Origin of the sequence: Streptomyces sp. NPDC097595 (genome assembly GCF_044761525.1) — a bacterium.
Classification (GTDB): domain Bacteria; phylum Actinomycetota; class Actinomycetes; order Streptomycetales; family Streptomycetaceae; genus Streptomyces; species Streptomyces drozdowiczii_A.
The window spans coordinates 1-55,444 of record NZ_JBIWCN010000011.1; the positions used below are offsets into that span (position 1 = coordinate 1).

The window sequence follows — 55,444 nt, forward strand, 5'->3', positions numbered from 1 at the left end:
GACCCTAGACAAGTCCTATCGTCCCAGGTCAGAGGCACTCCTCACCTTTTTGATCACGCTTCGGACAGGCTCGTTCGTGAAAGCGCGAGGTTAACCGCCCAGCGCGCCCATCAGCCCTGCGAGTCGCCAGCACCTTCCCAAAGGATATATCAACTATGATATTTGCTATATGCTTCAGCGCATGGAGACGAAGACCTACACAACCATCGACCTGCGCAAGGGAATGGGCGAGATCCTGGACCGGACCCGGATCGCCGGTGAGGCCGCCGCCATCACCCGCAAGGGGAAGACGGTCGCCTACCTGGTGCCGGCCGAGTGGTTCGAGGAGATGACACGTCGGCACCAGTCCCACGAGGACCGGCACGAGGCGGCCTGACCCACCCTTCACGTCAAGGAGCCCGAACCATGCCCGCCCATGCACTCAACTTCGATGAGTACGAGGGGGAACCCCTGCGGTTGCCGCCCATGCCCGAACGCACCCCCCAGGCACTCAGGTTGGCCATTCAGGAACACGCCCCACACCTCCTTCCGGACTTCGAGGCCCACTGGAAGCGCGTCATTGGTGACGCCTTCAACATCACCCCCGTGCCTGCTTTCATGCGCCTGTGGTGGACGCAGTACGCCATCGCGCGAAATCCCGTTCTCGACTCGCACCTTCGCGACCTCGAAGCCCGCGCAGCCGAGTCCGTGGACCCCGAGGAGTCCATCCGGCTTCTGGAGGAGTACAGCCGTCTGCGGCACGAGGCCGCCGAGAGGAAGCCCGGAGAGTGATCGACGAACCACTCCGGCCACCCTGGCAGATGGACTGGACGAAGCAGGCACAGCGCGACTTCGAAAGCATGCCTGCCGAAGGCAGTGACCTGGTCATGAGTGCTCGTGCGGAGCTGATCACCGCTGAAGACCCGTACTTCCGGGGAATCGACGCCGACGTCTCGCTCCCGCATTGGATGACCGTCCGGCCACTGGCTTCCACGAACCCCGGCGGCCCCCACATCGTGGACCTAGCCGGCGGACGCGGCTGGCTCATCTACACCTTCATGCGCCGCCACGCCGACCCACAGATCGTCGTCACCGAAGCCTTCTGGGCCTGACGCCTGCGTCACCGCGGCGTCTGAACCACGGGAGGCTTCCGCTCCCTGCCACCACTTCGGCACATCACCTCGGGTTGTTGACCTGCCGTCGGCGTGCCCCATCCGTGCCCTTCAGAGCGGACAACAGTGGTCACATGCGGCATCCAGAGACCACGGCGACCCCGCACGTCCCAGCCGAACATTCAGGTCAGAACGACTTCCGCTGCCCAAGGACCGCTGATTCCCAAGCTCAGAGCGCGAGTTCGATTCTCGTCACCCGCTCTTTGATTGAGGCCCTGGTCAATGACCGGGGTCTTTTCTTTTTCCGCTGTGGGCTCCGGCCTGCGTGAGGGACACGTCGTCGTTGTTCTTCGGGGTGGCGGAGGGGTGGGGCGGGGTCAGCCGGACGGTGAGTGGTTGGGCTTGGGCACCGGGGTGATCTCCATCCTTCCGTCGTCCTCGCCGTCGGTGACGGCGAGGACGACGGCCACGTCAGGGTGAAGGGCTCGGTCTCGTTCGGGGGCGTCACCACCATGTCGGTCAGCCGTACGCCGGAGCCGCCGCTGATGCGGCAGTCGCTGCCGACGACGTTCTTGAAGGTGACGGTGACGACGCCGTTCGTCTCGTCCGTGGTGTTGTCAGCGGCAGTGGCGTCGAGCACGCCGGAGCGGCACATGCCGACTTGCCCTCGCTGGTGTTCCCGGTGTTGGTGTCGGCGCTCCGGTCGCTCCCGCTGGAGCCGGTACCAGCGCTCTGGTCCGCCGCGCCCGCCTTGTCCGCCGACGCGGTGGGGCTGACCTGCGTGCTGCCCAACGCGCTGTCGTCGCCGTTGCAGGCGGTGAGTGCTGCGCCGATGGTGGCGGTGCGCTTGCGGGAGTGGAGCTTCTTACGCATGTGAGTTCCCCGAATATGTGGCGGTCGAGTACATAGGTGCGGTCGCGGCCCGGAACGCGCGGCGAACCGCTACCCCCTGTGGCCTGCTGCCGTCCCTCGGCACCAATGCGGGTTCGGCAGGCCGTCGTTGCTCATGTGGGCCCGCTGCCAGAGCGCTCTCCAGGTGAGCGGTGCTTCCGGGGCGAAGAGGTGTCGTTGGCCGCACGGGCAGGGTGACAGCACCCATGCGCAGCCGCGGCACAGGTCCACCCAGCCGTGGCCGGTCGACCTTGACGCCGGTGGTCTCTCGTCGCCGCAGGCGGGGCAGCCGGGGAGGTCGGCGCCGGCCAGGATCGCGTTCCGGCGCCGGACGTACTCGGGCAGCAGCAGTGACGGGTGGCGGAGCGGGTCCTCGTACCAGGCGCGGTTCGGGCCGTCCCAGTGGCTTCGCAGCCACCACGGTCGCGGGTTCGTCGGTGCCCGCCTCCCCGCCCGCTTCTCCGCCCGGCGTTGGGCGGCGTACTCCTCGACTCGCGCGAGCCACAGCACCCGTGCCTCGTGCAGTTCCTCCACCGCCCGCACCAGCGCGTCCGGGTCCGCCTCCAGCCGCCGGGGGATCGCGGCGCTGAGCGTGAGGTGGTGGTACGTGGCCCGTACGCCGTACGGAGCGAAGAGGGTGAGGCAGGTCCGCAGGGCGCTGTGCCGGCGGTGGAGGGGGAGGCGGGCGTCGTGCACGTGGGCTCGGTGGGTCAGGAAGCTGGTCATGGTGGAGGCGCCAGGTCCAGGGCCCGCGCCAGGGCGGCAGTGACGGCGGTGGCGTGTTCCGGCAGGTGTTGTCCGGCCCAGGTGCCGGCGAGACCGAGGAAGTCCCGTACATCCCGCTGCGCGCCCGCGACGAGCCCGCGCACCTGGTCCACGGGCAACTCGATCACCGGGCTGCCGTCCGGCGCATCGGCGTCGAACGTCAGCCGGACGACGGCGCCGACGCGTTCGGCCGCCGAGGACGGGTCGTGGCCGAAGGCGGCGCGGCCGGTACCGTCGAGCACGTCCAGCCAGTCCCGCCAGGTCTCCAGGCCGTTGCAGCAGCCAGGGTCGACGAAGACGGTGCCGGTCGTGGTGTCGGATACCCGGAACCCTCCTGCGGCGAAGAGCTCGGGCAGGGTGAGCAGTCCGTGCAGGAATCTGCCGAGCGGGTCGGTCGGGCACGGGCCGTGCTCCTCCTCCGGCTCGAAGTCGTTGCACTCGGCGAGGCGCATCACCGCCGTGCCCACCTCCGCCGGGGTGAGCTTCCCGTTGAGCACGAGGTAGCCGTAGGACTCGTGCGCGCCGACGGGCCAGAGCGCGAAATCGGCGGTGGTGGATATCTCCAGCACGGGCTGCATCACGATCACAGGGGGATGATGCCGGAGCCGCTGCCGCACCGCCACGGGCTTTCGTCTGCCGTATGGGGCCCGGAGCCCGCCGGGGCCGTGGCGTCCTGTCGGGGCAGGCTCAGTTCCCAGCAACTCCCTGGGTTTGTCGGGGAGACAGGGATATGATCTACGGCAACATCGCGTGTCGGTCACCGGCTGGGTGAGGCATGGAGGTGTCGGGACATGCCTTCGGAGGCATTCCTTGTCAGTCGAGTTGAATCACACGATCGTCCACGCCCGGAACAACCGGGATTCCGCAGAGTTCTTCGCGAACCTGCTCAACCTTGAGATCACCGCCGAGTGGGGCCCGTTCATCGCGGTCGGTCTGAGTAACGGCGTCACGCTGGACTTCGCCACCGTCCCGGCGGACAGCATCACGCCGCAGCACTACGCCTTCTTGATCTCGGAGGAGGAGTTCGACGCGGCGTACGCGCAGATCAGAGAGCGCGGCATCGAGCATTACGCCGACCCCCACCGGAAGCAGCCGGGCACGGTCAATCACAACGACGGTGGCCGCGGCGTGTACTTCATGGATCCGGCGGGTCACGCCATGGAGCTCATCACCGTGCCGTACGGCGGCTGGACGTCGACTTCGTAACCGCATGCGCCGAGGACCGCGCTCCCGTACGGAGTGCGGTCCTCGGTCGCTGCCGGCGGCCCCGGCGTGCGCGGTACGTCAGCTCTGGGCGTCGTCGTCCGTCTGCCCCGTGCTCCCGGCCGGATGGGTCTTCTCGCGCATCTTGCGCACCAGCTCCGCCTTGCGGTCAGCGGCGCCCTGGCGGTCGAGGTTGCGGTGCGGACCGTTGTTCTGCCGTTCGGCGCGGGACAGCTTCTTGCGCTGGCCGCCGCCCTGGCCCACGGGGTTGTTGATGTTCTTGCTGTCGGTCACGGGTTCTCCCGGTGTGAAGGGATCTACGGATCCACGGTGGGGGACGGGGCTGTGACGAGGGACGTCAGCGGGGCCCGTCACGCTCTCAGCCGTAAATCGGCGCCTGGAAGAACGTGCCGAAGACGTTACCCGGTCCTGTCGGCCCCGCACGCCACGCCTTCGGCGGGCGCGGGCGATCGGCCGGTCCGGGGTGCCGGTCCGCCGAGTGGAAACGCTCTGCCCGGGGTCACTGAATATCTCTGTCGGCCGTCTCAGAATTTAGCGGTTCATGCCCGGAGGGTTTTTGTTGCGGCGTGTGCGGGAAAATCATGGACGCACATATTTCTTCTTGGCGTGCTACTGTCGGAGTCAGTTGCAGTTTTGGTACCCAAAAACTTCAGGCGCCTCAGGACGGTCGCAAGCCGTAGAGGGGCGCTCAGTATTTCCGGTCATTTCCGGGCAGGGCATCATCGCGGCGACAACGGGGTCCGCAAAGTGCGGATCCCGGTGTACTGCCCAAAGGAGATTGACATGGCTACTGGCACCGTGAAGTGGTTCAACGCGGAAAAGGGTTTCGGCTTCATCGAGCAGGACGGTGGCGGCCCTGACGTGTTCGCCCACTTCTCGAACATCGCCGCCCAGGGCTTCCGCGAGCTGCAGGAGGGCCAGAAGGTGTCCTTCGACATCGCGCAGGGCCAGAAGGGCCCGACGGCGGAGAACATCGTTACCGCCTGACGCTGACGCGCATGTGTAGCTGGGGCCCGCATCCCTCGGGGTGCGGGCCCCAGCTACTTTGCTTTTCCGGGGTTTCCCCCGTGCACCACCCATCATTTCCGCGTACGCCGCGCTGAGTTTCCGCAGGCCGCGTCCGCATTTCATTCGGTCCGTGCCTGTGATTCCCCGCGCCGCTTTTTCGCTGCGGAATTCCTTGATGCGTGCCGTATCAAGGAAGGTTCAGCATGAACCCCACGCGCACGAACAGCCGGTCCGGTCCCGTTCGAGGCCGTCGCTCCGGCGGCGCATCCGCCCCGAGCCGTTCGAATGGCCGGCGTCCCGCCCCGCTGCGGGGAGAGTTCGCCCTGCCCAGGACGGTCACCCCGGCGCTGCCCGCGGTCGAGGCGTTCAGCGACCTCGACCTGCCGACGAGCCTGCTGGGCGCGCTCACCGCGCAGGGGCTGACCACGCCGTTCCCGATCCAGGGCGCGACGCTGCCGAACTCCCTGGCGGGCCGGGACGTCCTGGGCCGCGGCCGGACCGGCTCCGGCAAGACGCTCGCCTTCGGCCTGGCCCTGCTGGCCCGCACCGCCGGTCAGCGCGCCGAGTCCCGGCAGCCGCTGGCCCTGGTCCTCGTTCCCACCCGGGAGCTCGCCCAGCAGGTCACCGACGCCCTCACCCCGTACGCCCGGGCCGCGAGGCTGCGGCTGGCCACCGTCGTCGGCGGGATGTCGATCGGCCGGCAGGCGAGTGCGCTGCGGGGCGGTTCCGAGGTCGTCGTGGCCACCCCCGGCCGCCTCAAGGACCTGATCGAGCGCGGCGACTGCCGGCTGGACCGGGTCGCGATCACCGTGTTGGACGAGGCCGACCAGATGGCCGACATGGGGTTCATGCCGCAGGTCACCGCGCTCCTGGACCAGGTCCGGCCCGGGGGCCAGCGCATGCTGTTCTCCGCGACTCTGGACCGTAACGTCGACCTGCTGGTCCGGCGGTACCTCGCGGACCCCGTCGTCCACTCCGTGGACCCGTCCCAGGGCGCGGTCACCACCATGGAGCACCACGTCCTGTACGTGCACGGCGCCGACAAGCACCGGCTGACGACGGAGATCGCGGCGCGCGAGGGCCGGGTGATCATGTTCCTGGACACCAAGCACGCGGTGGACCGCCTCACCCAGCACCTCCTCGCCAGCGGGGTCCGCGCCGCCGCTCTGCACGGCGGCAAGTCGCAGCCGCAGCGCACCCGCACCCTCGCCCAGTTCAAGACCGGGCACGTCACGGTCCTGGTGGCGACGAACGTCGCGGCGCGCGGGATCCACGTCGACAATCTGGACCTCGTGGTCAACGTCGATCCGCCGACCGACCACAAGGACTACCTGCACCGGGGCGGCCGTACCGCGCGGGCCGGCGAGTCCGGCAGTGTCGTCACCCTGGTCACGACCAACCAGCGCCGCGAGATGACCCGCCTCATGGCGGCCGCCGGCATCGTGCCCCGTACCGCTCAGGTCCGCTCCGGCGAGGCGGAGCTCAGCCGTATCACCGGCGCCCGGACCCCCTCCGGCGTCCCCGTGACGATCACGGCGCCGGTGCCCGAGCGGCGCAGGCGCGGCGCGTCATCCGCCGGCCGGCGCAACCCGGGGACGGCGGCCCGGCGCGGGGGCGGGCGGAAGTCCGCCATGAACGCGGCGGCCTGAGCAGGGCCGCATGCCGCGGTGCCGGGCAGACCACCTACCGGCGGTCCTCCGCCCTCACCCCGGCGCTCCGAAGCGTCTCCCCTCGCGCTCCGAAGCGTCTCCCCTCGCGGAATCGTCCGCCCTTTCTCTCCCTGTGAGGCATCGTGCGCTGTGTCATCGCCCGCTTTCCGTTCGAGCTCACCAAGAGCGGTGTCCTGGACTCCATGAAGGGCGTCAAGCCCGAGGAGATCGTCGGAGACTCCGTGACCATCGGCCGCCGCACCTACCCCGTCAAGCAGGTCGGTGAGGTCGTCACCCGCCAGGACCGCCGCGACTTCAGCGCCGACGAGGTCCTCCGGGCGATGACGAAGCTCGGCTTCACCTGCCGCAGCGCCGCCCGGGCCGCCGCGCCCGCACCGGCCCTCAGTCCGCTCCAGCAGGCCTCCGCGATGCTCGGCACCCCGGTGGCCGTCTGACCGCGCCTGAGGCCCGGCCGTTCGGCCGGGCGCGCGGCTGCCCGCCGTCCGCCCGACGGAAGGCGCGGGCCGCGAACCGAGCACGCGGAAGGGCCCGACCGGCATGTGCCGGCAGGGCCCTTCCGCGTACCCGGTGGGAACGTCAGTGCTCGGAGTACGTGAAGTCGCCCATGGTCCAGGCGCTGATGTCCGCGATCGCGACGCGGTACATCCCGCCCGTCTCCGGAATGCCCACCGTGCCCTGGAGGATCCGCGCCATGTGGAAGTGCAGGTACTCGGGCGGGCCCTCCTTCCGGGCCGCAGCGGTGAACACGGCGGAGAACTCGCCCAGCCGGGCCGAGTCCGTCAGGACCTCGGACACCCGCTGCCGCCACACGGCTTCGGGCGCCAGGCGGCCGGTGATGACGGCACCGCCGGTGACCACGGTGAGGGACATCTGGTTGCTGTGCCCGGACTCCACCAGCGTGGCGACGTCTACGAGCAGCTCGTCAGGCTTCGACATGAGAGCCGATCCTATGCACGGGTCGGCCCGGCGTCCCCCGGCCCCTCGGACAAGCCGGTGGGCCACGGGTCGCCGGCACCTCCGGCACGGTCGATTACCTCCTCGGAGTGAATCCGAAAATCTATGGTGACCGTAGTAGACATTGCGTACTGGCGTGGCTAGGGTTTCTCTCGTAACCCAGAGAGACAGTGATACCCGGCAGAGACGGACTGCCGGTGGTGGACGTAGTCGCAGGACGGTGCGGCGGTGGAGTTTCGAAGCCAGGGTTGTTGCGTGACGGCGACGGGACTGACGGCCGGACCGGGTGGCCCGCAGAGAGGGGCCGCCGAGCGGGACCGCTGACACGACCGTCGCGGCGCCCGCGAAAGCGGTACGCAGTACCCGCTGGTAAGAAGTTGATCACCGCAAGAAAGAACGGAGGAGCGAGCGCCATCAGGATCGCCCGGGGTTGAGCCTTTGGCCGGCCCGGGTACCGCAGGACATCGATAGTGAGGTGGTCTCCGGTCAAGCAACCGCGATCCCCGCGCCCCCGACAGCAGCCAGGTCGGAGCCGCGGATACAGAAGGCCGGTGCCGTGTCCGGGCCGGCAGGTGGTGTAGTAGTTCCTTCGGGGCCTTGGTGCCGTTCGGCGCCAGGGCCCCTCAACGCGTTCCGTGCGTTCCACAAGAGAGGTGCAAGTGACAGCAGACGACTCGTACGGCCGTCTTGACGACGACGACTACCCCGCCTACACGATGGGCCGGGCCGCCGAGATGCTCGGCACGAGCCAAGGCTTCCTCCGCGCGATCGGCGAAGCCCGTCTGATCACCCCGCTGCGTTCGGAAGGCGGCCACCGCCGCTACTCCCGCTACCAACTGCGCATCGCCGCCCGCGCCCGCGAACTGGTCGACCAGGGCACGCCCATCGAGGCCGCCTGCCGCATCGTCGTACTGGAAGACCAGCTGGAAGAGGCGCAGCGCATCAACGCCGAGTACCGCCGCGCGGCGGAATCGGCGGAGCCGCCGCGCGAGGACTGAGGCGGCGCGCACGTGGGAGGCGCCGGGGCCGTCATCCCCGCCTACCGTCGCGGGTCATCGATATCCACGGCGATCCCGATCTCCCGCGTCGAGCGAAACGTGGCGATGTTTCCCGAGAGCCGGATCCGGTCGAAGGGATTGGACTCGGTGAAGAACAGCGCCCAGCTCAGGGCGCGGTCGGTGGTCAGCCGTGCGAGGAAGCCCTCCGATCCGTACGAGCCCTCGCCACCCCACAGCAGGCCCCGCTCCCCCAGGTCCACGGCGGTCAGGCCGTCGACCACGGAGACCCACGACGGATCGTCCTTCAGCGCCGCGTCGAGATCGAAGGGGGCGAGGACCGTGAAACCCGTCGGTGCGGCCGGGGCGAGGGTGATGTCGTAGGAGCGTCCGTCGGCGTAGTGGAGTGCGTCCCTGGTGGGGAGCGTCCACTCTTCCCACAAACGCTCGATCGCAGTCATCCGCTTCTTGTGCCTCTCGTTGCGTACGTGATGTCTCAGCTGAGTGTCATGGACGCCTGGTTCCGGCCCGTCCAAGGGACCCGTTCGGTGCACGCCCGGCGGGCGGGCGCGCCGGGGATGGCCGAGGATGACGGCATCGGGTCCGATGCGGAGGTACGCGTGGAGGCAGTCCATGGGTGATGCCATCGGTCAGATGCTGACCTCCGCCGTCGGTATCGCCATCAGTCCGCTGCCGCTGATCGCGGTCATTCTCATGCTCGCCACCCCGAAGGGGCGGGCGAACGGGTCGGCGTTCACCGGGGGGTGGGTCGTCGCCCTCGGTCTCGTCGTCACCGTCGTGATCCTCGCCGGCTCCGGCGCGGACGCCTCGGGCGACGACGGGCCGGCCACCTGGACCCTGTGGCTCAAGCTCGTCCTCGGGCTGCTGTTCCTGCTCCTGGGCGCGAAGCAGTGGAAGGACCGGCCGCGTGAGGGCCAGGAGGCGCCGGCACCCGGCTGGATGAAGGCCATCGACACCTTCGGCCCCAGCAAGGCCGCCGGTCTCGCCGCCGCGCTCGTCGTCGCCAACCCCAAGAACCTCGTCCTAGCCGTCGGCGGCGCCGTCTCCATCGCCGGATCCACCGCCGCCGCCGGCGGCAAGGCCGTCGCCGCGGTCCTCATGGTGCTCATCGCCTCGCTCTGCGCGCTGCTCCCGCTCGGCGTCTACCTGACCGGGGGCGACAAGGCGGCGCAGACCCTCGGCGGATGGAAGGCGTGGATGGCACGTCACAACCCCGCCATCATGACCGTCCTGTTCCTCGTCCTGGGCGTGAAGTACATCGGCGACGCACTGAGCGGCCTGACGACGTGAGAGCCGACCGCGGCGGGCCCTTCGCCCCTTCGGCTCACCGCGTTCGCCTCGTGTGGCCTGGTGGATTTGAGTGGAGGGATGGCAGGCGGTTGGTCGACCAAGGCGATGGCTCGGGTGCGCGGGTTGGGGCGGCCCAGGTCTGCTGACGTGACGTCCGGGGCCGTGACCGGGTTGTTCTCCATTCCCGAGGGGATGGCCTACGCGTCGATCGCCGGGTTCAATCCGGTGGCCGGGCTCTACGCGGGAGTGGTGCCCGCGATCGTGGGGTCACTGACCGCGCGGACCGTGCTCATGGTGACGACGCTGACCAGTGCGATCGCGCTGACCTCCCAGAGTGTGCTGTCGGATGCCGGTTTGGATCCGAAGGACGCCGGGAACGTGGCCGTGCTGACCGTGATGGTCGGAGTGGTCATGCTGCTCCTGGGCGCCCTGCGCCTCGGGGCGGTGATGAGCTTTGTGTCGAACGCCGTGATGACCGGGTTCTCGACCGGCATCGCCCTTCAGATCATCACCGGTGTACTCAAGGACGCGACGGGGTACGAGCCGCAGGGCCACAACAAGCTGTATCAGCTGGGCGACTGGATTGCGCACGCCGGAAAGTGGGAAGGCGCGGCCACCCTCGTCGCGGCCGTCACCGTTGGGGTGTGGGCCGCCTCGCGGGCCGTGAAGCGGCTGGAGCCCGTCGCCCTGCTCATCGCGATGGTGGTCGCCGGGGTCGGCGTCGCGGTCCTGGGCACCGATGTGGAGCTCGTACGGGACATCGCGTCCATCCCCGCCGCGCTGCCCTCCTTCTCCGCGCCGGACCTGTCCGCCGTGCCGCACCTGATCGGCGGCGCGTTCTCCGTGGCGCTGGTCGCGCTCGCCCAGGCGGCCGGGGTCTCGCCCTCGGTGCCGAACCCGGACGGCTCGCGGTCCGAGGTCAACGGTGACTTCCGGTCGCAGGGGTACGCGAATCTGCTGGGCGGGCTCTTCCAGGCGTTGCCGTCCGGCGGATCCCTTTCCCGTACCGGAGTCGCGGTCTCCGCAGGGGCCAGGACCCGCTGGGCCGGCGTGGTGTCCGGCGTCTTCCTCGCCCTGGTGGTCCTGGTCTGCGGTTCGCTCGCCGAGCGGGTGCCCATGCCCGTCATCGGCGGGCTGATCCTGGTCGTCGGCGGCGAGCTGATCTGGGGCAAGCGGCGGGACATCCTGCTCGTCCTGCGTACGTCCTGGATGTCCTCCGCGGCCATGATCCTCACCTTCCTGGCCACCACGCAGCTCCCCCTCCAGCAGGCGATCGTCCTCGGCGCCGTCCTGTCGCTCCTCCTCTACTGCGCCCAGGCCGCCCGCCGGGCCCGGCTCATCGCCCTGCGCCGCACTCCCGACCGCCCGTCCGGCCCCGGGCACTGGGAGACCGCCGCGCCGCCGGCCGGGCTGGCGCCGGGCTCGGTCACCGTGCTGGAGTACGAGGGCTCCTCGTTCTTCGCCGAGCTGCCCCGTATCGAACACCTGCTGCCGGCCACCGACGGGGCGCGCGGCGCGGTGCTCGTGCTCACCGTGCGGGCCCTGCCCGACGTGCCGTCCTCCGCCATGCTGAAGCTGCTCGACCGATACGCCGCCCGCCTCGCCGGGGAAGGGGGGCGGCTGGTCCTGTGCGGGGTGCAGCCCGCGTTCGTACGGCTGCTTGAGCGGTCCGGGCTGGGGCGGCGGCTCGGAGAGGGCGGAATCGTTCCGGCCACGCCCGCGGTGTTCGGCGCACTGGACCGTGCGTACGCACAGGCTCGCCGCTGGGCCGCCGAGCATGCGGCCCAGGAGCCAGGCCGCTCACCGTGATTCGCGCACGCATGCGAGCATGGGGTGTTGGCTGTTGCGGGCTGGGGGTCATCTCGTCGTGTTCGTACCGCACTTCACGCTTCCCGAGGAGTTGTTGCTGCTCGCGCACGATCCCGTCGAGGGGCGGATCGTGTGCCGGGCGCATTCCCTGCGGCTCGGGATCGCGGGGGCCGTTGCCGCCGAGTTGGTGCTGGCCGGGCGGGTCGTCGTGCGGGACGGGAAGATCAGCGCGTCCGGTGCGCCGGCGCTCGGGGACTCGTTTCTGGACGCGGCGCTGGCCGGGATCGCCGGCCGCCGCAAGGGGCACAAGCTCCAGCGGTGGGTGCGCGATACGGCCGGCGTGAAGACCAGTGCGGGCAGGACGGACGAGGTGTGGCGCCACCGGCTCGTCGCACGCGGGGCCCTGCGCGAGGAGCGGACCCGGGCCCTGGGGGTCATCGCGCAGCGCCGCCACCGCGTGGGCCCGGACGACCGGACGTCCGCCGCGCGCGAGCGGGTGTCCGCCGTGGGGCACGGGGCGTCCGAGGACGAGCGGGGCCGGCTGCTGGCGGCGCTCGTCGGGGCGACGGGGCTGGCCGGAAACGTACTGTCGGGGGACGAGCTCTCCCAGCCGCGCGCTGAGGTGACGGCCTCCGCCGGCCGGGACCCCATAGCCCGGACGGTACGGGACCTGGCCCGCGAGCGGGAGGCCACGCCGGCGCGCACACGCGGCGCCGAGCCGCTGCCCGAGGGCGGCCCGGGCTGGAACCCGCTGAGCTGGATCTTCGACGGTGACGGCGACGGCGGGGACTAGGGCCTGTCCGGCGGATCTTCGTGGATCAGCCCGCGGCGTCTGGTGCATCCCCAAGTTCTCGGCGTGCGCCCGGATCACCCTCGTACTGGACGTACTTGGGGCCGATGCGCTGGAGGCGTCGGACTGACGGCGCCTCACGATCCGTACAGACCAGCCTTGTTCGTCCAGCGCCGACGCCCGTTTCACGCTCGCCCAGGACGAGGAGCGCCGGGTGCGCATCGAGCACCGGCTGCCTACGGGCAGCTCTCCTCGAACTTCACCGCCGTGATCTCGACCGGCTGCCCGTTCAGCTTCGCGCCCGCCGCCGGCAGCTGGGTGCAGACCTTCCAGTTGCTCTCCAGCAGCACCATGCGGTCCTCGGCGGCGTCCTTCACGGTGAGCGAGGTCCCGGAGTCGAGCGCGGCGCGCGCCGTGTTCACCGACTTGCCCGCGAGGTCGGGCATCCGGCCGCCCACCACTTCGGGGGCCTTCTGATCCTTGGCCGGGCACTTCTCCTCGGTCTTCACGGCGCCGAAGTCCAACTCGGTCGTCATGGAGACCGACTTGCCCGCCCGGACGTTCTGGGAGCAGACCTTCCAGTTCCGGTCGAGCAGCTGCATCCGGTCCCGGCCCGCGCTGTCGTGCGAGGTCAGGGCGTAGAAGCCCTTGGCCTGGGCCGCGTCCTGCGCGGACTGGAGGCCCATGCCGACGAAGTCGGGTACGGAGACCTTCGCATCGGAGTCGTCGGCCGGCCTGGTCGTGCCCTTCGGCGCGGGAGGCTCGGCGTCGGCCGTGGCGCCGGCCTTCGGCGTCGCCGTCACGGTGACCGTCGCGACGGGCGCGGGCCTGGCGCTGCCGGCGTTGGCCGTGCCGCTGCCGTCGGCGCCCGCGCTTCCCGCCACGGCTCCGGCGACGAACAGGCCGACCGCCGCCGGGACGACGACGCGCTTGCGCGCCCATGCGGGCAGGCCCGAGGCGGGCCCGGAAGGCTTGTCCGGGGCCGGGCCCCAGGGTTGCTGGGTGGTGTTGTTCCAGTTCATTCGTCCCCCCAAGGTGCGATTGATGGAGGCATGACCGTATCCGTACGCTCCGGCGCGAGGGGAGGCGCATCCTCCGCAAGTGATGAATTCGTGATGGTGATGCGGAGGGTCGTGAAGGTGGGACCCGTTCCCCCCGGCGATCACCCGAACGAGGTAATTGACCGGTCGTTCCAATATGACCTACGCTCTTGGATGTGGCCAGGACCAAGGAATTCGATCCGGAGGCCGCGCTCCAGGCGGCCCTTGAGCTGTTCTGGCAGCGCGGCTATGAAGCGACGTCGATGGCCGACCTCGTCGAGCACATCGGCATCGGTCGGGCCAGCATCTATGCCACCTTCGGCAACAAGCACGAGCTGTTCCTGAAGGCCATGGACCGTTACGCGGAGGGGCGCGATCCACTCCTTCTCGCAGAGCTGTCCCAGCCGGGGCCCGCCCTGCCCGCGGTCCGGGCCGTGGTGCGGCGCATGGCCGAGGAGGCCACATCACTGGAGGCACGGCTGCACGGATGCCTCATCACCAACACCGCATCCGAGCTGGCACCGCACGACCCGGCGGCGGCACGCCGGGTCGAGATCAGCTGGGAGCATCTCGAAACCCCGCTGCACTCCGCGCTCATACGGGCCCAGGCCCAGGGCGAGTTGCCGGAGGACCGCGACCCGCGCGCACTGGCCCGCATGCTGCTCGTCCTGCTCCAAGGCATACGGATCGTCGGCAAGGCGTCCAGCGATCCCGCCCGCGTACGGGACGCCGCCGAGCAGGCCCTGTCACTGCTGGACTGAAGCCTGCCCTGAGCGGCCCGCCACCGCTGCCGCACGAACTGCCTGCCGCTCCACCGCGAGCCAAAAGCGGCCTCGCGCGACCAAATAATGGAACGATCGATCCAATAAATCACTCACGCTGGCTCTACAGAGGAGTTGTGGAAATGAACCTCTTCACCGGCAGGTCCGTCCTCGTCACGGGCGCCGGCTCCGGCCTCGGCCGTGCCACCGCGCTCGCCTTCGCCGCCGAGGGCGCGTCGGTGGTGGTCGCGGGACGGACCCGGGCGTCCCTGGACGAGACCGTGCGGCTCATCGGGGCGGGCGGGGGCACGGCCGCCGCAGTCGTCGCCGATGTCACCGAATCGGAGCAGGTCCGCCGCCTGGTCGAAGAGAGCGTGGACCGCTTCGGAGGGCTCCACATCGCGGTCAACAACGCCGGGATACTGCGAGGTTCCGGCCCGGCGGCGGACGTGAGCGAAGAGGACTGGGAGGCGGTGCTGCGGACCAACGTCACCGGTGTCTGGCTGGCGATGAAGCACGAGATCGCCCACATGCGCGCCCATGGCGGCGGCGTCATCGTCAACATCGCCTCCAACCTCGGGGCCCACCTGCGGATACCGGACGCCGCCGCCTACATCACGTCGAAGGCGGCCGTGTCCGCGCTGAGCCGCGCCGCGGCGCTCGACCACATCCACGAGGGCGTCCGCATCAACGCCGTCAGCCCGGGAGCCTCCGACGCGCCCATGTCCCTCCGCCCGGGCGAGACCGAGGCCGACCGGGCGGAACGGGTGAAGTCGCAGAACCCGCTCGGCCGGCTCGCGGGGGCCGAGGAGGTGGCGGCCGCGGTGCTGTATCTCGCCTCGCCCGCCGCCGGAGCGGTCGTCGGCACGGACCTGGTCATCGACAGCGGGGCGGCGGCGTGAAGGGCGGGCCCGCATCCGGGCCGGCGCGGGGCACGGCGGATACGGCCTAGCATCGGGGCCCCACCGACCACTGGAGTGAGCCGCCATGACCTTGTCGCCGCGCATCGGGGTTGTCATCGTGACCATGGGGACCCGGCCCCGGGAGCTGGAGGCGCTGCTCGCGTCCGTGGCGAAGCAGGACGTGCCGGCCGCGCGCGTGGTGCTGGTGGGCAACGCGACCCCGCTGGACGACGTCTCCACCGATGTCCTCGGCGCGGCGGGCGCCCCCGGTGCGACCGAGGTGACCAAGGTGCCGCTCACGGAGAATCTGGGGTGCCCCGGCGGGCGGAACGTGGGCCTTCGGATGCTCTGCGACGCGGACGAGGTCGACGTCGTGGTCGAGCTGGACGACGACGGGCTGCTCATCGCGACGGACGTGTTCCGCGAGGTGCGGCGGCAGTTCGCGGAGGATCCGAAGCTGGGGATCATCGGCTTCCGGGTGGCCGACGAGCACGGGCGGACCGAGCGGCGCTGGGTGCCGAGGCTGCGGGCGGGCGATCCGATGCGCGGCGGGCCGGTGACCGCGTTCCTGGGTGGCGGACACGCCTTCTCGGTGCCGATGCTCCGGCAGATCGGTTTGTGGCCGGGGGAGTTCTTCTTCGGCCACGAGGAGTCGGACCTCGCGTGGCGGGCGCTGGACGGGGGGTGGGAGATCCGTTACGCGCCGACGCTGGTCCTCCAGCATCCCCGGACGTCGCCGGCCCGGCACGCCGTCTACTACCGGTTCACCGCGCGGAACCGGGTGTGGCTGGCGCGCAGGCGGCTTCCGGCTCCGCTGATCCCGGTCTATCTCGGGGTGTGGATCACGCTGGCCATGCTGCGGATGCGTTCGCCGGCCGGGCTGAAGGCGTGGTGGGGCGGGTTCGTGGAGGGGGTCAGGACGCCGGCCGGGGAGCGGGCGCCGATGAGCTGGCGGACGGTGTGGCGGATGACCCGCCTGGGAAGGCCGCCGCTGCTGTGAGACAGGTGGGCGGCGGAAGCGCCCCGGGGCGGCCGCCGCCACCCCGGAGCACCCGTTGGATCACGCCGTGCAGGAGACCGTGGGCCAGGTCCAGCTGCCGTTGGACTGGAGGGTGACGCCGAAGTTGTTGCCGCTGCCGTTGGGCTTGGCGGTCAGCACCTGGGCGCTGGGGTAACTGGCGCTGATGTTCCAGGTGGAGAGGACCTTCTCCGGGGAGGGGACGTTCATCGTCACGGTCCAGTTGCTCGATCCGGAGACCGCGACGTTGAGGTTGTAGCGGTCGCCCCACTTCTCGCCTGCGGAGAGGGTGGCGGTGCAGCCGTTGTTGCCGCCTCCCGTTCCGCCGCCGGTGCCGCCTCCGTTGTCACCGCCGCCGGACGTGCTGCCCAGCGTGATGCTGGAGCTGCCGCTGCTCTGGTAGCCCTCGGTGGCCATGATCATGTAGTTGAAGCTGCCGAGGTTCATCCCGTGCTGGGCCCAGGCGTCGAAGTGGTTGCCAGTGGTGATGGTGCCCCCGGTCCGCTTGGACTGACGGACGCTCCAGTACTGCTTGAAGGTCTTGTTGCCTTCGATCGAGGGGGCGTTGGTCCGGGTCGTCTCGTAGATGTCGTACGTGCCGCCGTCGCTGGTGACCGTGCCCTTGAAGGTCCCGGTGGGCCGGTACGTGCCCCAGTTGTCGACGATGTAGTACTCGACCAGCGGGTTCTGCGACCAGCCGTAGAGGGCCAAGTAGGCGTTGCCGGAGGGGTTGAAGGAGCCGGAGTACGTCACGCTGCGGCGGCCGCCCGTGCTCCAGCCCTTGCCGGCGACGAAGTTGCCGGTGTTGCTCCAGGACGTTCCGTAACCGCCGCCGGAGCCGAGGTTCATGGAGACGGTGCCGGGGCTGTCGGTCCAGAACGAGTAGTAGTAGCCGTTGTTGGTCCCGGTCTGGTTCGAGGTGACGGTCGTGTCGGCGGTGGCCGTGCCGGGCAGGGCGATCGCCGCGACGACCGCGATCACCAGCGCGAAGGCGCTGCGGATGAACAGCCGGAGGCCGTTCGGGGGTCTGGTGCGGCTCGTCGGATGTGCGGGGGTTGCGTACATGGGGATGTCCTCCTCGTCCCGTGAGCAGGTGGGCGTCGGCGTGGGGCCTGCCGACGGCGCTCAGTGTTGGACCGGCCCCCAGGGGTGTCAATAGTTTCGGCATGAGTTGCGAAACCTTCGATTGGGCTTATCGGCAAGGGAGTTGAGAGATCGCGCAGTTCAAATGCCTAGACCTTGCAGGCGAGTCGGGCCGAATTCGAGCGGAAGGAGGTGCTCCCATCGAACCGAATGGCAGTCATTTCGAAAGTTTCGGGACGGTGAGACCGCCGGCCACTGATCAGCCTCTAGGGTTTGGCACGTGGTGGTCGGTGAAGAAGTACGGGCAGGCGCAAGCGAGTCGGTGTGCGAGCCGTGGTGGCGGGTCCACCGTGTCCCGCTGGTCTCCGTCGCGGCCGTGCTGCCGCTGTACGTCGTGTGGGCGGCCGTCCTGGCCACCGGCGGCGGTGACCTCGCCGCGCAGCTCGCCTGGTCCGGGTTCACCGCGCGCCACCCGGGGTCGGCGTACAACCTGTCCTGGTACGGGGGGACACACACCGCGAACTACAGCGTCCTCTCCTCGTACGTCATGGCCCTGGTCGGCGTCCGCACGGTCTCCGTCTTCTCCGGGCTCGCCGCCACCTGGCTGCTGGCCGGCCTCTTCGTCCGTACGGGCACGCGCCGCCCGCTCCCGCCCGCGCTGCTCGGCGCCTTCGCGCTGTGGTGCAACGTCGCGTCGGGGCGTACGACCTTCGCGCTCGGTGTGGCGATCGGGCTCGTCGCCTGCCGGTACGCCGACCGGGCCGTGGTGGCCGTCGTCGCGGGGGCGTCGGCCACCATGGCGAGCCCGGTGGCCGGGCTCTTCCTGGTCGTCGTGGGCGCGGCCCACCTGCTCGACCGGCGGTGGCGCACCGGCGCGGTCCTGATGGTCCCGTTCTTCGCGGTCGTCGGCGCGACGACGTGGCTGTTCCCGTTCCGGGGCGAGCAGCCCATACACGCGGACCGGGTGTGGATGCCGGTACTCGTCTGCGCGGTGCTCGCGGCGGCGGCGCCCCGGGCGCGGGAGTGGCGGCCGGTGCGGTACGGGGCGGTGGTGTACGCGGTCGGCGTGGTGCTGACGTTCCTCGTCGCGTCCCCGATCGGCACGAACGTCGAGCGGCTGCTCGGCCTGGTCGCCGTGCCCGTGCTGTGCGCGGCGGTCCTCGACACGGTCCGGGCCGGGGCGCGGGTGCGCGCGGCGTTCCTGGCCGCCGTCCTCCTGCTCTCCGGGCTCTGGCTCGTCGACAAGACCGTGGACGACCTGCGCGTCTCCACCCCCGTGCCGTCCTGGGCGTCCCGCACCGAGGGCGTCGTCGCCGCGCTCGACCGGCTGGGTGCCGCCCGGGTCCGCGTCGAGGCCGTCCCCGCGCGCAACCACCGCGAGGCCACCGTCCTCGCCCCGCACGTGAACATGGCCCGGGGCTGGAACCGCCAGCTGGACGTCGAGCGCGGGCGCCTCTTCTACGAGGGCGAGCTCACCCCGGACCGCTACCGCGCCTGGCTCGACCGCTGGGCCGTGGGCCTCGTCGTCCTGCACCACGGGCGCCCGGACGGGCCCGCCGAGGCCGAAGCGGCCCTGGTCAAGGGCGGGTTGCCGTGGCTGGAGCAGGTCTGGGAGGACGACGACTGGACCGTCTACCGGGTCCTGGACGCCACCCCGCTCGCGCCCCCGCCCGCCGCGGTCACCGGTGGCGGCGACGCGGAGCTGGTCCTGCGCATGGAGCGGGCCGGCTCGGTGACCGTACGGGTCGCCCACTCGCCGTGGCTCCGGGTACACGGGCCCGCCGGAGCCTGTCTGCGGCAGGACGGCGAGTGGACGCGGCTGACCGTGCGGAAGCCGGGGACGTACCGGCTGGACTCGGCGTACGGTCTCGGCCGCTTCACGGAGGGCGGCTGCTGACAGGGCGCCCCGCACCGACCCGGTGAGATCCCGGCAACACCCGGGCAATGAAATACGGCGGAAACACGCGGGGTCCCTCACCGAAACGCGAGCCGGTCACGCTCGCAGTCGCTCCCACCGCTCCCCGCCCCGAGGAGGGACTCCCCCGTGACCCCCGTGACCGTGGCCGCGCCCGGCCTGGACACCGGCGACACCGCCTGGCTGCTCGCCGCCACCGCCCTCGTTCTGCTGATGACGCCCGGGCTCGCGCTGTTCTACGGCGGCATGGTCCGCACGAAGAGCGTCCTCAACATGCTGATGATGAGCTTCATCTCGATCGCCCTGGTCACGGTCGTCTGGCTGCTCGCGGGCTATTCGCTCGCCTTCGGCGACGACGCGTTCGGCGGGCTCGTGGGGAATCTGGACCACCTGGGCCTGGCGGACATCGGGCCGGACGCGCTGACCGGCGGGGTGCCGACCCTGCTGTTCACCACGTTCCAGCTCACCTTCGCGATCATCACGGCGGCGCTGATCAGCGGTGCGGTGGCGGACCGTACGAAGTTCGCCGCGTGGCTCGTCTTCGTACCGGCGTGGACGCTGCTCGTATACGTGCCCGTCGCGCACTGGGTCTGGGGGCCCGGTGGCTGGATCAAGGACGCGCTGGGCGCGCTGGACTTCGCCGGGGGGCTCGTGGTGGAGATCGCGTCCGGCGCCTCGGGGCTGGCGCTGGCGCTCGTGGTGGGGCCGCGCATCGGATTCCGGAAGGACGCGATGCGCCCGCACAACCTGCCGATGGTGATGCTCGGCGCCGGGCTCCTCTGGTTCGGCTGGCTCGGCTTCAACGGCGGCTCCGCGCTCGCCGCGAACGGGATCGCCGCCGCCTCGATGCTCAACACGCTCGTCGCGGGCTGCACGGGTCTGCTCGGCTGGCTCTTCGTGGAGCAGAAGCGCGACGGACACCCCACCACCTTCGGCGCGGCCTCGGGCGCGGTCGCCGGGCTGGTCGCGATCACCCCGGCCTGCGGCACGGTCGGCATCGTGGGCGGCGCGGCGGTCGGGCTCGCGGCCGGTGTCGTCTGCTCGTACGCGGTCGCGTGGAAGTTCCGCTTCGGCTACGACGACGCGCTCGACGTCGTCGGGGTGCACTTCGTCGGGGGCGTCGTCGGCACCCTCCTCATCGGCCTGTTCGCGACGACCGCGATGACCGGCGGCGCGGAGGGCCTGCTGTACGGGGGTGGGGCGGGCCAGCTCCTGAAGCAGGCGGTGGCCGTGGTCGCGGTGGCGGCGTACACCTTCCTCGTGACGTACGGGATCGGCAAGGCGATCGACCGGCTGATGGGCCTGCGGGCCTCCGCCGAGGACGAGGTCACGGGCCTCGACCAGACGCTGCACGCGGAGAGCGCCTACGATCACGGCGCGCTGGGTCACGCGGCCCCGCAGTCGGCGTCGCTCCCGAGGGACAGGAAGACCACTCCGTGAAGCTCATCACCGCCGTCATACGCCCGCACCGCCTCGACGAGGTCAAGACCGCGCTCCGGGAGGTCGGCGTCCAGGGCCTGACCGTCACCGAGGCCGGTGGCTACGGCCGCCAGCACGGGCACACCGAGGTGTACCGGGGCGCCGAATACCGCGTCGACCTGGTCCCCAAGATCCGCGTCGAGGCGGTCGTGGACGACGCGGACGAGGAGGCGGCCCTCGACGCGGTCGTCCGGGCCGCCCGGACGGACCGCATCGGCGACGGCAAGGTGTGGGTCCAGCACGTGGAGACGGTGATCCGGGTGCGCACGGGCGAGCGGGGGCCGGACGCGCTGTAGGCCCGCCAGGCGTCAACGCCGTTTCAGCAGGCCCGTGTCCAGGGCCACCACCACCGCGCGGGTGCGGTCGTTGACGTCCAGTTTGGCGAAGATGCGGAGCAGGTGGGTCTTCACCGTGGCCTCGCCGATGAAGAGGCGCCGGCCGATCTCGGCGTTCGACAGGCCGTCCGCGACCGCTTCCAGGACGTCCGACTCACGGGCGGTCAGCGCGACCGGGGCCGGGCGCCGCATCTTGGCGACCAGGCGCTGGGCGACGCGCGGGGCGAGGACCGTCTCGCCGCGTGAGGCCGCGTGGATGGCGTCCACCAGCTGCTCGCGGGTGGCGTCCTTGAGCAGATAGCCGGTGGCGCCCGCCTCCACGCCGCGTTCGATGTCCGCGTCGGTGTCGTACGTGGTGAGGATCAGCACCCGGGTCGGGGCGGGGCCCGCGACGATCTCCGTGGTGGCGCCGACGCCGTCGAGGACCGGCATGCGCAGGTCGAGCAGGGCCACGTCGGGGCGGAGGCGTTCGACCAGGTCGACCGCCTCGCGGCCGTTGCTCGCCTCGCCGACGATGTCGAGCGTCGGCTCGGAGCCGAGCAGGGCGACCAGTCCGGCGCGCATCACGGTGTGGTCGTCGGCCAGGACGACGCGCAGGGGTGCGGGGGTGGGCGTCATGGCACCTGGGGCCTCTCGTGCAGCGGGATGGTGGCGAGCACGCGGGTGCCGTCGCCGAGCGAGCCGGTGACGGTGAGCCCGCCGCCGAACTCCGCGAGGCGCCGGCGCATCCCGTCCAGGCCGAAGCCCCGGGAGTCCTCCACGACGAAGCCGCGCCCGTCGTCGGTGATCTCCAGTTCGGCGCCGCCGGGGTGGGCGGTGAGGACGACGCCCACGGTGGTCGCGGCGGCGTGCTTGCGTATGTTGGCCAGGGACTCCTGGGTGCAGCGGAGCAGGGCGACCCGGGTCGGCTGGTCGCAGTCGAGGTCCGCGAGTTCGGCGGTGACCGTGAGGCCGGTGTCCTCGGTGAACCGGTCCAGGGTCCGGCGGAGCGTCGCGGCGACGGAGCCCGCGGCGACCCCGCTGCTGGGGGCGGACCCGACCAGGACCCGGGCCTCGGCCAGATTCTCCCGGGCCGTCTGCTCGATGGACTGCAACTGCTGGGCACTGCGCGCCGGGTCCGCCGCGAGCTGGGACCTGGCCGCCTCGGCGAGCACGATGATCGACGCGAAGCCCTGGGCGAGGGTGTCGTGGATCTCCCGGGCGAGGCGTTCGCGCTCCTCGGCCGCGCCCTGGCGCTTCTGGCTCTCGGCCAGTTCGAGCTGGGTGCTCTGCAATTCGGCGCGCAGGGCGGCCCGTTCGTCGCGCTGGGCCAGGGCCCTGGGGGTCAGGACGGCCATCAGGACCGCGACCGCCCAGATGCCCAGCGAGGAGAGGGCGTTGTGGAGGAAGACCTCCGGCTGCCCGCCCTCCCTGAGGCTCCCGCCGACCGTGATCCCCAGCGCCCCGAGCCCCGTGAAGAGGATGGCGCCCCGGGGGCCGTCCACGAAGACGATGAACTGGGCGAGCGCCACGGTGTAGAGGGCGCCGAACCCGTCGCCCAGGTAGGCGAGGAGCCCGAGCCCCGCGGTGAGCACCGACAGATAGCCGTACGGTCCCGGCACCCGGCTCTCGGGGCGCAGCCGCACCCGCGCGTAACAGGCGGCGATGACGACCGTCAGGGCGAGGATGCCGAGCTTCCGGTCCCCGGGCGACCCGCCCGCCATCGTGACCAGGGTGACGAGGGCGACGAGGCCCCAGGACAGGGCCTCCCAGCCGTGGAGCACCCAGATCCAGAGCGGGTCGCCGCGTTGGGGCCGTTGAAGCATGTCCGTCAGCCTACGGGGAGGGCCGGGGCGGGCTCGGTGGCCGCCGTGGTGCGACGCCGGGGCCAGGCGCGTTCGCCGAGGAGCAGCAGGAGCGACGGCAGGATCATCATCCGGATCACCACGGCGTCCAGCAGGACCGCGACCGCGAGGCAGAAGCCCATCTGCTTCATCTCCGTGAGGTGCAGGAAGACGAAGGCCGCGAAGATCGTGACCATGACGAGGGCCGCGCTCGTGACGACCTTCGCCGAGCGGGCGATGCCTTCGAGTACGGCCTCCCGGGCACTCATGCCGTGGTCCATGGCCTCCTTGATCCGGCTGACGACGAAGACCTGGTAGTCCATCGACAGGCCGAAGAGCAGCACGAAGAGGAAGAGCGGGACGCGGGAGGCGATGGCGCCGAGCGAGTCGAAGTCCAGCAGGCCCTCGGCCCAGGTGCCCTGGAAGACCAGGACGAGCGCGCCGAGCGCGGCGGCCGCCGAAAGCAGGTTGAGGACGACGCCGATCAGGCCGATGACCGTCGAGCGGAAGGCGACCGCGGTGGTGACGAAGGTGAAGAGCAGCAGGAAGCCGATCACCAGTGGCAGCTTGCCGCGTTCGTGGTGCACATAGTCCTGTCCGCGTGCCACGTCACCGCTGACCGCCGTGTCGGCGCCGGCCAGCTTCCCGACGGTGGCGGGGATGTAGCGGTCGCGGAGGTGGTCCAGGGACGCGATGGCCTCGTCGGAGGGCGCGGGGTGCGGGACGGCCAGTTCGAGCACGGTCACCCGGCCGTCGGCGGAGGTGCGCAGGACGGGCTTCCCGGTGCGGGCGAAGAGCGGGTCGGCCTGGGCGCGCCGCCCGAGTTCGGTCAGCGCCGCCCTGGCCTCGGGCGCCCGGTCGGGGCTCGTACGGGTCACCACCTCGTGCTTGACGAGGAGTTCGGGGTAGGCCGCGGTCAGCCGGTCGTACACCTGCATGGCCGGGATCGAGCGGGAGAAGGTGTCCTTGCCGGGGTCGACGAGCTTGAGGCCCAGGGCGGGCGCGGCGATGGCGAGCATGACCAGGACCGAGGCGCACAGGGTGGCCACGGGGTGGCGCCGGGCGGGGCGCAGGAAAGCGGTGAAGATCCGGCCGTTCTCGGGCTTCGGGCTCTTGGTGGCGGCCGGCGCACCGCGCTTCGCCCGGCGGGCGGCCTTCCTGGTGGCGCGGCGTTCGGCGCGGTGGCCCAGCTTGACCAGCAGGGCGGGGAGAACGGTGAGCGAGCTGAGCACGGCCACGGCGACGACGAGGATCGTGCCGGTGGCCAGCGAGGAGAAGATGACGTCCGTGGCGAGGTAGAGGGTCGCGGTGCAGACGATCACCGCGAGCCCGGAGACCACGACGGCCCGGCCGGCCGTCGCCGCCGCGAGCTCCACCAGTGCTTCGGGGCCGAGGCGGCCGCCCGCGCGGGCCCGTTCCTCGCGTTCGCGCTTGAGGTAGAAGAGGGTGTAGTCGACGCCGACCGCGAGGCCCATGAGCAGGATCATGTTGGTGCCGACGCCCGGGTCGGGCAGCAGGTGCGAGGCCAGCATGGACAGGCCCATCGTCGCGGCGATGGAGGAGAGCGCGAGCAGCAGCGGGACCCCGGCCATGACGACCGAGCCGAAGACGGCCAGCAGGATGACGAGCGTGACCGGCAGGGAGAGCCGTTCGGAGAGCGCGAGGTCGTCGCCGCGCTGGTCGTTGACGCCCTTGCTGATGGCCGGTGAACCGGTCTCCTCCACGACGAGCTCCGGGTGGGCGTCGGCCACCTCGGCGGTCTCGGCGAGGAGCGGGACGACGTTCTTCCTGCCGTCCAGCTCGGCGCCCTCCATGACGACGCTCACCCGCAGGGCGGTGCGGTCCGCCGAGGGGACCGGGGCCTCCACTTCGCGTACCTCGTCCAGGGCCCTCATGCGGGCGGTGAGTTCGCGGGCCGCCTCCTTCGCCCGGGCGGTGTCCAGGGGGCCGGAGGCGGACCGGATCAGGATGTGTTCGGTGGGCCGGCGCTGGAGGCCGGCGTCGGTGGCCATCGACTCGGCGTGACCGGCCTCGCCGACCCAGAAGTCCTTGGTGGTGGCCGCGTTGGAGCCCGCCGCGATGCCGGCCCCGAGGCAGAGGAGGACGAAGAGGAACCATCCGGTGATCGCGCGCCAGGGGTGCCGGGCGCTCCACCGGGCCATGTGTACGGGTCGAAGTCTCATGTCCTCCATGCTGTTTCGGAGGGGGGTGCGCCCGGCAGCCTCGACCGGTGGAACCGGGGGTCCACCGGTCGGTGGACCCGGACTACGGCTCTGGGGCGGTGAGATATCGCTGGACGGTGGCCCCGAGCCAGTCCACGATCTCGTCCCGGCCGAGCGCCACGCTCGCCGGGAAGCGCAGGACGTAACGCGTCAGCGCGAGCCCCAGCACCGTCGAGGCGCACAACGCGGCCCGTGTCGACGCCTGTTCGGGGCTGTGGCCCAAGCGGCGGGCCAGCGGGATGAGCTGGTCGCGCAGCACGGTCTGCATGCGCTCGGCGGCGGCCGGATCGGCGGAGCCGACCCGCAGCAGCGCGTTCATCGTGGTCACCGGCGTGCTGGTGCTCCGCGAGACCGGCCGGGCGCGCACCGCCCCGGTCCCGCGCACCGCCTGACCCGTCAGGGCCGGGCCGCCAGGCGCGCCTTCGCCTCGGGCCACTCGTCCGCGAGCAGCGAGAAGTACACCGTGTCGCGCCAACTGCCGTCCGGGCGGCGGCGGTGGCGCCGCAGGACGCCCTCGCGGCGGGCGCCGAGGCGGGCTATCGCCTGCTGGGAGCGCTCGTTGAGGTGGTCGGTCTTCAGCTGGACGCGGCCCATGCCCAGGTCCTCGAAGGCGTGGGTGAGCAGGAGCAGCTTCGTCTCGGTGTTGACGGCGGTCCGCCAGTACGCGCGGCCGTACCAGGTCGAGCCGATCTCCAGGCGCTCGTGCTCCACGTCGATGTCGAGGAAGCACGTCCAGCCGACGGCCCGCCCGGTGGCCAGGTGGACGACGGCGAAGGGGACGTACGAGGCGTTGGCGAGCATCGCGGCGAGCGCGGCCTCCATGTCCTGACGGGTGCGGGGCACCGGGCCGCCGAGCCAGCGCCAGACCTCGTCGTCGTCCCCGCCGGCGGCGAAGAGGTCGTCCAGGTGGGCGGGGGCGAGCGGTTCGACACGGACATGGCGGCCGGTCAGGGTCACGGGGAGGGGGCGCGTGGCGATCATGCCCACAGCCTACCCTCGTACGCACTAGCGTCAAACACTTTATGCACTAGTGCGTATTGCCCGCGTCCTCCGTGTCGGCCTCCCCCTCGCGCCCGGCCGCCGCGCGCATGGCCGCCGCCATGGACCGGATCTCGGGCAGCTCGTCGTACAGCGCCTGGCCGGGGCAGCTCGTCTGGTAGGTGTCGCGGTGGCCGGAGATGACGTTCAGCACGGCCACCTCGCCCTTGGGGTAGCGGCTCGCGTCGTTGGTCGAGCGCAGCTTCACCTTGCCGCGCGGGTCCTCGCCGGGGCGCAGCTTCCACGCCGCGATCGAAGCCAGCGCCCGGACCACGGGGGCCGGGACCTTCTCGCCGTCGCGGTAGTCGCCGAGCACCGCGATGCCCACGCTGTCGGCGTTGAAGCCGGTGGTGTGGGCGCCGCGCACCGAGCGCGTGATGCCGCCGGCCCGGCCCTCGTAGATCGTGCCGCACCGGTCGACCAGGAAGTTGTAGCCGATGTCGTCCCAGCCCCGGCCCTTGATGTGGGCCTCCTCGACGTTACGGATCAGCTCCGGGGCCTCCGCGCAGTCGTAGTCGTTCGTGTCGTCCGTGTGGTGGACGAAGACCGCGCGGACGGCGCCCGTGTAGACGGCACGTTCCCGGACGATGGACTCGTCCGCGTGCCAGGCCGTCCGGCTGACGATCACGGGCTGCGGCGCGGCCGCCGCCCGGGTGCGGGGGGCGGCGGGCGGCTCGGCCAGGATGTGGGGCACCGGGGCGTCCCGCGGCACCAGCAGGGCCAGCGGGAGGACCGCGGCACCCAGCCATATTCGGTGGGGCCACATGGCTCCACCCTGCGGGTATCCCGCCAGGACCGCAGATGAGGTGGCCGATCGGGTGAAATCGCGCCGGCCTGGGAATAGCCGCAGGCCGCGTCCGGACCGGCCCGCTCACGGCGATATCCTGGGGAAAGCAGCGGACCGGTGTGCCGGTCCCCGCACGGCGGTGGGGCCCGCCGTACCCGAACCGCGGACGCGTCACGCGCCGCCAACGGTCCCTACTTGCGGAGACGCGCGCCCGTATCCGATGGGCGCCCCGGCAGGTAGGAGACGTATGCCCGGCTCATTCGCGAAGAACCCGCAGACCGCGGTCGTCGCCGTGGTCGCGCTCGGCGGCGCGGCCGGTGCCTGCGCCCGCTACGGCGCCGGGCTGCTGTGGACCACCGCGGCCGACGGCTTCCCCTGGACGACCCTCGTGGTCAACGTCATCGGCTGCGCGGTCATCGGGGTGTTCATGGTGGTGATCAGCGAGGTCTGGGCGGCGCACCGGCTGGTGAGGCCGTTCTTCGGGACCGGGGTCCTCGGCGGGTTCACCACCTTCTCGACGTACGCGGTCGACATCGAACAGCTCGTGTCGAAGGACCGGGCCGGCACCGGACTGGTCTATCTCGGAGTAACACTGCTCGCGGCCCTCGCGGCGGTGTGGAGCGCGGTGTGGCTGACGCGCCGCGCACTGGCGTGGAGGCAGGCATGACGACACCTGTGACCGAACCGGGGCTGCGGCTGACCGTGCTGGTCGGCGAGTCCGACAGCTGGCACCACCGGCCCGTCTACACGGAGATCGTGCACCGGGCGCACGCCGCCGGGCTCTCCGGCGCCAGCGTCTTCCGGGGCATCGAGGGTTTCGGCGCCTCCTCGATGATCCACACCCAGCGGCTGCTGTCCCTGAGCGAGGACCTGCCGGTGGCGGTGGTGATCGTGGACACGGAGGAGGCGGTACGGGCGTTCCTGCCGGAGATCGCCGAGCTGACCGACGGCTGCCCGGTGACGCTGGACGCCTGCGAGATCGTACGGAGCGCCGGGATAGAGGGGGAGCAGGGGTGAACTGGCTCCTGGTGATCGCCGGAGCGGCGGTCGGCGCCCCGATGCGCTACCTCACCGACCGGGCCGTGCAGTCCCGCCACGACACGGTCTTCCCGTGGGGGACGTTCACCGTCAACGTGTTCGGCTGCCTGATCCTGGGCACGCTGACCGGCGCGGTGGCGGCCGGGGCGGCCTCCTCGCACCTTCAGCTGCTGCTCGGGACCGGGCTGTGCGGGGCGCTGACCACGTACTCCACGTTCAGCTACGAGACGCTGCGGCTCGCGGAGGACGGGGCCAGGTTCTATGCGGCGGCCAACGTCGTGGTGAGCGTCGGCGCGGGCCTCGGCGCGGCCTTCGCGGGCGTCACGCTCGCCGAGGCGGTCTGGGCCTGACCCGGCGCTCGGAGGGCGGCGCGGTGATGGTGACGGGCACGCCGGACGGGGCCTGCGCGCCGGTGATCCGGCTCAGCTCCTCGCCGCCGGAGCGGACCTCCGCGATCTGCGGGGTGATGCCCGCGTCGGCCATCAGCCGGGTCATGTCGCGGCGCTGGCTGGGCAGCACCAGTGTGACGACGCTGCCGGACTCCCCGGCCCGGGCGGTGCGGCCGCCCCGGTGCAGGTAGTCCTTGTGGTCGGCGGGCGGATCGACGTTGACGACGAGGTCCAGGTTGTCGATGTGGATGCCGCGCGCCGCGACGTTGGTCGCGACCAGGACCGAGACGTGCCCGGTCTTGAAGCGCTCCAGGGTGCGGTTGCGCTCCGGCTGCGCCTTCCCGCCGTGCAGGGCGGCCGCCCGGACCCCGCTGTTGAGGAGATGGGCCGTCAGCTCGTCCACCGCCTGCTTGGTGTCCAGGAACATGAGCACCCGGCCGTCGCGCGCCGCGATCTCCGTCGTGACGGCGAACTTGTCGGAGGGCCGTACGTGGAGCACGTGGTGCTCCATCGTCGTCACGGCGCCCGCGGCCGGGTCCACCGAGTGGACGACCGGGTCGTTCAGATAGCGCCGGACGAGCAGGTCGACGTCGCGGTCCAGGGTCGCCGAGAACAGCATGCGCTGGCCGCCCACCGGGATCTGGTTGAGCAGCTGGGTGACCTGGGGCATGAACCCCAGGTCGGCCATCTGGTCCGCCTCGTCCAGCACCGTCACCTCGACCCGGTCCAGGACGCAGTCGCCGCGCTCGATGAGGTCCTTGAGGCGGCCCGGCGTCGCGACGACGACCTCGGTGCCCCCGCGCAGCGCGGCCGTCTGGCGGCCGATCGACATCCCGCCGACGACGGTCGCCAGGCGCACCCGCAGCGGCTTCGCGTACGGGGTCAGGGCGGCGGTCACCTGCTGGGCCAGCTCGCGGGTGGGGACCAGGATCAGGGCGCGCGGATGCCGGGCCTCCGCGCGGTGCCCCGCCGTGCGCGCCAGCACCGCCAGGCCGAAGGCGAGGGTCTTGCCCGAGCCGGTGCGGCCCCGGCCCAGTACATCGCGCCCGGCCAGCGAGTTCGGCAGGGTGGCCGCCTGGATCGGGAACGGCTCGGTGACGCCCTGCTCGGTCAGCGCCGCCAGCACGGCGTCGGGCAGGTCCAGGTCGGCGAAGGCCGCGACGGGGGGCAGCGCCGGGGTCTCGGTCCGCGGCAGCTCGTACTCACCCTGGCGCGCCACGGGCTTGCGGCCCTTCCCGCCGAAGCGGCGGTCGGGGGCCCCGGCGCGGCCGGCGCCCCGGGTGCGGAAGCCGCCCGCGCGGGAACCCCCCGAGCCCGGGGCACCCTGGCCACGGGAGCGGGAGGAGCGGTCGTGGGGGCGGGGGGTGCGGTCGCGGCTCAAGCGGAACCTTTTCGTCTGGGGCGGCTCTTTCCGACAGGGCAGCTCTTTCCGATGGTAACCGGGGCGGGTGCGGGGCGCGGGGCGCGGAAAACATGCCCGGAACAAGGACACTGACCGGCCGGTCAGTTGATGACTGCCCGGGGCAGGGGCCATAATGTGCGCGTAGCCCTTCACGCATCCCCCGTCGTGAAGGGCTACACCCCTGTGCGGGCGCGCGTGGCGGCAGCGCGCACCGGCGTCTTCACGGGCAAGGGACTCCCCTCGTGGCCCCCTGCCCATGTTTTTTCGAGTTAACAGTGACGTAGAGTGTTTGCGCAAGCCCGCTCCGGACAGGGGTTCCGCGGTGGACGTGAATGTGGGGGCCGGATGGACAACGGCGTAGAGAGCGCGCCGGAGCTGCGGACGCTGCGTCAGAAGGTCGAGTACATGGTCGAGAAGACCTTCCCCGGCCGGAAGATCTCGGGCCGGTTCTTCGCCGACCTGGTCAAGGAGCGCGGCGGTTCTCTCTCCCACAGCTACTTCTCCAACATCCTGGCCGGCAAGGTGACCCAGCCGTCCGAGGAGATCCTGAAGGCGCTCGGCCTGGGCTTCGGCGTGGACTGGCGGTTCTTCAAGGAGGAGTCCGAGGTCGTGGACGACGTCGTGGCCGGGCTCCAGTTCCTCGCCAAGCGGCGGACGGGCGAGATCAGCGGGCTCGCCGGGCGCGGGCTCGACGAGGACGGGCTGCCGCCGGAGTTGCTGCGGTTCGCGATGTCCCTGCTGCGGGACGCCGAGGAGCGCACGCCCCCGGCCGGCGGCGGACAGCAGGGCTGAGCCATGTCCCTGCGGAAGTTGCGGCGGGAGTGCGAGGAGGGTCTCGCGGAGCTGCCGCTGCCCTCACCGTTCTCCCTGCCCGGCCTGGTGGCCAACATGGAGGCCGCCCGGGGCCGGACCATCGTGCTGCACGAGATGCCCGACCGGCTGGCGCGTGTCAACGCCGCCTGCGGGCTGCGCCTGAAGAGCGGGGACACCAGCTTCGTGCTGTACCGCCGGCGCCCCACCGCGTACCAGACCCAGCACGTCATCCTGCACGAGCTGTGCCACGAGTGGTTCGACCACGGCACCTCGCTCGACGCCCGGCAGCTCCAGCGGCTGCTGCCCGTCTTCGACACCTCGCTCATCTCCCGGATGGTCGGCCCGGACGCGGTGCTCACCCCGGACGCCGTGCAGGCGCGCGCGCAGTACGACACCCACGACGAACGCATGGCCGAATTCGGTGCCTCGCTGATCCCCCGGATGGCCCGGGACGTCACGAGCGATGACATGGTGGGGCGGCTCGCCAACTCGCTCTCGCGCCCGGTCGCCCACCGCCGCGGCGGCCTGTTCCGGCGTCCGTAGGATCCGTACCGCCCGGCCCGAATCCCCCCACACCCGAGGACTTCTTCCGTGACCCCGCTCGACCTCGCCGGCTATCTCATAGCGGGCCTGATGACAGCCGTCGCCCTGTGGCGCATGCCGGCCGCGCTCTGGGGCGACGAGGAGGACCGGCGCCGCCGCGCGCTGTGGGGGTGTTACGCGGGATTCGCGCTGGCGCTCTGGACGAAGACCCGGTTCGTACGCGTCGGGCTCAACGACAGCCCGGTGACCGACCTGTCCGTCCTCATCAAGCACTACACCGCGACCATCGCGATTCTGGCCATTCTCAGTTACATCGTGGCGATCTACGGCCGGTACGCGGACGAGGGCGACGTCCCCCGGCACGTACGGTTCGCCCGGCTCATCCAGCAGGTCGCCGCCAAGGCGTCGGTCGCCACACTGGTGCTGCTCACCGTGCTGTTCTTCACCGTGGTCGACCGCTCCACGCCCTCGGACCGCTTCGTCGCGGACCACGCCGGGCAGTGGGGCGCCACGCTGTACATGAGCGTCTTCTACCTCTACCTCGGCGCCGCGTCCGCCGTCTGCGCGTACCAGTGGGCGCTGGCCACCCGGAGCGCCCGGATGCGTCATCTGCGCATCGGGCTCGGGATGATGACGTTCGCGATGTTCATCGGCGTCGGCTACACCGTCAGCCGGACGCTGTTCCTCTGGGTCAGCGTCGTGGACCGGCCGAGCGAGTCCTTCGCGCTGGACTTCGACGAGGTCACCGAGGCCGCCCAGGTCGTCCTGTTCCTCTTCTTCGCGGTCGGCGCCTCCATCCCGGCGCTGAGCAACGTCCGCCGCCGCGCCAAGCTCTGGCGGGCACAGGCCCGGCTGCACGGCCTCTGGTACGAGCTGATGACCGCCTTCCCGGACCAGCCCTTCGAGCCCCCGCGCCCGCTGCCGCGCGAGCTCACCCGCTTCGACACGCCCGCCGACCTGCGCGTCGACCGCTGGGCGGCGGACATCGCGGACGCGGTCGAGAAGCTGCGCCACTACGTGCCGGACACCCTGCTGCCCGCAGCCGAGGCGGCCGCCGGGGCCGGTTCCGGCTCGCCGCTGGCCGACGCGTACTGGATCAAGGCGGCGCTGATCGCCCGGGACGGCGGGGCGCCGGCGGGTGAGGCGGCGGCCGTCTCCACCCAGCAGGCCACCGACCAGGACGGCGAGGTCGCCCGGCTGGTCCGGGTCGCGGCGGCGTACCGCACGGTGACCCCGGAGCGGGCCCGTCAGATCCTCGACATGTGTGACACCACGGGCAAGGAGCAGCCGGCATGACCACCACCGACGCCACCGACAGCACGGCCGCCCCCGACCACGCCCTCGCGCGGCGGGTGACCGACGTCCTCCAGCCCCGCAACGTGCTGCTCGTCGGCATGCTCGCCATCGGCCTCGCGGCGGCCGGGGAGTGGACCGGGCTGCTCTGGGGGCTGCTCGGCGCGCTGTGCGCGGGGATCGTGCCCGCCGGGTACATCGAGTGGGAGCGGGGACGCGGCACCTGGGGCGACCGCCATGTCGTGGACCGCACCAAGCGGGCGCCGATCTTCTTCGTGATCCTGGGCTCCATCGGCGCCGGTTCGGCGGTCATGGTGCTGGGCGGGGCGCCCACCGGCATCCTGGCCGCGATGCTCGCGCTGTGGGCGATGACCGTCGTGCTGCTGGCGGTCAACACGGTGTGGAAGATCTCCGTGGACGCCTCCGTGGCCTCGGCGGTGGTCGCTCTGCTGGCCGCCGTCCACTCGCCGTGGTGGCTCCTCGGGTACGCGATGGCGGCCGCCGTCTCCTGGTCGCGGGTGGCGCTCGGCTACCACACGGTGGGCCAGGTGACGGCGGGGACGGCGCTGGGCGCGGCGACGGCGGGGGCGTTCCTGTTCGTGTGACCCGGCTCAGAGCTCCGGGGGTACGGCCTCCGGCTCCTCCCGGTTCCGCGAGGCCATGACCGCGATGTCGTCGTCGGCGCCGGGGCCGAAGCGTTCGAGCACCCGGTCCAGGAAGGTCTCCAGGTCGCCGTTGTCCGGCAGGCTCAGCTCCCCCAGCCGGGCGACGCACGTGTCGATGTCCTCACCGCGCCGCTCCACGAGCCCGTCGGTGTACATGAACAGCACCGTGCCCGGGCCGCACTCCATCACCGTGGACCGGTAGCCGCCGAACCCGGTGCCGAGCGGCGGGGCCGCCGGTACGTCGCAGATCCGGGTGCCCGCCGCGCCCGGGTCGAGGAAGACCGGCGGCAGGTGGCCCGCGCTCGCCACCTCGCACATCCCGCCGTCCGCGTTGACCACGGCGAGCAGACAGGTCGCCGCCCGGTCGATCCCGGACCGCTCCACCATCCGGTCCAGCTGTTCCAGGATGCGGTGCGGGGGCAGTTCCTCGTCGGCGAGGAGGCGCAGCAGCGAGCGGTAGTGGCTCATGGCGACGGCCGCCTCGACGCCGTGCCCCATGACGTCGCCCATCGCCTTGAGGTGCCGCCCGTCGGGCAGCGGGATGACGTCGAACCAGTCGCCGCCCACCAGGACGCTGCGGTCGGCCGGCAGATAGCGGGTGGCGACCTCGATGTGCGGGTGGGGCGGCCGGGGCTCGGAGAGCAGGGAGCGCTGGAGCTCCAGGGCGATGGTGTGCTCGTGGGTGAAGCGGCGGGCGTGGTCGAGATGGACGGCGGCCCGCCCGGCGAGCTCCCGGGCCACCACCACGTCGTCGTCCGAGAAGACGGGCGAGCCGCCGGCCCTGAGCAGGCCGAGCACGCCGATCGGGGCCCCGCGCACCGAGATGGGGACGGCCACGGACGAGTGCAGCCCGAGCTCCCGGTAGGCGGCGGCCCGGTCCGGATGGGGTGCGGAGCGCCTCAGCCGCTCGTCGTCGGTGAGGTCGTCCACCACAGGCAGGTTGGTGGCCAGGCACCGCGATACGGCGGCCTCCTCCCGGTAGTCGATGTAGTCACCGGCGACCCCGAACCGGGTGACCCCACCGCTCAGCCCGCGCACCGCCGACATGGCCGCGCGCCGCAGCCGGACCACGTCGGGCGGTGCCGGGCGCACCGGCGGAGCCACATCCGGGGGGAAGACCTCGACGGCGGCGATGTCGGCGAGCCCTGGCACGACGAGGTCGGCCAGCTCGGCGCAGGTGGTGTCCATGTCGAGGGTGGTGCCGATGCGGGTGTTCGCGCTGTCGAGGAGGGAGAGGTGGCGCTGGGCCTGGGCGAGCCGGCGCTGTTCGTCGTCGGCCATGACCTCCAGCACGATCCCGACGACGCCGACGGCCCGGCCGTCCATCTCCAGGCGGTGGTAGGCCCCGTGCCAGTAGATCCGGGCGGTCCCGGACTCGGCGGGCAGCCGGCCGCTGGAGGTGACCTCGCGGGCCCGGCCGTCCGCGAGCACGGCGCGCATCAGGTCCTCGCGGGCGTCGATGTCGGGCAGCACCTCGCTGGGGCGGCGGCCGATGTGGGCGGCGGGCGGCAGGCCGTTGCGGCGTACGAGGGACGGGTTGACGTACAGATAGCGCAGCTCGGTGTCGAACACGGCCACGCCCGCCGTCGTGCCGTCGAGCACGGTGGCGAGCGCCGTGACGTCGATGGACGGCGGATGGTCGGCGTGCACCGGCAAGGCAAACCTCCTGAGGCAGGGCGCGGGCCGCCTGCTGCCCGGCCCTTCATCCTCGGTCGCCGCGCGCGCTCCCGCATCCGCAGACCGCCGGGTGGCGGCGGGCCTCAGGTCGTGCTTGCCGCGTACGAACCCGGGGTGGTGCCGAAGGCGTGGCGGAAGGACTGGATGAAGGCGCTCGGGCCGCTGTAGCCGCAGGCCACGGCCACGGAGGTGACCGAGCCGCCCGAGGCGAGGAGGGTCAGCGCGCGGTGCAGGCGGAGCTGGGTGCGCCACTGCGGGAAGGACATCCCGGTCTCCGCGCGGAAGAGCCTGCTCAGGGTGCGGGGCGCCGCGCCGACGGCCGTGCCCAGCTCGGTGAGGGTCCGGCCGTCCGCCGGGTCGTCCTGGAGGATGCGGGCGATGTCGCGGAGCCGGGCGTCGGCCGGGGTGGGCAGGCAGACCCCGAGCGGTTCGACCCGGCGCAGCTGGTCGAGTGCGACGCGCTCCAGGTTGCGGCGGCGGCGCGCGTCGCCCGTGAGCTCCGTGTCGTCGGTCAGGCAGGCCACGACCTCGCGCAGCAGCGGGGTGACGGCGAGGACGGTCGGCCGGTCGAGCCGGAGCGGGTTGTCGGCGGGGGCGAAGCTGAGCGCCCGCAGCTCGGTCGGCCCGTACGCCAGGTGGGCGTGGACGACGCCGGCCGGGATCCACACCGCCCGGTGCGGGGGCACGGCCCAGACGCCGAGCGGGGTGGCGACCTCCAGGACCCCGCGCGAGGGGCAGACCAGCTGGTGCTCCAGGTGGTGGTGGCTCTCGATGCGCTCCTGGTGCGCGAGCGGGACCCGGGCGGGGCCGTGCAGGGTGCGGCCGGTTGGCGACATAAGCAGGCAGATTATCGCTAGCCCGCTCCCGGGGCCGCCCGAAATCCTCGAAGGGACCTTCGAGGAGGAGCACCTTCATGACCACCGACAACGCCGCGCCCGCCGGCGCCCCGCCCGCCGAAGCCGCCGCGCCCGTGTCCGCCTGGCGGCGGATGCGGATGTGGGGCGCCGCGCACGCCGTGGACGACCTCTACCAGGGCCTGGTGCCCGCCTGCGTCCCGTACTTCGTGCTCGACCGGGGCTACAGCTATGTCGCCGCCTCCGGGCTGACCCTCGCGGCGGCCCTCGGCAGTTCGGTGCCGCAGCCGTTCATCGGCCTCGCGGTGGACCGCTACCGGCTGCCCCGGCTGGCGCCCGCCGGGCTCGCCGTCGCCGGGATCGGGCTCGGCCTGTCCGGTCTGGTGCGGCCGTACGCCGCCGTCTGGCTGCTGATCCTGCTGTCCGGGCTCGGCGTGGCGATGTTCCACCCGGCGGCGGGCAAGGCGGCCCGGGAGGCGGCGGGCGACAGCGCGTCCGCGATGAGCGTCTTCGCGGCGGGCGGCAGCGTCGGCTTCTTCCTGGCCCCGGTGCTGGCGACGCCGGCGCTCGTCGCGATGGGGGTCGGGGCGACGGCGCTGTTCATCCCGCCCGCCGTCCTGATGGCGTTCGTCCTGCTCCGGCACCGCCCGGCCACCGCCCCCGCGCGCAAGTCCGGGCGGGCGGGGCGGGACCGGTGGCGGCCGTTCCTCTTCCTCACCGGGGTCGCGGTGGTGCGCTCGGCGGCGTTCTTCGGCGCGATCACCTTCATCGAGCTGTTCTGGATCCGCCACCTCCACTCGGGCCGGGGTGTGGCTGGTGTGGCGCTCGCCTGCTTCCTGGTCGGCGGGGTGGCCGGCACGCTGCTCGGCGGCCGGATCGCGGACCGCGTCGGCATGGTCCGTACGGTGCAGCTGGGCGGTCTCGCCGCCGTACCGGCCCTGGTCGCGCTGCGGGTGACCCCGGGCACCCTGCTGCCGCTGGTCTTCGCGGTCCTGGCGGGGCTGGCGCTCAATGTGCCGTTCGCCGTCCTGGTGAAGCTGGGTCAGGACTACCTGCCGGGGCGCCCGGGCACGGCGGCCGGGGTCACGCTGGGCCTCGCCGTCAGCATCGGGGGCCTGATCGCCCCGGCGCTGGGCGCGGCGGCGCAGGCGTACGGGCCGCAGGGCGTGTTCACGATCCTGTGCGCCATCCCCGTACTGGCCGTGCTCCTCGGGCTGTTCCTCACCGAGCCGGAACCGTCCCCGGGTGGCTGACCGTCCCCTGTGACGGAGGCATGCTGTATGCGACACGGGCGGCACCATCGCCGCCCGGGCGCAGCACACCGAAGGGCACGCCATGGGATCGTCACCGCAACTGGGTTCAGCCGTACCGGACTTCACGCTTCCGGGTGGTGTGCTCACCGAGGACTCCTTCGAGCAGCGCGACTACAGGCTCGCGGAGGCGCGCGGCCGGGCCCTGGTCCTCGCCTTCTACCCGGGCGACAACACCACCGTATGCACGAAGCAGTTGTGCGCGTACTCCTCGGGGATGGAGACCTTCGAGGCGCTGGACGCGGAGGTGTGGGGGATCAGCCCGCAGGGTGTGGACAGCCATGAGTCGTTCGCCCGTGCCCATGGGCTGCGCATGCCGCTGCTGGCGGACCCGGGCCGGGAGACCGCCCGGGCCTTCGGCGTCGCGGCGCCCGGGATCGGGGTGCGGCGCGCCGTCTTCCTGATCGACGCGGAGGGGGTGCTGCGGTGGAAGCACGTGGCGCTGCTGGGGGCGACGTTCCAGTCCCTGGACACCCTGTCCGACCAATTGTCCGGCATCAAGAGCAAGTAAATGATTGCCGGGTTCCGGCAATGTCGTTCGGGGGGTGCGTATGGGACCATCCAGCCAGTTCGACGGAAAAGCAGCACGGGGGTCGGCGGGGCCGGGAGGGGTGATCACGTGACCTTGTTTCTCGGTCTCGGCATCGCGGGGGTCGCCCTGCTCGCCCTGTCGCTGGTCTTCGACGGGATCCTGGAGGGCCTCTTCGGGGGCCTGCTGGAGGGCCTGTTCAGCGGTCTCGTCTCCCTTCCGGTGATCGCGGGGTTCCTGTCGATGCTCGGCTTCGGCGGCGCCATCGTGCTCGGCACGACCGGTGCGGGCACCCTCGTCGCCACCGCGGCGGGGGCCGCGGCCGGGGTGGTCGCCGCCCTGCTGACCTGGAAGTTCAGCCGCGCCCTGATGCGGGACCAGACCGACGCGACCCCGCGCGGCGAGGACCTGGTCGGCACCTCGGGGTCGGTGGTCACCGCGATCCCGGCCGACGGCTACGGCGAGGTCCTGGTCCGCCTCGGCGGCCACCTCGTGAAGCTGTCCGCGAGGAGCACGGCGCCGGTCGCCCGCGGCTCCGAGGTCTGGGTCGAGGCGTCGCTCTCCAGCACATCGGTGTCGGTCCGTCCCGTCGAACGCTGACCGGTCGGCCCGGCACCCTCACCGCTCGTCTCACGACTGCCCCCGTCAGGAGGCAGAGGGGGAAACCGCATGAGTCCCGTAATGATCGCGATCGTCGGAGTCGTCGTACTCCTCTTCCTGCTCGCCCTCGCCGTGATCACCCGTTACAAGGTGGCCGGCCCCAGCCAGGCGTTCATCATCACCGGCCGCCGGGGCAAGAAGTCCGTCGACCCGGTGACCGGCCGGACCAGCATCGACAACAGCGGCCAGAAGGTCGTCGTCGGCGGCGGCGTCTTCGTCGTGCCGTTCGTCCAGCAGAAGTTCACTCTGGACCTGTCCAGCCGGCACATCCCGGTCGCCGTGCGCGGCGCCGTCACCCTGCGCGGCGTCAAGGCGCACCTCGAAGGCGTCGCGATCGTCAAGGTCGGCGGCAGCGAGGACGCCATCCGGGCCGCCGCCCAGCGCTTCCTGCGCCAGCAGGACGGGATCGTCGGCTTCACCCAGGAGGTGCTCTCCGGCGCACTGCGCGCCATCGTCGGCCGGATGTCCGTGGAGGACATCATCCGCGACCGCGCCGCGTTCGCCGGCCAGGTGGCGGAGGAGGCCGAGGCGAGCCTGTCCGGCCAGGGGCTGATCCTGGACGCCTTCCAGATCCAGGACATCACCACCGAGGGCTCCTACCTGGAGGACCTGGGCCGCCCCGAGGCCGCCCGCGCCAAGCAGGAGGCCGACATCGCGGAGGCCATCGCCCGCCGCGCCTCGGAGCAGGCCCGGCTGAAGGCCGCCGAGGAGATCGCCATCGCCGAGCGGACGTTCTACCTGAAGCAGGCGGAGATCAAGGCCGAGACCGAGGCGGCCGCCGCCAAGGCCAACGCCGCCGGTCCGCTCGCCGAGGCCGCCCGCCAGCAGGAAGTGCTCACCGAGCAGGAGAAGGTCGCCGAGCGCCAGGCCGCGCTGACCGACCGCGAGCTCGACACCAAGGTCCGCAAGCCCGCCGACGCCGCCCGCTACCAGGCGGAGCAGGAGGCGGAGGCCCGCCGCATCGCCCAGGTCAAGGAGGCCGAGGCGGCCGCCGAGCGCGCCCGGCTCACCGGTCAGGGCGAGAAGCTGCACCGCTCCGCGCTCGCCGAGGCGGTGCGCATCGAGGGTGAGGCGGAGGCCGCCGCCATCGCGGCGCGCGGTTCGGCCGAGGCCGAGGCCATGCAGAAGAAGGCCGACGCCTTCGCGCAGTACGGCGACGCGGCCGTCCTCCAGATGCTCGTCGAGGTGCTGCCCCAGGTCGTCGCCAAGGCCGCCGAGCCGATGAGCGCGATCGACAAGATGACCGTCATCTCCACGGACGGCGCCAGCCAGTTGTCCCGTACGGTCACGGACAACGTCGCCCAGGGCATGGAGCTGCTCAGCTCCACCACCGGGGTCGACCTGGCCGCGCTGCTCCAGAACCTCAAGGGCGCGGTGCCGAAGCCGGCCGCCGAGCCGGCGGTCCCGGTGGCCTCTCCGGAGAAGAACGGGAAGATCGAGATCGGCGACTGATCCCCGTACGGACTGATCCACCGTACGAACGGACCCGCGTGCCCGGCCGGTTGCGCAACCGGCCGGGCATTCGTGTGCCGGGCCCCGGACCGCAACGGTCCGGTGGCCGGAAAACGCCCCTCAGGGGTGGCGCATACCTCCGGATAAGGTAATGCGGGTCTAAAGAGATCGCCAAGTGCCTCGCGCGTACCGCGCTCCTCGGGAGGAAGCCATGGGAACCCACCGCACCACGCTGCCCGGAGTCGGCGTCCAGTACGACTACACCACCGAGTCCGGGCAGCACATCTCCGTCGTGGTGCACCACGACGGGCGGCGGTTCATCGGCTTCTACGACCAGGACGACCCTGATTCGTGCCGGCTCTCCGTCCCCCTGACCCCACAGGAGGCGACCGGTCTCGCGCACCTCATCGACGCGGCGCCCATCGACGCCGTACGGACCGAGGGCATCGACCTGGTCACCGAGCACATCCCGCTCGGCACCCGCTCGCCGTACGGCGGCCGGCTGCTCGGCGACACCCAGGCGCGGACCCGGACCGGCGCCTCGATCGTGGCGGTGCTGCGCACCCACAGCGCGCACCCGTCCCCCGGGCCGGACTTCCGGCTGGCCATCGGCGACACGCTCATCGCCGTCGGAACACGCGAGGGCGTCGACACGCTCTCCGAGATCATCGCGGAGGGCTGACCGTGCACGACACGACCGCACTGCTCATGGAGCTCGGCTCCGTCATCCTGGGACTCGGCATCATCGGGCGGTTCGCCGGCCGGATAGGGCTCTCGCCGATCCCCCTCTATCTGCTGGCCGGGCTGGCCTTCGGCGAGGGCGGGCTGCTGCCGCTCGGGGCCAGCGAGGAGTTCACCGCCGTCGGCGCCGAGATCGGCGTCATCCTGCTGCTGCTCCTGCTCGGCCTCGAATACAGCGCGTCCGAGCTGGTCACCAGCCTGAAGACCCAGTACCCGTCCGGGGCCGTGGACTTCGTGCTCAACGCGACCCCGGGCGCGGTCGCCGCGCTGCTGCTCGGCTGGGGCCCGGTCGGGGCCGTCGCGCTCGCCGGTGTCACCTGGATCTCCTCGTCCGGTGTGATCGCCAAGGTCCTCGCGGACCTGGGACGGCTCGGCAACCGGGAGACACCGGTCATCCTCGGGGTGCTGGTCATCGAGGACCTGTCGATGGCGGTCTATCTGCCGCTGCTCACCGCGATGCTCGCGGGCGTCGGCCTCGCCGGCGGCAGCATCGCCCTGCTCATCGCGCTCGGCACGGTCGGGTTCGTGCTCTATCTGGCGCTGCGGCACGGCCGGCTGATCAGCCGTGCGGTCTCCTCCGACAATCCGGAGATGCTGCTGCTCGTCGTGCTCGGCCTTACCGTCCTGGTCGCCGGGGTGGCCCAGCAGCTCCAGGTGTCGGCCGCCGTGGGCGCGTTCCTCGTCGGCATCGCGCTCTCCGGTGAGGTCGCGGAGGGCGCGCGCAAGCTGCTGACCCCGCTGCGGGACCTGTTCGCCGCCGTCTTCTTCGTGTTCTTCGGGCTCTCCACCAACCCGGCCGAGATCCCGCCGGTGCTCCTCCCGGCCGCGCTGCTCGCGATCGTCACCGTCTTCACGAAGATCGCGACCGGCTGGTACGCCGCCCGGCGCGCCGGCATCGGACCGCGCGGGCGCTGGCGGGCGGGCGGCACGCTCGTCGCGCGCGGCGAGTTCTCCATCGTCATCGCGGGCCTGGCCGTCGCCACGGAGCCCCGCATCGGCCCCATCGCCACCGCGTACGTCCTGATCCTGGTCATCGTCGGCCCGCTCACCGCGCGCTGGACCCAGCCGGTGGTCGAGCGCGTCCAGAAGTGGCGCGGCAAGGACGGTGCGTCCGCCGTCGCGGCGGACACCGCTCCGGTCCCCGCGGCCCGGGAAGAGGTCTCGGCGTCGACCGAGTGACGGTGTGGGGCCGGGGTGCGGGCGGCGGGGCCGGGGTGCGCCCCGGCCGCCGGGCCGGTCACGCCCCCGCCGGCAGGTCCGGCCCTCAGGCTCCCGCCGGCAGGTCCGGCGCCCAGCCCAGCGGGTAGGCGTCGGTGCCCTCGGCGGGGGCCGCCGCCTCCCCGCCCGCGTCGGTGAACGCCCGCAGCGCGTCGATCAGCGCGGCGCGCTGCGCGGGGGCGATGCGCTCCACGATCGAGGCGACCTCCCGGCGGCGCCCGGCCGTGACCTCCTCGACCAGGCGGTGGCCCTCGGGCGTCACCCGGAGCACCGTCTCGCGGCGGTTGGCCGGGTTGACCTGACGCTCCGCGAGGCCCGCCGCGATCAGCCGGTCGAGCATCCGCATCGCGGTCGAGGGGTTCACGCCGAGGCGTTCGGCGAGGGTGACGAGCTTCGCCTCCCCGTGCGTGGAGAGCACCACGAGCAGCCGGAACTGGGGCAGCGTCACCCGGTCCTCGACCGCCGCGAGCGACCGGGCGGACACCGCGACCAGCAGTCTCGACGCGGTCAGCACCGCGCCCGTCACCGCGTCGACGTCGTCCCCGTCCGGGGCGGTCGGGGGGTCATCGGGTGCCTGTCCGTGCGCGGCCATGCCCCTTTTTACCGCGCCCGGGCGGCTTACTCGAACCGGCGGTCATCCGATACGCAAATGCCGCTCAACCGGTACCGGACCGACAACGGCGAGCACTGGCCCCGACCTTTTGATTGTGCAACGTTTGCATAGTGACGCATGAATCCGCGGCTTCGCCCGCTCCCCGGCGCCCGGCCCCGCCGACCGGCTGGCGGCGCACCGCCTTCCGGCTGCCCGTCCATATGTTCCGCATGGGTCTCGGGCCGCTCTTCCGGGGCCGGCTGCTGCTGCTCGTCCACACCGGCCGCGTCTCGGGCCTCCCCCGCCGGACCGCCGTCGAGGTCGTGGAGGCGGGCACCCACGAGGGCCGGGCCTGCTGGACCGTCGCCTCGGGCTTCGGGCCCGGCGCGGACTGGTTCCGCAACCTGGAGCGCACCCCGCACGCCACGGTGCAGGCCGGCCGCCGCTTCCACGCGGTGACCGCGCAGGTGCTGACCGCCGAGGAGGGCGGCGAGCTGATGGCCCGGTACGCGCCCCGCCACCCCAGGGTCGCCCGCCGGCTCTGCGCGTACCTGGGCTTCGAGGTGGACGGCGGTACGGAGGACTACCGGCGGGTGGGCGAGTCGATCCCGTTCGTCCGGCTCACGGAGGGCGCGAAGCGCTGATCCCTCACGCCCGCGCCGGTTCCTCGGTGAGGTGCGGATGGGGTGGCCCCGGCCGGTACAGGAACAGGGTGACGACGAGGCCGAGGGCGAAGAAGCCCGCGGACCACCAGTACGCGGTGGCGTAGCTCTCCAGTTGGGCCTGGGCGACGACGGGCGGGGTCGGCCTGCGGCCCACCAGGTAGTTCGTGGCGGCGGTGGTCGCGAGGGTGTTCAGCAGGGCCGTGCCGATGGAGCCGCCGACCTGCTGGCTGGTGTTGACCATCGCCGACGCCACCCCGGCGTCCCGTGGCCCGACGCCCGCGGTGGCCAGGTTCATCACCGTGGCGAAGACGGCGCCGAGGCCGATGCCCAGGCAGAGCAACGGCGGCAGCACATGGGCGGCGTAGGTGCTGTCCAGGTCCAGCGCGGTCAGCCACACCATCGCGGCGGCCGCGATGCCCAGCCCGGTCGGGACGATCGGTTTCGCGCCGAACCGCAGCAGCAGCACATTCGTCGTCGTCACCGACGAGGCGATCATGCAGGCGACCATCGGGATGAAGGCGAGCCCGGTGGAGACCGGCGAATAGCCCAGGCCCTTCTGCAAGTAGTACGTGAGGAAGAGGAAGACGCCGAACATCCCGCCGCCGGAGATGAACATCGCCAGGAACGACGCCGCCCGGTCCCGGTCCAGCACCACCCGCAGCGGCAGCAGCGGATGCGCCGCCCGGGTCTGCCACCACGCGAACGCCGCCAGCAGCACCGCGCCCGCCACCAGGAACCCCCAGGTCAGCGGCGAACTCCAGGAGTGCGACTCGGCCTCCGAGAAGCCGTAGACGATGCAGAAGAGACCGGCCGAGACCAGCAGCGTCCCCGGGATGTCGAGCCGGGGCCGGTCCGCCGGCGCCCCCGCCGTCAGCAGCCGCCAGCCGCCGACGAAGGCCAGGAACGCGAAGGCCAGGTTGACGTAGAGGCACCAGCGCCAGTCCAGGTACTCGGTGAGCACCCCGCCGAGCAGCAGCCCGACCGCACCGCCCGCCCCCGCGATGGCGCCGTAGATCCCGAACGCCTTGGCCCGCTCCTTGGGCACCGTGAACGTGGTGGTGAGCAGGGACAGCGCCGCCGGGGCGAGCAGCGCGCCGAACACGCCCTGCAACGCGCGGGCCAGCACCAGGATCTCGAAGCTCGGGGCGGCGCCGCCGATCGCGGAGGCGCCCGCGAAGCCGACGAGGCCGGTCAGGAAGACCACCCGGCGGCCCACCAGGTCGGCGATGCGCCCGCCGAGCAGCAGCAGCGAGCCGAAGGCGAGGGCGTACGCCGTGACGATCCACTGCCGGTTGCCGTCGCTGAAGCCGAGGTCCTGCTGGGCGGAGGGCAGCGCGATGTTCACGATCGTCGCGTCGAGCACCACCATCAGCTGGGCGAGGCCGATCACCCCGAGCACCCACCAGCGGTGGGACGGATGGTCCTCCCGGGGGTGCGCCCGGCTGGTTCCTGCTTCTCGGGGACCTGCTTCACGGGCCATGGGGCGGATCTCCCTCGCTGCGCACACCGCCGGAATCCCCCGGTTGATCACGCTAGGCGGAGGGGGCCCGTCCCGCATGTGGAGCCGTTCGGACGGGCGGGTACGGCTGGCCGGGTGCTCGCGGCGGACACAGGGCTCGCGATCAGTTCATCACACATAGTGACTGCTATCTGTGCTGTCCATGACCCGCAAACCACGCTCGTCACCGCTGGGCGGACCCGTACGGGCCCCACGGTTCGCCGCCCTCGCGGCGCTGGCCCTCGCCCTCGGTGTGGCCGGCCCCCTGGCCTCCACCGGGGAACTCGCCCACGCGCAGCCGCGCCAAGGCGGCTCCACCCTGCTCGATGAGACCTTCACCCAGGCCACGGCCCCGGAGTTCACCGGGGTCGGCTCGGCCTGCCTCACCGGGGCGCCCGGGGCCGACGCCCTGCCGGGAGCCGGCAACCACCCGCTCGGGGGCTGCACGGTGGGCGTCGGCCCCGAACCGCCCAACGACGCCGCCCCGCGCGGCTATCTGCGGCTGACGGACTCCTCCAACGACCAGTCCGGCGCGGTCCTCTACAACCACGCGCTGCCCGCCGACGACGGCCTGGACGTCACCTTCGACCAGTGGCAGTACGGCACCACCACGGGCGCCATCGCCCCGGCCGACGGCATCTCGTTCTTCCTGGTCGACGGGGAGGCGGAGCTGACCCACCCCGGCGCGTTCGGCGGCAGCCTCGGATACGCGCAGAAGCTGCCCGACGACGACCCGAACGCCGAGTTCCTCCCCGGGGTGGACCGCGGCTATCTGGGAGTCGGGCTCGACGTCCTCGGCAACTACTTCGGCGACTGGGAGCACCGGGGCAACGGCTGCCCGCCGGACCGGCGCTCTCCCGCGGGCACGGCGTTCCACGTGCCCGCGCCCGGGCCGAACATGGTCACGCTGCGCGGCCCCGGCGACGGCATCGAGGGCTACTGCTTCCTCACCGCCACCACCAGCAACTTCTCCACCACCGGCCCCTGGCCGTCGACCCTCCCCGGCCAACTGCACGGGCCGACCACCACGGTGTCGGGCGATCCCGTCCAGGCCGAGCAGGACCTCGAACCCTCGCGCCGCCGCGTCCACGTGGTGATCACCCCGGCGCCGGACCCGCAGGTCACCGTGTCCATCGACTTCAACGACGGCAACGGCGCCCAGCAGGTCCTCCAGACCGACGCGCCGACCCCCGTGCCGGCGACCTACAAGTTCGGATTCGCGGCCTCCACCGGTCTGTTCACGGACACCCACCTCATCCGCAACGTGACCGTGCGCACCGAACGGCCGCTGCCCCGGCTGAATCTCGTGAAGCAGGTCGTGCAGCCGCTGCCCGGTGACCTCACGGCCGGCACCCAGGTGCCCTACGAGTTCGTGGTCACCAACTCGGGCGGCACCACCATCGACGACCTCGCCGTCGACGACCCGAAGACCGGCCCGGTCTCCTGCCCGGTGACAAGCCTCGCGCCCGGTGAGACGGTCACCTGCACGGCGACGTACACGGTGACGCCCGCCGACGTCACCAACGGCTCGATCGACAACACGGCCACGGCGACCGGGACATCGGGCGGTGAGCCGGTCACCTCCCCGCCCTCGTCGGAGACCGTGCCGATCGAGCGGGCGCCGGGCATCTCGGTCGAGAAGCGGGTCGAGACCCCCGGCCCGTACGCGGTCGGGCAGACGGTCACGTACGCCTACACCGTCCGCAACACCGGCGGGGCGGGACTGACCGGCGTCGCCGTGCAGGACGACCACGTCACGGACATCACCTGCGATTCCACCACGCTCGCCCCGGCGGAGGAGGCCGGTGACAGCACCACGTGCACCGGCACCTACACGATCACCGCGGCCGACGGCACGGCCGGTTCCGTGACCAACACCGCCACGGCGACCGGTACGGCGGACGGGGAGACCGTCACCTCGCCGGAGACGTATCAGACCCTCCCCGTCGGGCAGCCCCATCTGACGCTGCACAAGAGGGTCGTCTCCGACGGCCCGTTCCAGGTCGGGTCCGACGTCCGCTACGCGTACACGGTCACCAACACCGGCAGCACCCAGCTGCACGACGTGCACGTGGTGGACAACCGCGTCGCCGCAGTGGTCTGCGACGCGACCACGCTGGCGCCCGGGGCGAGCACCACCTGCCGCGGGACCTATCGGATCACCCCGGCCGACATCGACCTCTGCCGGAAGAGCGGCACCCGCGGCGGCGGCAAGGACACCGTCACGTGCCGGATCACCAACGTGGCCCAGGCCGGCGCCACCGACCCGCAGGGCGAGGAGATCGCGAGCGACACCGCCTCGGCCACGGTCACCGTCACGGTCAAGCCCAAGAAGTGCGGGTGCCACAAGCACGAGAAGAAGCACCACAACGGCGGCTGACCCGCCCCGCGCACCGACCGGCGCCGCCTCCTCCCGGGGGCGGCGCCGTTCCCTGTGCCGGCCCTAGACCTCTTTAGCGGGCCAGTCGAGCAGTCGGGCGCCGATCACGGCGGTCTGGAGCGTGTAGCGGTGCTGGGGGTCCGCCGGGTCGGAGCCGGTCAGCTGGTGGATGCGTTCCAGCCGGTACGTGAGGGCCCGGACGCTCAGCGAGAGGCGGCGGGCGGTCTCGGCGGCGACACAGCCCGCGTCGAAGTACACCGTCAGCGTCTTGAGGAGCGGTTCGGCGCCGCCCCTGGCCTTCTGGAGCGGGCCGAGCTCACTGCGCACGAGATCGGCCATGGCCTGCCGGTCCCGGGTCAGCACCGGGTAGACCAGCAGGTCGGCGGCGAACAGCACGGGGTCGTCCAGGTCCATCCGGTCCGCCAGGTCCAGCGCGTCGAGCGCCTCGTCGTACGACTGGACGACGCCGCCGGGGCCCCGGTGGGCGCGGCCGACGGCGACCCGGCCGCCGTCCGTCGCCGCGTGCGCCTGCTTCGCGAAGTAGCGCAGGACGTCGGGCTGGCTGCCGGGCGCGATGCACACCATGCGCCCGTCCTTCGTGGTGAGCAGGATCTTGCGCCCGCCGAACCGGGCCAGCATCGCCGACTCCACGTGCCGGGGCACCGCCTCCGTCTCGGTGTACGCCTCCGGGCCGGTCGCGACCGCCACGGCGTGGGCGCGCGAGAGGCGCAGCCCGAAGCGGGTGGCCCGCTCGGCGAGCCGGCCGAGATCGCTGCGCCCGTACAGCAGGTCGTCGATGAACTCCCGTCTGGCGGCCTCCTCGCGGCGCACGGTGAGGCGCTGGGCGCGCTCGAAGCCGTCCGCGAACGCGTCGACCGCCTGCTCCATCGCGGCCAGCACGCCGTCGGTGGCGGCGGCCGCGGCGGCGGGGCTCGCGCCGGGGGCGGGGGCGGGCCAGGCGGCGCGGGTCTCGGCGAGGTGCATGCGGACCAGGGCGCGCAGCTGGTGGCCGGCCTCGGCGGCCTCCCGGCCCAGGGCGCGGCGGGAGTCCAGCTCCTCACGGGTGAGGCGCCGCCCCGAGACGGCCGCCTCCCCGAGTATCCGTGCGTAACCCTCCAGAAAACTGTCGGGAATCACCGGTTCCGCCATGCGTCCGCCTCCGTTTCCATTCCGTACCGACACCAGCCCAACGCACGAGGGGCGGTGCCGGTGCCCGGCATCGGGGAGCGGCGAACGTTGCCGCATTCCGGCAATGCGATCGGGCCTCCCCGGATGGCACGATCCTGTCAGCACCGACCGGGGGACCAACGGGGGAAACACGGGGGTGCACGGGGGATCGGGGGAAGACCCGGCTGCCGCGGTGTCGTCGAGGGCGACGCCGTGGCACCGGGGTCTCCGACCGGTCCGCACGGACGCCGGCGACACCGCCGACGGAACGGCAGGGGGTCGGTACCGATGCGGGAATTCCTGGACGCGGCGCTGTCCTTCCCGGCCGTACTCTTCGCCGCCGCGCTGGTCGTCGTCATCGCCTTCTGGCTGCTCGTCCTGGTCGGCGCGGCCGACCACCACTCCTTCGACGCCGACCTGGACACCGATCTCGCGGGCGTCGGAGGCGTCCCGGTCACCGTCTCGGTGTCCCTGATGATCGCCGTCGGCTGGTTCTCCGCCCTGACCGGTTCGGTCCTGGTGCACCGCTCGGGCGCCACCGGACCGCTGCGCGCCGTGCTGGCCTGCGCGGTGCTCGCCGGGGCGCTGCTGCTCGCCTGGGGTGCGGTGCGGCTGCTCGTCCACCACTTCCGGCGCTACTTCCCCGACCAGCCTCCGCCATCGCGCCAGGACTTCCTGGGCCGCGTCTGCACGATCCGTACCGGCTCGGTCTCCACGGACTTCGGCCAGGCCGAGGTGACCGCCGACGACGGGACCACCGCCACCGTCCAGGTGCGCCAGCTGGAACCCGTCGACGCGCAGCTGACCTCCGGATGCTCCGGACTGCTGTACGCGTACGACGAGGCCGGGGAGTTCTTCTGGGTCTCGGCCTTCGACAAGGCGCTCGACCCGGGTCCGCCGCACGGCCGTACGGCCTCCGGCCCCGCCGTCTGAGCCACCGCTCCTGTCGGCGCGGTGGGCCCGTCCCGCCTGCCCGGACGCCGTGTGCCGCCGCGCCCTGTTTCACGTGAAACCGCTCATTTCCGCATCACCTGCCGCCAAGGACTGTCATGGAAGCCATCTCCTTGGGCCTCGGCCTGCTCGTCGCCGTGGTCCTGCTCATCGCCGTAGCCGTGCTGCTGATCATCACCCGGCTCTTCCGCAAGGTGGAGCAGGGCAAGGCCCTGATCATCTCCAAGACCAAGAAGGTCGACGTGACCTTCACCGGCGCCGTCGTCCTGCCGGTGCTGCACAAGGCCGAGTCCATGGACATCTCGGTCAAGACCATCGAGATCCGTCGCACCGGGCGCGAGGGCCTGATCTGCCAGGACAACATCCGCGCCGATATCCACATCACGTTCTTCGTGCGGGTGAACAAGACCGTCGAGGACGTCAAGAAGGTCGCCCAGTCCATCGGCACCGAGCGCGCCAGCGACAAGGTCGCCATCCAGGAGTTCTTCGCGGCGAAGTTCTCCGAGGCGCTGAAGACCGTCGGCAAGCAGCTGGACTTCGTGGACCTGTACACGAAGCGCGAGGAGTTCCGCGACCGGATCATCCGGGTCATCGGCACCGATCTGAACGGCTACCACCTGGACGACGCGGCGATCGACTTCCTGGAGCAGACCCCGATGGCGCAGCTCGACAGCGCCAACATCCTGGACGCCCAGGGCATCCGGAAGATCACCGAGCTGACCGCGATCGAGCACGTCCGCACCAATGAGTTCCAGCGCACCGAGCAGAAGGAGATCACCCGGCAGGATGTCGACGCCCGGGAGACCATCCTGGAGCTGGAGCGCCGGCAGGCCGAGGCGGAGATCAAGCAGCGCCGCGAGGTCGAGACGCTGCGGGCCCGCGAGGAGGCGGTGACCGCCCGGGTCCAGGAGGAGGAACGCCTGGGCGCCCAGTCGGCGTTCATCAAGACCGAGGAGCACCTGGGCATCCAGCGGGAGAACCAGGCCCGGGAGATCGCCGTCGCGCAGAAGAACCGCGAGCGGGTCATCGCCGTGGAGAACGAGCGCATCGAGAAGGACCGGATGCTGGAGGTCATCGGGCGCGAGCGCGAGACCGAGCTGAACCGCATCGCCGCGACGAAGGAGGTCGAGGCGGAGCGCCGCGAGGTCGCCGACGTCATCCGCGAGCGGATCGCGGTGGACCGTACGGTCGCCGAGCAGGAGGAGTCCATCAAGACGCTCCGGTCCGTCGAGGAGTCCGAGCGCACCCGCAAGTCCGTCATCATCGCCGCCGAGGCGGAGGCGCAGGAGCGGCTGGTCAAGGACATCAAGGCCGCCGAGGCGGCGGAGGCGGCGGCCACCCACCGGGCGGCCGAGCAGCTGACGCTCGCGGAGGCCCGGCTGAAGACCGCCGACCTCGACGCGCAGGCCAAGCTGCGGCTCGCCGAGGGTATCCAGGCGGAGTCGGCGGCGGCCGGCCTCGCGGACGTCCAGGTGCGGGACGCGGAGGCGGAGGTGATCGAGAAGACGGGGCTCGCCGAGGCCGAGGCCACGTCCGCGCGGCTCAAGGCGGAGGCCGAGGGCGCCCGTCTCAAGGCCCTCGCGGACGCGGAGGGTACGCAGGCGCAGGCGACGGCCGACGCGGCGATGATCGGCGAGAAGCTGAAGGCGGAGGCCGCCGGCCTCACGGAGAAGGCGGCCGCGATGGCGGCGCTGGACGACGCGTCGCGCGGGCACGAGGAGTACCGGCTGCGGCTGGCCGCCGAGAAGGAGATCCGGCTCGCGGGGCTGGACGTCCAGCGGCAGGTCGCCGAGTCGCAGGCGACGGTGCTCGCCACGGGTCTGGAGAACGCGGACATCGACATCGTCGGCGGCGATTCGGTCTTCTTCGACCGGCTGGTCTCGTCCATCTCGATGGGCAAGAGCCTGGACGGCTTCGTCTCGAACTCCGATACGGCGAAGGCGCTGGCCGGTCCGTGGCTGAACGGCGAGTCCTCGTTCACGGAGGATCTGACGCGGGTGCTGTCGTCGGTGTCCACGGGTGATGTGCAGAACCTGACGGTGTCGGCGCTGCTGATGCGGATGATGGCTTCGCCATCGTCGGGGGTCGGTGCGGACCAGGTCCGGGCGCTGCTGGACCATGCGCGTTCGCTGGGCCTGGCGGACGTCCCGGTCAGCGGCCTGACCCCGGCGCCCCTGAACGGTACGCCGGTGTCGTAGGGGGTCCGCTGCCCGAGGCCCCACCGGATCCCGTCCGTCCTCAATCGCCGGACGGGCTCGGATGGGCCGACGTCCGCAGCCTGAACGCCCACCCCAGCACCCTCCGTCCTCAATCGCCGGACGGGCTGAGTGGGGCCGGGCTGGCCTTTCAAGCCCCGCCGGCGGTCACTTCCAGTGCGCCCGGCGGACATCTCAAGCCCGTCCGGCGATTGAGGACACCTGGACCGCAAGCTCAAAGCCGGCCCGCGGACCAAGCAAGCCCGTCCGGCGATTGAGGACGCCTGGACGGCAAGTCCGAGCCCGTCCGGCGATTGAGGACACCGCCGCACGACACACCGCAAGGAGCACCCAGTGGACACCGTGACCGCCCCCGCCGCCGGGGACTACGACGTCCTGCGGCGCCGCCTCCGTACGCACGCCACCGAGCTCGCCCGCAGGGCCACCGCCCTCAACGCCCGCCGCACCGAGGCGTTCGGCGCCACCGGCCTCGCCCTCCTCCGCAGCGAGCAGATCCGGACGCCCCGCCCCTCCACCCCCCGCGACCTCGTCGCACTCGGCGGCGAGCTGCTCTTCGGCTTCGAACGCGGCCCCGGCCGGCAGGACGCCCCCGCCGTCGACGACGTGCTCGCGCTCTACGCCGCCGACCTCGCCCCCGGCACCGGCACCCCCCTCACCGACACCTCCTTCGTCCGTGAATTCGACGGCCTGCACCGCTACTTCCGTGACGCCCGCCTGCTGCGGCTGCGCCGGACCGAGGGCCGCCTGCTGGCGGTCTTCCGTACCGGCGACACCGCCGAGGACATCCGGGTCCTGCGCTGGGCCCTCAACCCCGACGGCTCCCCCGGCGCCTTCCTCGACGCGCGCGGCGAGCGCGACCACGTCTTCCCGCCGTCGCACGACTTCGGCTGGACGACCGCCGGCCGCGAGGCCCACGTCACGGGCCGCCACCCGCACATCGCCATCGGCTGCGAGGCCGAGCTGTACGTGGACACGCTGGGCGGCACGCTCACCGTGAAGACCGTCAACGACACGGAGACCCCGGAGGGGATCTACGAGGAGCCGGTCACCGAACCCCTCCAGTCGCTCGCGGACGCCGAGGTCGAGTACGCGGAGCTGGGCCCGCTCGTGCTGCTGCGGGTCCGCCCGTACAAGGAGGAGGCGAGGCGCCACCTCGTCTTCAACGCGCTCCTGTCCACCGTCACCCGCCTCGACGGCATCGGCCCGGCCTGCCAACGGCTCCCGGAGGACCAGGGGATCATCTTCCCCGGCGGCTTCTACCTGACGACGGGCGAGGCCAGGACCTTCGACATCGCGCAGCCGCTCACCGACCCGGTCTTCGAGGAGGCCGTCCGCTCCCCGAACGGCGAGGACGTGCTGTACGTCTTCCGCTCCCGCCAGGACGGCCGCAGCCTCCTCCTTCCGTACAACGTGATCCGCCAGGAGGTCGCGACCCCCCTCCAGGGCCGGGGCCACGCCCTGCTGGACGACGGCACGCTCGTGGTGCTGCGCGATCCGGTGGAGGACGGTCCGGCACGCGTCCACCCGTTGCAGCGCTGGCAGACCCCGTACGTCTCCGACACCTACGCCGCGTCCCGCCCGGCGGGCGAAGGCCCCCTGGCCCGGGTCGGCAACGCCGACCTCGTGCGCGGGATCTCCGACTGCCTGGCCCTCGCGCACGCCGCGTCCGAGACGACGCCGACCGCCGCCGTGTACGACCGGCTGGTCGCCGACTGCGTACGGGCGGGCGACCGCTACCACTGGCTGGACGACGCCGAACTGGACTCCCTGGCCGAGCCCTTGGGCGAGCTGCGGGAGACCGCGTGCCAGGTCGTCGCCGAGTTCGAGGCGGTCCAGGCCCTCACCCGGCAGGCCGCCGACGCGCTCACCGAGACCGCCGACCGCATCACCGCCCTGGTCCGCCGGGTCCGGGGCGAGGCCCCGCGCACCGCCGCCGAGTGGGTCGACCGCCTCACCGAACTGCGCGGCGCGCACGGTCATCTGGCGACCCTCGCCGAGATGCGGTACGCGGACACCGAGCGCATCGCGGAGCTGACCGCCACCACCGCCGAGGACATCGAGGCGGCCGCCCGCCGCGCGGTCGCCTTCCTGGCCAGGGACGACGCGTTCACCGGGTACCACGAGGACATCGCCCGCCTCACCGAGGAGGCCGCCGAGCTCGCCACGGTCACCGACGCCGCCGCGCTCGGGGACCGGCTGGCCGCCATGACGGACGGCCTGAGCACCGTCACGGACGTCGTCGCCGGGCTCGACATCGGCGACGGGGTGGTCCGCACGTCGATCCTGGAACGCATCGCGGAGGTCCTGGGCGCCGTCAACCGGGCCCGCGCCACGCTCGACGCCCGCCGCCGCGCCCTGGCGGACCACGAGGGCCGGGCCGAGTTCGCCGCCGAGTCCGCGCTGCTCGGGCAGGCCGTCACGGCCGCGCTGGCCGCCGCCGGGACCCCGGAGTCCTGCGACGAGCAGCTGGCGAGGCTGCTGCTCCAGCTGGAGAACCTGGAGGGGCGGTTCGCGGAGTACGACGACTTCCTGGCCGAGCTGGGCGAGCGCCGGACGGAGGTGTACGAGGCGTTCTCGGCCCGGAAGCAGGGCCTCCAGGACGAGCTGGCCCGCCGCACCGAACGCCTCGCGGACTCCGCCGCGCGGGTCCTGGAGACGGTCGCCCGGCGCGGCGCCGCCCTCCCCGACGCGGACGCCGTCCACACCTACTTCGCCTCCGACCCGATGGTCGCCAAGATCCGCCGGACCGCCGAGGAACTGCGGGCGCTCGGGGACACCGTGCGCGCGGAGGAGCTGGACGGGCAGCTGCTCGCCGCCCGCCAGGAGGCGGGCCGGGCGCTGCGCGACCGGGACGAGCTGTACGCGGACGGCGGGTCCGTGATCCGCCTCGGCCGGCACCGGTTCGCGGTGAACACCCAGCCGTTCGAGCTGACCCTCGTGCCGCAGGACGGCACGCTCGCGTTCGCCGTCACCGGGACCGACTACCGGATGCCGGTGACCGACCCGGAGTTCGCCGCGACCCGCCCGTACTGGGACCAGACGCTCCCGTCCGAGTCCCCGTCGGTCTACCGGGGCGAGCACCTGGCGGCCCGCCTCCTCGACGAGCACGGCGCGGAACGCCTCGCCTCCCTGGACGGCGGCGAACTCGCGACGCTCGTACGGGAATCGGCGGCGGCCGCGTACGACGAGGGGTATCAGCGAGGCGTCCACGACGAGGACGCGACCGCGATCCTGGCCGCGCTGCTGCGGCTGCACGCGGGCGCCGGGCTGCTGCGCTTCCCGCCCGCCGTCCGGGCCACCGCCCAGTTGTTCTGGGCCCACGGGACGGACGAGGCCCGCCGCACCTCCTGGGCGCGCCGCGCCCGCTCGCTGGCCCGCGCCCGGGAGACCTTCGGCCTCGCCCCGGCGGTCACCGCGCTCCAGGAGGAGTGGGCGGCGGTGATCGGCGGCGAGAGCCCCCGGACGGTCGCCGCGTACCTCTTCGAGGAGCTGACCGGCGGGCCCGAGGGCTTCGCGACGGGGGCCTCCGTCCGCGCGTTCCTGGACAAGTTCCGGCACGCCACCGGCACCTCGGCGTACGACGACGACCTCGCGGCCCTCGCGGACGACCTGCCCGCCCGGCGCCAGCTCGTGGAGGGCTGGCTCACCTCGTACGCCGGGGCGAGCGGCACGGAGATCGACCCGGGCGACCTCGCGGAGGCCGTCGCCGTGGAGCTGTGCCCCGAGCCCCTGCTCGGCCGGTACGAGGCGGACGCGCCGCTCACCGAGACCGTCGACGGGCTCCTCGGCGTCCACCCGCGCATCGAGCACGGCCGGCTCACCGTCCGTATCGACGAGCTCCTGGCCCGGACCGAGGAGTTCCGTACCGCCGTCGTCCCCGGATTCCGCGCCTACCAGCGCCGCCGCACCGCCCTGGTCGCCGCCGAGCGGACCCGGCTGCGGCTCGACGACCACCGCCCGCGCGTGATGTCGGCGTTCGTACGCAACCGGCTCCTCGACGAGGTCTATCTGCCGCTGGTCGGGGACAGCCTCGCCAAGCAGCTCTCCACCGCCGACGCCGACCGCCGCACCGACTCGCAGGGGCTGCTGCTGCTCGTATCGCCGCCCGGCTACGGCAAGACGACGCTCATGGAGTACGTCGCCGACCGGCTCGGGCTCGTCCTCGTCAAGATCAGCGGACCGAACCTGGGCCACGACGTGACCTCGCTCGACCCCGCGCAGGCGGGCAGCGCGACCGCGCGCCAGGAGATCGAGAAGATCAACTTCGCGCTCGAAGCGGGCAACAACACGCTGCTCTACCTGGACGACATCCAGCACACCTCGCCGGAACTCCTCCAGAAGTTCATCCCGCTCTGCGACGCCACGCGCCGCATCGAGGGCGTACGGGACGGTGAGCCGCGCACGTACGACCTGCGGGGCAAGCGGTTCGCGGTGTGCATGGCGGGCAACCCGTACACCGAGTCCGGGGCGCGCTTCCAGG

The 55,444-nt window shown here is 72.1% G+C and carries 55 protein-coding genes (1 of these 55 cut by a window edge); 36 read left to right on the forward strand and 19 right to left on the reverse strand.

Annotated elements, in window-relative coordinates; all coding sequences use genetic code 11:
* Positions 1-181 precede the first annotated feature (181 nt).
* The 4 genes from ACIQZN_RS18470 to ACIQZN_RS18485 all read left to right on the forward strand — a co-directional run bounded on the left by ACIQZN_RS18470 (position 182) and on the right by ACIQZN_RS18485 (position 1,968).
* Positions 182-376, forward strand: a complete 195-nt coding sequence (locus ACIQZN_RS18470) for a type II toxin-antitoxin system Phd/YefM family antitoxin (protein WP_403994507.1) — start codon at positions 182-184, stop codon at positions 374-376.
* Between the two features lie 29 nt (positions 377-405).
* A complete protein-coding gene (locus ACIQZN_RS18475) occupies positions 406-771 on the forward strand; it encodes a hypothetical protein (protein WP_403994510.1) in 366 nt (121 codons plus the stop codon).
* Positions 768-1,091, forward strand: coding sequence for a hypothetical protein (locus ACIQZN_RS18480; protein WP_403994513.1), 324 nt, complete (start codon positions 768-770; stop codon positions 1,089-1,091). The genes ACIQZN_RS18475 and ACIQZN_RS18480 overlap by 4 nt, the downstream gene beginning before the upstream one ends.
* 661 nt (positions 1,092-1,752) lie before the next feature.
* Positions 1,753-1,968: a hypothetical protein gene (locus ACIQZN_RS18485; protein WP_403994516.1), complete on the forward strand. Its 216-nt coding sequence runs from the start codon at positions 1,753-1,755 to the stop codon at positions 1,966-1,968.
* Between the two features lie 65 nt (positions 1,969-2,033).
* On the opposite strand, the gene ACIQZN_RS18490 is transcribed toward ACIQZN_RS18485, so the two are convergent.
* Both ACIQZN_RS18490 and ACIQZN_RS18495 read right to left on the reverse strand, forming a co-directional pair.
* Positions 2,034-2,708: a hypothetical protein gene (locus ACIQZN_RS18490; RefSeq protein ID WP_403994519.1), complete on the reverse strand. Its 675-nt coding sequence runs from the start codon at positions 2,706-2,708 to the stop codon at positions 2,034-2,036.
* Positions 2,705-3,325, reverse strand: coding sequence for a hypothetical protein (locus ACIQZN_RS18495; RefSeq protein ID WP_403995103.1), 621 nt, complete (start codon positions 3,323-3,325; stop codon positions 2,705-2,707). Before ACIQZN_RS18495 ends, ACIQZN_RS18490 begins: the two co-directional genes overlap by 4 nt.
* A gap of 232 nt (positions 3,326-3,557) precedes the next feature.
* Here ACIQZN_RS18495 and ACIQZN_RS18500 point away from each other — a divergent pair, with 232 nt between their 5' ends.
* Positions 3,558-3,953, forward strand: coding sequence for a VOC family protein (locus ACIQZN_RS18500; RefSeq protein WP_403994522.1), 396 nt, complete (start codon positions 3,558-3,560; stop codon positions 3,951-3,953).
* 78 nt (positions 3,954-4,031) lie between these two features.
* Here ACIQZN_RS18500 and ACIQZN_RS18505 read toward each other — a convergent pair whose 3' ends face one another.
* Entirely contained in the window at positions 4,032-4,244 is a 213-nt protein-coding gene (locus tag ACIQZN_RS18505) for a DUF6243 family protein (RefSeq protein ID WP_403994525.1), read from the reverse strand.
* A gap of 510 nt (positions 4,245-4,754) precedes the next feature.
* Here ACIQZN_RS18505 and ACIQZN_RS18510 point away from each other — a divergent pair.
* From ACIQZN_RS18510 to ACIQZN_RS18520, 3 genes are all read left to right on the forward strand, one after another.
* On the forward strand, positions 4,755-4,958 hold the full coding sequence (locus tag ACIQZN_RS18510) for a cold-shock protein (protein WP_132915915.1): 204 nt from the start codon (positions 4,755-4,757) through the stop codon (positions 4,956-4,958).
* Positions 4,959-5,182: 224 nt separating this feature from the next.
* Positions 5,183-6,628, forward strand: coding sequence for a DEAD/DEAH box helicase (locus ACIQZN_RS18515; RefSeq protein ID WP_403994528.1), 1,446 nt, complete (start codon positions 5,183-5,185; stop codon positions 6,626-6,628).
* A gap of 143 nt (positions 6,629-6,771) precedes the next feature.
* Positions 6,772-7,083: an SCO5918 family protein gene (locus ACIQZN_RS18520; RefSeq protein WP_403994531.1), complete on the forward strand. Its 312-nt coding sequence runs from the start codon at positions 6,772-6,774 to the stop codon at positions 7,081-7,083.
* Positions 7,084-7,225: 142 nt separating this feature from the next.
* On the opposite strand, the gene ACIQZN_RS18525 is transcribed toward ACIQZN_RS18520, so the two are convergent.
* Positions 7,226-7,585, reverse strand: a complete 360-nt coding sequence (locus ACIQZN_RS18525; RefSeq protein ID WP_403994534.1) for a hypothetical protein — start codon at positions 7,583-7,585, stop codon at positions 7,226-7,228.
* A 677-nt stretch (positions 7,586-8,262) separates the two neighbouring features.
* Between ACIQZN_RS18525 and ACIQZN_RS18530 the strand changes: the two genes are divergently transcribed.
* Positions 8,263-8,601, forward strand: coding sequence for a MerR family transcriptional regulator (locus ACIQZN_RS18530; RefSeq protein WP_403994536.1), 339 nt, complete (start codon positions 8,263-8,265; stop codon positions 8,599-8,601).
* A gap of 41 nt (positions 8,602-8,642) precedes the next feature.
* Here ACIQZN_RS18530 and ACIQZN_RS18535 read toward each other — a convergent pair whose 3' ends face one another.
* Positions 8,643-9,059: a hypothetical protein gene (locus ACIQZN_RS18535; protein WP_403994539.1), complete on the reverse strand. Its 417-nt coding sequence runs from the start codon at positions 9,057-9,059 to the stop codon at positions 8,643-8,645.
* Between the two features lie 172 nt (positions 9,060-9,231).
* On the opposite strand from ACIQZN_RS18535, the gene ACIQZN_RS18540 reads away from it, so the two are divergent.
* From ACIQZN_RS18540 to ACIQZN_RS18550, 3 genes are all read left to right on the forward strand, one after another.
* On the forward strand, positions 9,232-9,909 hold the full coding sequence (locus ACIQZN_RS18540; protein ID WP_403994542.1) for a GAP family protein: 678 nt from the start codon (positions 9,232-9,234) through the stop codon (positions 9,907-9,909).
* A 147-nt stretch (positions 9,910-10,056) separates the two neighbouring features.
* Positions 10,057-11,718, forward strand: a complete 1,662-nt coding sequence (locus ACIQZN_RS18545) for a SulP family inorganic anion transporter (protein WP_403994544.1) — start codon at positions 10,057-10,059, stop codon at positions 11,716-11,718.
* Between the two features lie 58 nt (positions 11,719-11,776).
* A complete protein-coding gene (locus ACIQZN_RS18550; protein ID WP_403994547.1) occupies positions 11,777-12,511 on the forward strand; it encodes a GPP34 family phosphoprotein in 735 nt (244 codons plus the stop codon).
* Positions 12,512-12,744: 233 nt separating this feature from the next.
* On the opposite strand, the gene ACIQZN_RS18555 is transcribed toward ACIQZN_RS18550, so the two are convergent.
* The gene (locus tag ACIQZN_RS18555) at positions 12,745-13,530 is read right to left on the reverse strand and encodes a hypothetical protein (protein ID WP_403994550.1); all 786 of its coding nucleotides are present in this window, start codon (positions 13,528-13,530) and stop codon (positions 12,745-12,747) included.
* Between the two features lie 194 nt (positions 13,531-13,724).
* Between ACIQZN_RS18555 and ACIQZN_RS18560 the strand changes: the two genes are divergently transcribed.
* From ACIQZN_RS18560 to ACIQZN_RS18570, 3 genes are all read left to right on the forward strand, one after another.
* On the forward strand, positions 13,725-14,309 hold the full coding sequence (locus tag ACIQZN_RS18560; protein WP_403994553.1) for a TetR/AcrR family transcriptional regulator: 585 nt from the start codon (positions 13,725-13,727) through the stop codon (positions 14,307-14,309).
* A gap of 143 nt (positions 14,310-14,452) precedes the next feature.
* The gene (locus ACIQZN_RS18565) at positions 14,453-15,211 is read left to right on the forward strand and encodes an SDR family NAD(P)-dependent oxidoreductase (RefSeq protein ID WP_403994556.1); all 759 of its coding nucleotides are present in this window, start codon (positions 14,453-14,455) and stop codon (positions 15,209-15,211) included.
* An 85-nt stretch (positions 15,212-15,296) separates the two neighbouring features.
* A complete protein-coding gene (locus ACIQZN_RS18570; RefSeq protein WP_403994559.1) occupies positions 15,297-16,211 on the forward strand; it encodes a glycosyltransferase family 2 protein in 915 nt (304 codons plus the stop codon).
* A gap of 60 nt (positions 16,212-16,271) precedes the next feature.
* On the opposite strand, the gene ACIQZN_RS18575 is transcribed toward ACIQZN_RS18570, so the two are convergent.
* On the reverse strand, positions 16,272-17,294 hold the full coding sequence (locus ACIQZN_RS18575) for a glycoside hydrolase family 11 protein (RefSeq protein WP_403994563.1): 1,023 nt from the start codon (positions 17,292-17,294) through the stop codon (positions 16,272-16,274).
* Positions 17,295-17,634: 340 nt separating this feature from the next.
* On the opposite strand from ACIQZN_RS18575, the gene ACIQZN_RS18580 reads away from it, so the two are divergent.
* The 3 genes from ACIQZN_RS18580 (at position 17,635) to ACIQZN_RS18590 (ending at position 21,002) form a co-directional block, all read left to right on the forward strand.
* Positions 17,635-19,209 carry a hypothetical protein gene (locus ACIQZN_RS18580; protein WP_403995106.1) on the forward strand — a complete coding sequence of 525 codons (1,575 nt, stop codon included), beginning with the start codon at positions 17,635-17,637 and terminating at the stop codon, positions 19,207-19,209.
* Positions 19,210-19,356: 147 nt separating this feature from the next.
* A complete protein-coding gene (locus tag ACIQZN_RS18585; protein WP_403994566.1) occupies positions 19,357-20,667 on the forward strand; it encodes an ammonium transporter in 1,311 nt (436 codons plus the stop codon).
* Positions 20,664-21,002, forward strand: a complete 339-nt coding sequence (locus ACIQZN_RS18590) for a P-II family nitrogen regulator (RefSeq protein WP_403994569.1) — start codon at positions 20,664-20,666, stop codon at positions 21,000-21,002. Before ACIQZN_RS18585 ends, ACIQZN_RS18590 begins: the two co-directional genes overlap by 4 nt.
* A gap of 12 nt (positions 21,003-21,014) precedes the next feature.
* Here ACIQZN_RS18590 and ACIQZN_RS18595 read toward each other — a convergent pair whose 3' ends face one another.
* From ACIQZN_RS18595 to ACIQZN_RS18620, 6 genes are all read right to left on the reverse strand, one after another.
* Positions 21,015-21,659: a response regulator gene (locus ACIQZN_RS18595; RefSeq protein WP_403994572.1), complete on the reverse strand. Its 645-nt coding sequence runs from the start codon at positions 21,657-21,659 to the stop codon at positions 21,015-21,017.
* Complete coding sequence (locus ACIQZN_RS18600; protein WP_403994574.1) at positions 21,656-22,846, reverse strand: sensor histidine kinase; 1,191 nt, start codon at positions 22,844-22,846, stop codon at positions 21,656-21,658. The genes ACIQZN_RS18595 and ACIQZN_RS18600 overlap by 4 nt, the downstream gene beginning before the upstream one ends.
* Positions 22,847-22,851: 5 nt before the next feature.
* Positions 22,852-25,047, reverse strand: coding sequence for an MMPL family transporter (locus ACIQZN_RS18605; RefSeq protein ID WP_403994577.1), 2,196 nt, complete (start codon positions 25,045-25,047; stop codon positions 22,852-22,854).
* A gap of 82 nt (positions 25,048-25,129) precedes the next feature.
* Positions 25,130-25,453, reverse strand: a complete 324-nt coding sequence (locus ACIQZN_RS18610; protein ID WP_403995109.1) for a hypothetical protein — start codon at positions 25,451-25,453, stop codon at positions 25,130-25,132.
* A gap of 29 nt (positions 25,454-25,482) precedes the next feature.
* Complete coding sequence (locus ACIQZN_RS18615; protein ID WP_403994580.1) at positions 25,483-26,067, reverse strand: GNAT family N-acetyltransferase; 585 nt, start codon at positions 26,065-26,067, stop codon at positions 25,483-25,485.
* A 46-nt stretch (positions 26,068-26,113) separates the two neighbouring features.
* Positions 26,114-26,890: a peptidoglycan recognition protein gene (locus ACIQZN_RS18620; RefSeq protein WP_403994583.1), complete on the reverse strand. Its 777-nt coding sequence runs from the start codon at positions 26,888-26,890 to the stop codon at positions 26,114-26,116.
* 268 nt (positions 26,891-27,158) lie between these two features.
* On the opposite strand from ACIQZN_RS18620, the gene crcB (ACIQZN_RS18625) reads away from it, so the two are divergent.
* Genes crcB (ACIQZN_RS18625) through crcB (ACIQZN_RS18635) form a run of 3 tightly spaced genes read left to right on the forward strand, consistent with a single transcriptional unit; the run spans position 27,159 to position 28,299 of the window.
* Positions 27,159-27,578 (forward strand): fluoride efflux transporter CrcB, encoded by a 420-nt coding sequence (gene crcB / locus ACIQZN_RS18625; protein WP_403994586.1) that lies wholly within the window; start codon positions 27,159-27,161, stop codon positions 27,576-27,578.
* Positions 27,575-27,928, forward strand: coding sequence for a DUF190 domain-containing protein (locus ACIQZN_RS18630; protein WP_403994589.1), 354 nt, complete (start codon positions 27,575-27,577; stop codon positions 27,926-27,928). The genes crcB (ACIQZN_RS18625) and ACIQZN_RS18630 overlap by 4 nt, the downstream gene beginning before the upstream one ends.
* A complete protein-coding gene (gene crcB, locus ACIQZN_RS18635; protein ID WP_403994591.1) occupies positions 27,925-28,299 on the forward strand; it encodes a fluoride efflux transporter CrcB in 375 nt (124 codons plus the stop codon). The genes ACIQZN_RS18630 and crcB (ACIQZN_RS18635) overlap by 4 nt, the downstream gene beginning before the upstream one ends.
* Here crcB (ACIQZN_RS18635) and ACIQZN_RS18640 read toward each other — a convergent pair.
* The gene (locus ACIQZN_RS18640) at positions 28,271-29,719 is read right to left on the reverse strand and encodes a DEAD/DEAH box helicase (RefSeq protein ID WP_403994594.1); all 1,449 of its coding nucleotides are present in this window, start codon (positions 29,717-29,719) and stop codon (positions 28,271-28,273) included. The genes crcB (ACIQZN_RS18635) and ACIQZN_RS18640 overlap by 29 nt on opposite strands.
* A gap of 366 nt (positions 29,720-30,085) precedes the next feature.
* Between ACIQZN_RS18640 and ACIQZN_RS18645 the strand changes: the two genes are divergently transcribed.
* From ACIQZN_RS18645 to ACIQZN_RS18660, 4 genes are read left to right on the forward strand one after another with little or no spacing between them, the layout of a single operon-like run.
* Entirely contained in the window at positions 30,086-30,532 is a 447-nt protein-coding gene (locus ACIQZN_RS18645) for a hypothetical protein (RefSeq protein ID WP_403994597.1), read from the forward strand.
* Positions 30,533-30,535: 3 nt separating this feature from the next.
* Positions 30,536-31,096, forward strand: coding sequence for a toxin (locus tag ACIQZN_RS18650; protein ID WP_403994600.1), 561 nt, complete (start codon positions 30,536-30,538; stop codon positions 31,094-31,096).
* Positions 31,097-31,144: 48 nt separating this feature from the next.
* A complete protein-coding gene (locus ACIQZN_RS18655) occupies positions 31,145-32,392 on the forward strand; it encodes an MAB_1171c family putative transporter (protein ID WP_403994603.1) in 1,248 nt (415 codons plus the stop codon).
* A complete protein-coding gene (locus ACIQZN_RS18660; protein WP_403994606.1) occupies positions 32,389-32,994 on the forward strand; it encodes a hypothetical protein in 606 nt (201 codons plus the stop codon). Before ACIQZN_RS18655 ends, ACIQZN_RS18660 begins: the two co-directional genes overlap by 4 nt.
* Positions 32,995-33,000: 6 nt before the next feature.
* Here ACIQZN_RS18660 and ACIQZN_RS18665 read toward each other — a convergent pair whose 3' ends face one another.
* Together ACIQZN_RS18665 and ACIQZN_RS18670 are read right to left on the reverse strand one after the other, a co-directional pair.
* Positions 33,001-34,710: a SpoIIE family protein phosphatase gene (locus ACIQZN_RS18665; RefSeq protein ID WP_403994609.1), complete on the reverse strand. Its 1,710-nt coding sequence runs from the start codon at positions 34,708-34,710 to the stop codon at positions 33,001-33,003.
* 104 nt (positions 34,711-34,814) lie between these two features.
* Positions 34,815-35,567 carry an AraC family transcriptional regulator gene (locus tag ACIQZN_RS18670; RefSeq protein WP_403994612.1) on the reverse strand — a complete coding sequence of 251 codons (753 nt, stop codon included), beginning with the start codon at positions 35,565-35,567 and terminating at the stop codon, positions 34,815-34,817.
* Between the two features lie 77 nt (positions 35,568-35,644).
* Between ACIQZN_RS18670 and ACIQZN_RS18675 the strand changes: the two genes are divergently transcribed.
* From ACIQZN_RS18675 to ACIQZN_RS18700, 6 genes are all read left to right on the forward strand, one after another.
* Entirely contained in the window at positions 35,645-36,838 is a 1,194-nt protein-coding gene (locus tag ACIQZN_RS18675) for an MFS transporter (RefSeq protein ID WP_403994615.1), read from the forward strand.
* An 82-nt stretch (positions 36,839-36,920) separates the two neighbouring features.
* Positions 36,921-37,406, forward strand: a complete 486-nt coding sequence (locus ACIQZN_RS18680) for a peroxiredoxin family protein (protein ID WP_403994618.1) — start codon at positions 36,921-36,923, stop codon at positions 37,404-37,406.
* A gap of 108 nt (positions 37,407-37,514) precedes the next feature.
* The gene (locus ACIQZN_RS18685; RefSeq protein ID WP_403994621.1) at positions 37,515-38,024 is read left to right on the forward strand and encodes an NfeD family protein; all 510 of its coding nucleotides are present in this window, start codon (positions 37,515-37,517) and stop codon (positions 38,022-38,024) included.
* Positions 38,025-38,093: 69 nt separating this feature from the next.
* Positions 38,094-39,536: a flotillin family protein gene (locus ACIQZN_RS18690; protein ID WP_403994624.1), complete on the forward strand. Its 1,443-nt coding sequence runs from the start codon at positions 38,094-38,096 to the stop codon at positions 39,534-39,536.
* A 211-nt stretch (positions 39,537-39,747) separates the two neighbouring features.
* Positions 39,748-40,218, forward strand: coding sequence for a cation:proton antiporter regulatory subunit (locus ACIQZN_RS18695; RefSeq protein ID WP_403994627.1), 471 nt, complete (start codon positions 39,748-39,750; stop codon positions 40,216-40,218).
* Positions 40,219-40,220: 2 nt separating this feature from the next.
* On the forward strand, positions 40,221-41,456 hold the full coding sequence (locus tag ACIQZN_RS18700; RefSeq protein ID WP_403994630.1) for a cation:proton antiporter: 1,236 nt from the start codon (positions 40,221-40,223) through the stop codon (positions 41,454-41,456).
* 85 nt (positions 41,457-41,541) lie between these two features.
* Here ACIQZN_RS18700 and ACIQZN_RS18705 read toward each other — a convergent pair whose 3' ends face one another.
* The gene (locus ACIQZN_RS18705; RefSeq protein WP_403994633.1) at positions 41,542-42,087 is read right to left on the reverse strand and encodes a MarR family winged helix-turn-helix transcriptional regulator; all 546 of its coding nucleotides are present in this window, start codon (positions 42,085-42,087) and stop codon (positions 41,542-41,544) included.
* Positions 42,088-42,218: 131 nt separating this feature from the next.
* Here ACIQZN_RS18705 and ACIQZN_RS18710 point away from each other — a divergent pair, with 131 nt between their 5' ends.
* The gene (locus ACIQZN_RS18710) at positions 42,219-42,731 is read left to right on the forward strand and encodes a nitroreductase family deazaflavin-dependent oxidoreductase (RefSeq protein ID WP_403994636.1); all 513 of its coding nucleotides are present in this window, start codon (positions 42,219-42,221) and stop codon (positions 42,729-42,731) included.
* Positions 42,732-42,735: 4 nt separating this feature from the next.
* Here the strand turns inward: ACIQZN_RS18710 and ACIQZN_RS18715 are convergent, their stop codons facing one another.
* A complete protein-coding gene (locus ACIQZN_RS18715; protein WP_403994638.1) occupies positions 42,736-44,232 on the reverse strand; it encodes an MFS transporter in 1,497 nt (498 codons plus the stop codon).
* A gap of 181 nt (positions 44,233-44,413) precedes the next feature.
* On the opposite strand from ACIQZN_RS18715, the gene ACIQZN_RS18720 reads away from it, so the two are divergent.
* Positions 44,414-46,630, forward strand: a complete 2,217-nt coding sequence (locus ACIQZN_RS18720; protein ID WP_403994641.1) for a hypothetical protein — start codon at positions 44,414-44,416, stop codon at positions 46,628-46,630.
* 63 nt (positions 46,631-46,693) lie between these two features.
* Here ACIQZN_RS18720 and ACIQZN_RS18725 read toward each other — a convergent pair whose 3' ends face one another.
* Entirely contained in the window at positions 46,694-47,779 is a 1,086-nt protein-coding gene (locus ACIQZN_RS18725; protein ID WP_403994643.1) for a PucR family transcriptional regulator, read from the reverse strand.
* A 306-nt stretch (positions 47,780-48,085) separates the two neighbouring features.
* Here ACIQZN_RS18725 and ACIQZN_RS18730 point away from each other — a divergent pair, with 306 nt between their 5' ends.
* The 3 genes from ACIQZN_RS18730 to ACIQZN_RS18740 all read left to right on the forward strand — a co-directional run.
* Positions 48,086-48,730: a hypothetical protein gene (locus tag ACIQZN_RS18730; protein WP_403994646.1), complete on the forward strand. Its 645-nt coding sequence runs from the start codon at positions 48,086-48,088 to the stop codon at positions 48,728-48,730.
* 116 nt (positions 48,731-48,846) lie between these two features.
* A complete protein-coding gene (locus tag ACIQZN_RS18735) occupies positions 48,847-50,946 on the forward strand; it encodes a flotillin family protein (protein WP_403994649.1) in 2,100 nt (699 codons plus the stop codon).
* Between the two features lie 351 nt (positions 50,947-51,297).
* A protein-coding gene (locus ACIQZN_RS18740) for a DNA repair ATPase (RefSeq protein ID WP_403994652.1) crosses the window boundary here: on the forward strand, positions 51,298-55,444 show its 5' portion. 731 nt of this gene lie beyond the right edge of the window; the window shows 4,147 of its 4,878 coding nt (coding positions 1-4,147); its start codon is at positions 51,298-51,300; its stop codon lies off the right edge, out of view.

Bases quoted from the DNA above. Each gene is read 5' to 3' on its own strand.
- ACIQZN_RS18715 (WP_403994638.1), bottom strand. From the start codon at position 44,232: ATGGCCCGTGAAGCAGGTCCCCGAGAAGCAGGAACCAGCCGGGCGCAC.
- ACIQZN_RS18620 (WP_403994583.1), bottom strand. From the start codon at position 26,890: ATGTGGCCCCACCGAATATGGCTGGGTGCCGCGGTCCTCCCGCTGGCC.
- ACIQZN_RS18730 (WP_403994646.1), top strand. From the start codon at position 48,086: ATGCGGGAATTCCTGGACGCGGCGCTGTCCTTCCCGGCCGTACTCTTC.
- ACIQZN_RS18670 (WP_403994612.1), bottom strand. From the start codon at position 35,567: ATGTCGCCAACCGGCCGCACCCTGCACGGCCCCGCCCGGGTCCCGCTC.
- ACIQZN_RS18565 (WP_403994556.1), top strand. From the start codon at position 14,453: ATGAACCTCTTCACCGGCAGGTCCGTCCTCGTCACGGGCGCCGGCTCC.
- ACIQZN_RS18600 (WP_403994574.1), bottom strand. From the start codon at position 22,846: ATGCTTCAACGGCCCCAACGCGGCGACCCGCTCTGGATCTGGGTGCTC.
- ACIQZN_RS18615 (WP_403994580.1), bottom strand. From the start codon at position 26,067: ATGATCGCCACGCGCCCCCTCCCCGTGACCCTGACCGGCCGCCATGTC.
- ACIQZN_RS18570 (WP_403994559.1), top strand. From the start codon at position 15,297: ATGACCTTGTCGCCGCGCATCGGGGTTGTCATCGTGACCATGGGGACC.
- ACIQZN_RS18705 (WP_403994633.1), bottom strand. From the start codon at position 42,087: ATGGCCGCGCACGGACAGGCACCCGATGACCCCCCGACCGCCCCGGAC.
- ACIQZN_RS18535 (WP_403994539.1), bottom strand. From the start codon at position 9,059: ATGACTGCGATCGAGCGTTTGTGGGAAGAGTGGACGCTCCCCACCAGG.
- ACIQZN_RS18690 (WP_403994624.1), top strand. From the start codon at position 38,094: ATGAGTCCCGTAATGATCGCGATCGTCGGAGTCGTCGTACTCCTCTTC.
- ACIQZN_RS18725 (WP_403994643.1), bottom strand. From the start codon at position 47,779: ATGGCGGAACCGGTGATTCCCGACAGTTTTCTGGAGGGTTACGCACGG.
- ACIQZN_RS18675 (WP_403994615.1), top strand. From the start codon at position 35,645: ATGACCACCGACAACGCCGCGCCCGCCGGCGCCCCGCCCGCCGAAGCC.
- ACIQZN_RS18510 (WP_132915915.1), top strand. From the start codon at position 4,755: ATGGCTACTGGCACCGTGAAGTGGTTCAACGCGGAAAAGGGTTTCGGC.
- ACIQZN_RS18595 (WP_403994572.1), bottom strand. From the start codon at position 21,659: ATGACGCCCACCCCCGCACCCCTGCGCGTCGTCCTGGCCGACGACCAC.
- ACIQZN_RS18495 (WP_403995103.1), bottom strand. From the start codon at position 3,325: ATGCAGCCCGTGCTGGAGATATCCACCACCGCCGATTTCGCGCTCTGG.
- ACIQZN_RS18475 (WP_403994510.1), top strand. From the start codon at position 406: ATGCCCGCCCATGCACTCAACTTCGATGAGTACGAGGGGGAACCCCTG.
- ACIQZN_RS18605 (WP_403994577.1), bottom strand. From the start codon at position 25,047: ATGAGACTTCGACCCGTACACATGGCCCGGTGGAGCGCCCGGCACCCC.
- ACIQZN_RS18645 (WP_403994597.1), top strand. From the start codon at position 30,086: ATGGACAACGGCGTAGAGAGCGCGCCGGAGCTGCGGACGCTGCGTCAG.
- ACIQZN_RS18680 (WP_403994618.1), top strand. From the start codon at position 36,921: ATGGGATCGTCACCGCAACTGGGTTCAGCCGTACCGGACTTCACGCTT.
- ACIQZN_RS18630 (WP_403994589.1), top strand. From the start codon at position 27,575: ATGACGACACCTGTGACCGAACCGGGGCTGCGGCTGACCGTGCTGGTC.
- ACIQZN_RS18660 (WP_403994606.1), top strand. From the start codon at position 32,389: ATGACCACCACCGACGCCACCGACAGCACGGCCGCCCCCGACCACGCC.
- ACIQZN_RS18540 (WP_403994542.1), top strand. From the start codon at position 9,232: ATGGGTGATGCCATCGGTCAGATGCTGACCTCCGCCGTCGGTATCGCC.
- ACIQZN_RS18470 (WP_403994507.1), top strand. From the start codon at position 182: ATGGAGACGAAGACCTACACAACCATCGACCTGCGCAAGGGAATGGGC.
- crcB (WP_403994586.1), top strand. From the start codon at position 27,159: ATGCCCGGCTCATTCGCGAAGAACCCGCAGACCGCGGTCGTCGCCGTG.
- ACIQZN_RS18490 (WP_403994519.1), bottom strand. From the start codon at position 2,708: ATGACCAGCTTCCTGACCCACCGAGCCCACGTGCACGACGCCCGCCTC.
- ACIQZN_RS18515 (WP_403994528.1), top strand. From the start codon at position 5,183: ATGAACCCCACGCGCACGAACAGCCGGTCCGGTCCCGTTCGAGGCCGT.
- ACIQZN_RS18555 (WP_403994550.1), bottom strand. From the start codon at position 13,530: ATGAACTGGAACAACACCACCCAGCAACCCTGGGGCCCGGCCCCGGAC.
- ACIQZN_RS18650 (WP_403994600.1), top strand. From the start codon at position 30,536: ATGTCCCTGCGGAAGTTGCGGCGGGAGTGCGAGGAGGGTCTCGCGGAG.
- ACIQZN_RS18575 (WP_403994563.1), bottom strand. From the start codon at position 17,294: ATGTACGCAACCCCCGCACATCCGACGAGCCGCACCAGACCCCCGAAC.
- ACIQZN_RS18720 (WP_403994641.1), top strand. From the start codon at position 44,414: ATGACCCGCAAACCACGCTCGTCACCGCTGGGCGGACCCGTACGGGCC.
- ACIQZN_RS18735 (WP_403994649.1), top strand. From the start codon at position 48,847: ATGGAAGCCATCTCCTTGGGCCTCGGCCTGCTCGTCGCCGTGGTCCTG.
- ACIQZN_RS18525 (WP_403994534.1), bottom strand. From the start codon at position 7,585: ATGTCGAAGCCTGACGAGCTGCTCGTAGACGTCGCCACGCTGGTGGAG.
- ACIQZN_RS18695 (WP_403994627.1), top strand. From the start codon at position 39,748: ATGGGAACCCACCGCACCACGCTGCCCGGAGTCGGCGTCCAGTACGAC.